This window comes from Rhodobacter sp. 4.3.4, assembly GCF_058724655.1.
Genome location: NZ_JBZXDU010000002.1, coordinates 1 through 56,023 on the forward strand (window position 1 = coordinate 1; position 56,023 = coordinate 56,023).

A 56,023-nucleotide genomic window follows, 5' to 3' on the forward strand; every position below is an offset into this window, starting at 1 on the left:
ATGAGCGGGATACGGGCATCTCAAAGATTCGATGTCATGTCCAAGCGGCTCGGTAGCCGGTTGCGTGAACATGCGCAGGAGACGTTCCCACCGGATGCCCAGAAGGGTCTCCGTCGCTTCGCGATGCGGGAAGCCGCCGATCTGCTTCGGATCAACCAGAACACCTTCCGCCATCATGTGTCAAATCTCGAAGGCTTTCCGGAAGGCACCCTCGAGGGTGGCAACCGCCGCAGCTTCACTGCCGAGGACATGGTCGAAGCCCAACGCGTCCTTCTTGAGACGGGTAGGATCAAGCCCGATGAACACCCTCACAGAAGAGCCGGCGAACCGTGCCAGGTCGTGACGATCTTCAACCTGAAGGGCGGCAGCGCAAAAACGTCGACCGTTGCTCATGTTGGTCAGCTTCTGGGCCTTCGCGGCTATCGGGTCCTGCTTATCGACCTCGACAGCCAGGCAAGTCTGACAAACCTGTTCGGGGTTACCCCTGAGCTCGATCCGGACATGCCGACCTCCTACGATCTGATCCGATCCGAGGGGCCCCTGCCCGCCTCAGATATCATTCGCAAAACGAACTTCCCGACAGTGGATCTGATCCCGGCCTCCATGGACATCATGGAGTATGAGTTCGAGGTCGCTCTGAGCTTCAGACACGGCGCCACCACCTTCCACAGTCGGATCCGTGAAGCGCTTGAGCCTGTCCTGAGCCGATATGATGTGGTGATCTTCGACACCCCGCCGCAGCTGAACTTCTCGGTGATCTCTGCCCTCTTTGCTTCCACCGGGGTCCTGATCCCGCTCAACGCGTCCATGCTTGATGTCATGTCCCTGGCAAGCTTCCTCGGTATGGCAAGCAACCTGATGGGCGTCGTCGAGGCGCATGCTCCCGAACACGGCCTGAACTTCGTGCGGGTGCTGATCACCCGCTACGAGAATACCGATGGTCCGCAGGTCCAGATCTCGTCTCTGCTTCGGACGGTCCTTGGCGATGCGGTCCTCCCGGCCGAGTTCCTGAAGTCGACAGCGGTAGGTGATGCCGCCAATACGCAGCAGAGCATCTTTGAGGTCGAACCTCGCGACGTGAACCGCAGAACCTACGAACGTGCAATCGAGTCCGTTTCGCGCGTGACCGACGAAGTCGAACGCGAAATCCTAAAGGCATGGGGGCGTAGCCATGGCGCGTAAGGTCTTCGGAGATTCCCTCAAGAACGCGATGGGCAATGCCGCGACCGCAGAAGAGGACGTGGATCTTGATCTGAAACGTACGAGCCCGACAGTCGCTCGTGCGCAAGCATCCGTGCTCGAGGAAGACAAACACGCCACGCGCCTGATCGACCCGAGCGCCGTGCGGATGTCCGCAGTCATGGACCGTATCGATCCGAGCGATGGCCTCGAGGAACTTGTGTCCTCGATCCGTGAGCATGGGCAAAAGGTTCCCATTCTCGTCCGCCGAACCCAGGATGGCGCACTTGAGATCGTCTATGGGCGCCGCAGGCTTCTCGCATGTCGTGAGCTTGGTCAGAAGGTGCGGGCCACGGTCATGGAAATGACCGAAGAGGAAGCGCTGATCGCCCAAGGCGTGGAGAACAATGCCCGCCAAGACCCCTCGTTTATCGAGAGGGCTTTGTTCGTCGCCGGCATCATTCGAGAACTTGGGAAAACAGACGAGACGCGCAAGAACGCCCAGACCATCGCCTATCGGGCACTCCAGATCGATGAGTCTCTGGTCTCTCGGATGAACCGTATCGCGACGGGCATTCCGATGGAGCTGATCCAGGCCATCGGACCAGCACATGGCGTTGGTAGGCGGGTCTGGGAGAAGCTTTTCAGGCTGTGCGAGAAGGACGTCTCGAGAGCCAGGGAAGTTGCCCGCGAAATCCCACGAACCTTGCCGGGTCCAGAGCGACTTGACGCAGCGGTTACGCTGCTCACGGCCACCAAGACAACTCCGCCCAAGGCTGAGTCAGGTGAGCGCGTTAAGATTGGCCGCAAAGGCAACCGCATCACCATCGATGTGGACGCTGATCTTGCCCCGCGCGTCGAAGATGCCATCCGAAAACTGATCGGCGAGCTTCTTGACCGCGGTCAAGATGGCCCAGAGTGACGACCCCGTGTCTTGACCGCAGTCAAGACATCTAGAGCAACGAGCAGAAAACGAAAGGAGGACCGGCTAGAAAAGGAAAGACCCCCCGAAAGCGGTGCTTCCGAAGGGCCTCAATCAGTCTCGACACCTGATTGATACCCCCAAAACGAATCGAGTTCAACACCGCTCGCGGTGACCGGGGAAGCTTTTTCTTCCGAAACACCATGAGACATGTCACTCAAACACGAACCGCCATGGCGGAACCGAGAGCTATTGCCTGCCCTACTATCTACGAACTTCTGGGACCGGTACGCGCCCTGCGGAAAGAACTTGGCCTGACGAGCAACGACATCACAGTCTTGACGGCCCTGATCAGCTTTCTTCCCCGTGATCGACAAACCATAAGTGGTGAGACCCCACCCAAACTTACCGTTGTGTTCCCCTCCAATGCCTCCTTGTCTGAGCGCGCAAACGGCGTCGATGAGAGGACCCTACGTCGCTGCTTAGGCCGTCTTGACGCAGCCGGCCTCATTGACCGGAAGAACTCGGCAAACGGCAAACGCTTCCCTCTGCGGTATGGCGGCATCATCCGGGACGCGTTTGGGATCGACCTGAACCCACTGATACAGAACCACGACGCACTGGCGGCCGAAGCATTGAAGGTTGCGGAGAAGCGTGAACGCCTTCGCTCCCTCAGGGCAGAAGCACTAGCACTGCGCGCATCCCTCCTTCAGGACCAGCGCCTCGACGAAGCGCGGCTGTCCTCACTCGGAGCGATCAGGAACATCCTTCGACGAGCAACTCTCACGGTTGATGCAGTCTTGCAGATCATCGCTGATCTCCGAGAACTCGGAGCCAACGCCGCACAGAGCTACGGAGAGTGCGAGAATTCAAGCGCGCCCGTGGACGAAATCCAATCACGCGACCAAGCCCTCACCCATGATTGCACGCGCGAAATGTCCGCCAAGAACGGACAAAATGACCGGCAGGTAGAGTCCATAAAAAAAGAACTTATTAAGAAGGACGCGCAGGCAAAGCAGACCAGCGCTGACCGAAACATTGCAGGGCCTTCCATGAACCGAGACCCTGAAAAAATGTCATGGACAGACTTCACACATGTCTCTGACTTCTTTCCAGACCCACCACGAACAGGAGAAGCCCTCAACCGCGTTCTCTTCGATATCGGGCGATTGCTTAGAATACGCCAAGAAAAGCTGATGCGTGGCCTCCAGAAAACCGGCGCTGGACGGCTTCTAGTGATCTTAGATTACCTGTTGGGGAAAGGAGAAACGATCAGGCAGCCCGAGGCATACTTTGAAACGATCCTGGGCGCATAGAACATGCAGCTTTGACTTCTTGACCGCGGTCAAGAACGCCGAAGAGAGAGAAAGGTTGGGGGTTTGAGGAGTGACGGGAAGTGAGATCGGGAGAGTGGCTTCCGGCGCCCGTCGTGGAGAAGATCTGATGGCGAAAGCAGCCCAGAAAGTCATCCTGTCCCCCTCGCGGGACATCCCCTTCGACAAGCTCGTGCTGAGCCAGTCCAACGTGCGGCGCATCAAGGCAGGCGTCTCGATTGAGGAACTGGCCGAAGACATCGCGCGGCGCGGCCTGCTGCAGGGCTTGAACGTCCGGCCCGTGGTCGATGCTAAAGGGATCGAAACCGGCATATTCGAGATCCCGGCTGGTGGTCGTCGTTTCCAGGCGCTGTCGCTGCTGGTGAAGCAGAAGCGGCTGACCAAGACCGCGCCGATCCCTTGCATCGTGCGGGATACGGCGTCGGAGATCCTCGCCGAGGACGACTCGCTGGCGGAGAACATGCAGCGCGTCGCCCTGCACCCGCTGGACCAGTTCCGCGCGTTTCAGGCCCTGCGCGAAAAGGGTCAGGGCGAGGAAGCGATCGCAGCGGCCTTCTTCGTCACGCCGCAGATCATCAAGCAGCGCCTGAAGCTCGCCTCCGTGGCCCCTGCCCTGCTCGAGGTCTATGCCGAGGATGGCATGACGCTCGAACAGCTGATGGCGTTCACGGTGAACCCGGATCATGCGCGTCAGGTGCAGGTCTGGGATGCGGTGAAGAACTCCTGGAACAAGGAGCCTTATGCCATCCGGCGCATGCTCACGGAGACCTCGGTTCGGGCCTCGGATCGTCGCGCGGTCTTCGTCGGTATCGCTGCATATGAGGCGGCGGGCGGTGTCGTGCTGCGCGATCTCTTCCAGGGCGATGACGGCGGCTGGCTCGAGGACCCTGCCCTGCTCGACCGGCTGGTTGCCGAGAAGCTCCAGGCCGAAGCTGAAGCGCTGACTTCCGAGGGCTGGAAGTGGATCGAGGTCGCGACCGACCTGCCTTATGGCTACAGCCATGGTCTCCGGCGTCTGACCGGTGATCCGGCGCCGATGACCGAGGAGGAAAGCGCGGCCCACGCTGTGCTCCTCGCCGAGTACCGCACGCTGGAGGAAGAGTATTCCGGCCAAGACGAATACCCCGAGGAGATCGACGCTCGGCTCGGGCAGCTCGAGATGGCGATGGAAGCGCTCGAACAGCGGCCTCTGATCTACGATGAGGACGAGGTCCCGCGCGCGGGCGTCTTCGTGACTCTGGATCGGGATGGCAGCTTGGCTGTCTATCGCGGCTATGTCCGGCCCGAGGATGAGCCGCGCGAGGAGACCGCGGTCCAGGCTGACGATGCCGCGGACGGCATGGGGCAGGGCGGTGATGTCGGTGTTTCCAGTTGGAAACCGTCGGCGACTTCCGCCGGGGGCACCGTCATCACTTCGGGCGGTCAGCCGGTCGGCGCGGATGCGTCCGATGAGGAAGATGACGGCGCGCTGAAGCCGCTGCCCGAACGGCTGGTCATGGAACTGACCGCCCACCGGACCCTCGCGCTGCGTGAGGCCATCGGGCGTTCGCCGGACGTTGCTCTGACGCTCCTGCTCCTGAAGTTGGTGACGGATACCTTCCGCACCTCCTCTGCGACGGGCAGCTGCCTCGAAGCCTCGGTGCGTCACGTCTACATGTCGGCCCAGGCGCCCGATCTGAAGGACAGCGTCGTGGCGAAGCTCGTCGACGAGCGTCACGCCGCCTGGGAGGCTGATCTGCCTCTCGGCGATGATGCCGCGCTCTGGGACTATCTGACGGTCCTCGACCAGGGCAGCCGTCTGGCGCTGCTGGCGCATTGCCTCAGCTTCGGGATCAACGCGCTCCATGAGAAGGTGAACCCCTATGGGGCGGGCATCTCGGCCAGCGGCCTGACCCGCCGCATGGCCCATGCCGATCTCGTGGCCCGCGCGGTGGATCTCGACATGGTCGAGGCGGGCTGGGAGCCGACAGTCGATGGCTACCTCAACCGTGTGCCCAAGGCCCGGATCCTCGAGGCCGTGCGCGAGGCGAAAGGGGAGGGGACAGCGCAGCTTCTCGATCACCTCAAGAAGGGCGAGATGGCCACAGAAGCCGAGCGGCTCCTCAAGGGCAGCAGCTGGTTGCCTGAGGTCCTGCGCCGGGCCGATCTGGCCGTAGACGACGGCAAGGAGATTGCAGAAGGGCAGGGGGAAGATGCGAGCGCGCCCGACGATATCGATCTCCCCGCCTTCCTGACGGTCGATCTGCCGGACAGCAAAGCGTCGATGCTGGCTGCAGAGTGATCTGAGCCATCCGGGGGCGGGGAAACCCGCCCTCAACCTAACAAAATACAGCAATATCAATGTGATGAATGCGGTCGCTCGCATTCGGGATGAGGAATCATGTCTGCAACAACCATCATCGACACAGCCCCCCTCGGGGCGCTGATCCGCTACACCGACGGCAGTCCCAAGCCGCCCGCACGGTTCACCAAGAAGCTGGCAGCCTGGGAGCGCTCGAACGGCGTCGGCCGTCTGGTGAAGAAGGAGCCGCCCCGGGTCTATACGACCTGGACGGCACCAGCCTCCTTCACGCTGCATGAGGGCAACTTCTCTTCGGACGGGGTCATTCTCGTCACCATCATGCGCAGCCACTCGGCGGACAGCCGGCTGATCTTCGAGGTGGCCGAGGAACCAAAGCTGGGGCAGGTCCGCGTGCTTCTGGACTTCGGTGGCAACACCGAGCTGCTACATCTGGCGGAATCCGTCACCGCGGCCGAACTCTGGATCGCGCGGGAGGGCTATCGCAACGCGCGGCTCGAAATCGTCGGTGCCGAGGACGGCGATAGGGCAGGGGGCGCGGACCTGGCCGCCTGAGCCCTGACAAGGCGTGAGGGGCCAGCCCACAGGCGGGCCTCTCACGAACCACAATCTCGTCCCGCAAAGTCACGGGGCACCAAAGGATCCATCCCCCAAGACGGAAGTTTGCAACCAAGAGCATGGCCGGGAGGCTGGCGGCGTTCCAAGCACCAGCGGGACATTCGGCTCCTGACGTTTGGGCACCGTCCCCCGCTCGCCATTCCCTTCCTTGCCCCGAATCCTGTCTTCGAGATCAACCCGCGAGGGGTCGGACTACGGGCAAGCCCGTGCCGCCGGGTGGATTCGGGCGAGCCGAACGCACCCGGTGATGTCAGCCAGTCTTCGGGCCTGCGGGGTCCTGTCGCGCGGGGGATGGTCCCCCGCCTCCCAGACAGGAGCCAAACAGATGTCCCGCAAAGATGCACACGCCTTCGCCGCCTCCCTCGCCGCCACGCTCATGGTTTCGATCGTCGTCTTCCAGGCAGGGGATGGAACCTTCGGCGCCGTCCCCGCCGATGAAATCGACGGAGACGAGGTCCAGGTCGTCGCTGAGGTTGATCCGTGGGCATGATGCCCACGGTTTTTGCCGAGGGCTCGGCGTCGGGGCAGGGGCTCCGATCCGGGCCTTTCGTCCCTTAGCCGTTGCGGCCGACCAGAAAGTTGAGCCGACGCGCTTATCGGCACAACCGTCTAAAGGAGCCTTAGGCACCGCGTCGGAACTTACGGCCCGCCCGACACGTCGAGGAAGAGTTTCACGAGCGCGACGTTGATGAAGTAGTTGTTCTTTCCAGAGCGGTGCTTTTCGACAAAGCCCCGCTCAGCCAAGGTGTCGAGATACTTAGCGGCCGTCTGCCGACTGACACCCAGATCGTTCTGCAGGTATTCGATCCTTGTGTATGGGTGGCGGAACAGGTTGTTCAGGAGTTCCTGGCTATAGATCTTCGGCAATTCATCCCGAAGCCTGTGTTTCACGTCCGCCATTTGCTGTCGAATGCCGGTGACGATCTCGACTGTCGTGGCAGAAGTTTCTGCGACAGCCTCCAGCATGTAGATGACCCAAGTTTCCCAATCCCCAGTGTCGCGCACCGCCTGCAAGTGTCTGTAGTAGTTCGCCTTGTTGCGGGTGATGAATTGCGACAGGTAGAGCACCGGGATGTCGAGCAACCCCGTTCTGGTCAGATAAAGCACATTCAGGATGCGCCCGATCCGTCCGTTCCTGTCCGGAAACGGGTGGATGCTTTCGAACTGATGATGGATCAAGGCCATCTTGATCAACGGGTCGAGTGCGCAGAGGTCATCGTCGTTGATGAACCGTTCGAGCGCTGTCATGTGGCTGACAATCTCGTGCGCGTCCTGGGGTGGAACGAAGACGATCTCCCCTGTTTGCTCGTTTTTCAGCGCGGTTCCCGGTGTCGCGCGAAACCCATCGCTGCGGCCCTTCAGCAAGCGGAACATGTCGATGAGCGCCGAGTTCGGGATGAGGCCGCCGGTTTGGCCCAAGCGCGCGTATCCAAGTCGCAACGCATCGCGATAGAGTGCTACCTCTTTGGCAGCAGGAGACTGCGGATCGTCAGGGAAAACATCCGCTTGGAACAGCTCGTCCTGCGTTGTGACAATGTTTTCGACCTCCGACGAGGCCTTGGCTTCCTGAAGCGCCAGTGTGTCGATCAGAATGCCTTGGTTCGGAATGGTCTTCGCCTGACCCTTCAGGTCTGCTAACGCGCGGCTGGCTCGAGCGAGCGCCTTCAGCACAGGAACAGTTTCGATCTCGGCCGGGGGTGGCAGGGCGGGAATGGCGTAGGTCGGCTTTAACATGTGCTCCGCGTCGTGTTAAGAAATCGTCGTTTTTCTAACATGATCGAACAGTCGTGTCAGCAAAAACCGGTTTCCTTAACTTGGGCCATGCTTCGCCCGGGCGGGGTCACCCAACTCCGTCAGACCGCCAGAGCGCTCGGGTCCTTGCCGGCGTTGATGTGGTCTGCGAACCACTGCGGTTTCCGGCCCCGGCCCGACCAGGTGAGGGCCGCGTTCTCAGGGTGCCTATACTTCGCGAGGGCCGGCGCACGGGTGGCTTTCACCTCAATACCGATCAGTTCGGCGAGGGAGTAGCCCATCTCCTTGGCGATTGCCTCCAGCTTGGCGCGGGCTTCTGCCTTGTGCCGGTCTTCGTAGGTTGAAATCGCCTTGGCGAGGTCCTTCTGCAATTGCCGCAGCTCCTTCAGCGACATCGCCTCGAGATTGAAATCTGCCATTGGGTCCTCGTGTCCTGAATGATGCATCCGGGATAGCCGTCAGATCGCAACATCGCAACTCCCACAGAGGTCACCGCGATAGGGCAGGGGGATGAGGTTGCCTTGAGCCGCAGGGTTGGCGCTTTCGTAAATGCTTCAACCCCGTTGCCTTGGCCAGGAAGGCCGAGTTCTGCGAGAGCCCCAAGTCGCCCCTATCCCCGGTGCCATCCCTTCGACTGATAATCCCCTAAGCCTGTTCGGCCTCTGGCGCGCAACCCCGCGTCAGTCCGGGCCGTGTTGCCCCTTTGGGGCTGCCCGCTCCTCCCCGGACCTCTGGGGGTTTCCGGTCGCCGTTCCGTCTCCCGTGCACGCCTCAGCCGACAGGCTTTTCCGGGTCTTGTCGAAGGGACGGTCCCAGGGACAAAAAACACAGGAGCTTACCATGCAGAACATCGTTATCCTCGCCGGCAACATCGGTCAGAAGCCCGAAGTGCGCTCGACCCAAGGCGGCACGAAGATCACCAACTTCACCCTGGCCACTTCGCGGCCGCGCCTCTCGGAAGGTCGCGTGATGCGCGACGAGAACGGCTACCGGGTCATGGACACCGAATGGCACCGCATCACCTGCTTCAACGGTCTCGGCAAGACCGTCGCAGAGCACTGCGAAAAGGGCATGAAGGTCCTCGTCCACGGCCGCATCCACTACACCAAGTGGACCGACGCAACCGGCACCGACCGCTACGGCTGCGAGATCATCGCCGAGAAGGTCGACTTCCTGAGCCGTCCGAAGTCGGCCGAGAACGAAAACCCCGAGCTGGTCGACCGCGACGACGAGATCCCGTTCTGAGGAACGGGGTCTCCCCCTCGGGCCCGGCGGGGAAACCCGCCGGGTTCAGTCGTTTTCGGCCCATTGCGGACCTTGGCCAAGATCACCGTTGCTGCAGCGCAGCTTCCCCATACCGGACCTTCATGCCACTGCGCAGCAAGATCCAAGATCCCGAGGTCCGCGGTGCGGGACTTTAGGGACGGTGCTAGAGCGGCTCCAGTCGACCAGGTATTGCAGGGCACCCCACCGGCACCATCGGCTGCGCAATGGCATGATGTCTCACTGCTCCGCAGCCCAAAGTACATCCTTTCTCAGAGCGGAAGCCGCGCCTGGGATAGGCTATTCGCGAACAACCGCGACCACCGCCCTACCCAGATCTTTGAGCGCCTCGTTGCGAACCTCGAACTCCGCGTCCGTATCCGAGATGAACATGGTCGCGATCCAGGGCGCTCCGCCTTCAGGCTGGATCACCGCGACGAGGTTGCGCGTGTGGCTTCCGCTGCCCGACTTGTCGAGGATCAGCCAGGCGTCCTCGGCCTCGGCGCGCAGCAATGCGCCGGTCACGCCGCCGTGGCGCATCCACTCCGCCAGCTTCCCGCGGGCCTCCGGAGACAGCACGTCGCCCAGCAGCAGCGCTCGCAGCGTCTCGGACATGGCGGCCGGGCTCGTGGTGTCCCGCTCGTCTCCAGAAGCGAAGTCGTTCAGCTTGGGCTCGATGCGGTCGAGACGGCTCGTCGGGTCGCCGACGCTGCGGAAGAACTGCGTCACCGCCTCCGGCCCCCCGAGATGCCCGATCAGGATGTTCGCCGCCACATTGTCGCTCATGTCGATCGCCGCGAGGCAGAGCTCGTCGAGGGTCATGTTGCCGCCGACCCGCGTCTCCGTGACGGGCGCGTAGGGCACGAGGTCGGCCTTGCGCACCGGCAGCGCATCGGAGAGCGACAGCCTGCCCGCGTCCCAACGCGCGAGGATGGCGCCGCAGACCGGCACCTTGACCGTGCTGTTCATGAGGAAAAGCTCGTCCTCGCGGTGAGACCAGGACCAACCCGTGCCGGTCTCCATGAGCGAGAGGCCGACGCGGGCGCCGAGCTGTTCCTCGATCCGGGCGACGGTTTCGGAGAGCGCCTCGACAGGCGTTTCGGCGAGGGAGGCCGTGGCCATGGACAGGCCGAGAGCGAGCCCTGTCGCGACACGCGACAGGACGGTAGCGGTGAACCGCATGGGACCATTCCTTTCAGGATCTGCGCCAGTGGCGCCTGGGATGCGACATCACATGATGTCATGCGGACTGTATATTTCGGCTTGATCGCAGCCATCAAACGACAAATCTTATGGCCTGCCATTAGCTGAGGTACTGCCATGGATCGCCCCGACCTGCCGCTCAATGCCCTGCGCGTATTCGAGGTCGCCATGCGCCAGGGCAGCTTTACCAAGGCCGCGATCGAGCTGCGCGTCACCCAGGCTGCCGTCAGCCACCAGGTCGCGCGGCTCGAGGACCTGCTGGGCACAGCGCTGTTCCTGAGGACCTCCCAGGGGCTGATCCCGACCGACGAGGGACGCCTGCTCTTTCCCGTGCTTGAGCATGGGTTCGACGCGATGTCGCGGGTGCTCGACCGTCTCGGCGGGCGGCGCGACATCGAGGTGCTAAAGGTTGGCGTCAACACGACCTTCGCGATGTGCTGGCTGATGCCGCGGCTCGAGGCGTTCCGACAGGCCCATCCCCAGATCGACCTGAGGATCTCGACCAACAACAACCGGGTGGAGATCCTGCGCGAGGGGCTCGACATGGCGATCCGTTTCGGCACTGGAGGCTGGACAGGACACGATGCGATCCCACTGGCAGAGGCGCCGATGGCGCCGCTCTGCGCGCCGGGCCTCGCGTCACGGCTGCTGCATCCCTCGGACCTCGGGCAAGTAACGCTTCTGCGCAGCTACCGAAGCGCCGAATGGCCGGGCTGGTTTGAGGCCGCAGGCGTGCCTTGCCCGCCTGTCACCGGGCCGGTCTTTGACAGCTCGGTGGCTTTGGCAGAGCTGGCAACCTCAGGCGCCGGCGTCGCCCTGCTGCCGATCTCCATGTTCGAGAGCTACATCGCGCAGGGCCGCTTGGCACAGCCTTTCGGCGTCACAGTTTCTGTCGGACGTTACTATCTCGCCTGGCCGTCCGACCGGCCCGCCACATCAGCGATGAGCACGTTCTCGCGTTGGCTGACCGGCCAGAGCGCTGAGTAAGCATCCAATTCGTGTCACCCCCCCCCAAGCCTGCCGTGCGCGCTAAGCGCCGCGGACATTGGCAGGCACCCACTTGGATGCCCGTCATGCAACATGAAGCCCAAAACCGACACGAAGGGCTCGAAAGGGCTCGAAGCAGAGTTGCGGCGGCACAGCTTGCTGCCCCCCAAGCGAGTGGGGTCTGCCCAGCAGAGACGGCCCTTCCGCGACGTTCGACCCAAGCGCGGCGAAGGTCCGCTTCCCGCCCTTCACATCAGCCAGAGTAAGAGGAGTGTCGATTTCCCGGCGACGGGTTGAGGGCTGGGAGAGTGGCTCCTGGCGCCCGTCGCGGGAGATAGCCGATGGGCGTTGTAGAAGTTCTGGATCCAGTCGCACCGGCGCGGGCGGGTGGCTGGAAAGTGGATGTGAGCCGGGGTGAGCGGAACGGGCGAGTGTCGTCCGAATGGTTCAACCGGCCCGATGATGAGCGGTATCTGTCGCTCGACGATCTCTGGGCCAATGTGAAAGGTCGGTCCGACCGCAGCCGCAGCCGAGTGGTGCAGACGGCGGATATCCGGGTCGAGGCCGCGCGCGATAACCCCGAGCGGTTGCATCTGATGCTGCCGAAAGCGCATGAACCTGTTGCGCCCACGCATTGGGCGTTCGGCCAGCTTGCCAGCATCGTCGGCGCTCCGGCCTCCTACCTGCGGCAGTTGCCCGCGCCGCTGGCGGGGATCAACCTGCAGTATGGCCTGACCAACCACCGCGCCGAGCAGGTGAAGACTTTCGAGACCGAGGATGGCCGCACTGAATTGCGCGCTGTGACCGGGCCGGACTACGGCCGCATCCATGACCATGAACTGGTCGAGGCGGTGCAACGGATCGCGGGCAATGGCACCGGCGACACGCGCTGGAAGGTGCCGGGGGTGCTCGACTGGTCGACCGGGGTCTACAACCCCGATGTCGAAATCAGCCGCGACACGACCACGCTCTATGCCTCGGACCGCGACGTCTTCCTGTTTCTCGTCGACGATCACAACCCGATCGAGGCGGGCCGGTTGCCGGACGGTTCCCCTGATCTCTACTTCCGGGGCTTCTATTGCTGGAACTCCGAGGTGGGCGCCAAGACGCTCGGCATGGCGAGCTTCTACCTTCGGGCGGTGTGCCAGAACCGCAACCTCTGGGGCGTCGAGGATTTCCAGGAGATCAAGATCCGCCACTCGAAATACGCCGCGTCGCGCTTCGCACATGAGGCGGCCCCGGCGCTGACGCGCTTCGGCAATTCCTCGCCGCAGGGTTTCGTGAACGGAATCAAGGCCGCGCGGCAGCAGATCGTGGCGCGCACGGATGAGGACCGGGATGACTTCCTGCGCAAGCGCGGCTTCTCGAAGGCGGAGTCGGGCAAGATCATCGAGAAGGTGCTGATGGAAGAGGGCCGCCCGCCCGAGAGCATCTTCGACTTCGTGCAGGGCATCACGCGGCTTGCGCGCGACAAGACCCAGCAGGATGCCCGGCTCGACATGGAAGGGCGCGCCAAGAAGCTACTCGACCGGGTCGGCTGACCCTGTGCCGGAGGCTCTGTTGCCTCCGGCCACTTTATTGCCAAACTGGATTGCTACTTGCCTGCAGTGATTCAAGTTGGGCGAAAAGTATGGATGATATCGATTGGTCTGATCGCGCGTTCTACGATGATGGCGAATGGGTTACTTGGTCAGAAATTGACGAGCAGCTGCGCTACAAAGAGTGGGGAGCAAAATACCCCAACGCCATCCGATCAATGATACCCTACTTTGAAGATCTGATATCGCTTGCGGAAAGCTATCACAGGGAGACGGGTCTTCATCTCGCCGTCTACGGCGATGTCGGTGAACTTTTCGGCGCCATCACGTATGGCATCAAGCTGAACAAAACCTACGCGCAAGGCGCTGACGGAAGACTTGGCAATGACCACGTCGAAGTGAAAACGATTACCCCCTTCAAGACGAAGGATGTCGTGGTGGTCGATACCGCAGGGAACTTCAACAAGTTGCTCGTGGTCAAGATCAACGAGGATTTCCAGGTATCAGGTCGAATGATTGACCGAAAGGATTTGCCTAAGCGGCAAGGTCGATACCTGCGTGTCCGATGGAGTGATTTGCCGTCGGCAAGTTGAGCAGCTTCTGTCGCTCCTTCGAGGAAGAGGGCGGCGGTTTGGTCTTTGACGGATAGGGCGGGGAGAGAGGCTCCCTGCGCCGTCGGAGGTTTCCCCCATGCTCGACTTGCCCTTGCCCATCCTGCCGACCACCGGCGCGCGGGGTGTCCCGCCAGGTTGTCCGTCTGGAAACTCCGATCTCAGTCATCCGTTCGCGCTGACCCTGTCGCGCCGCGCGCCGGCCGATCTGATGTCGGGCCGGGCCGCGCCCCTAGTGCTCGCCCGATTCGCGACGCTGGCCGATGCCATGCTGGGCGCGATCGACCATGCCGAGGGGATGGCCACGAACACCGCGCCCCAGCTGCTAGCAATCTTCGACCGCGACGAGCGCCTTGTGCTGGCCGGGGCCGCCAGCGACTGCGCCGTCGCGTGGTGTCACCCGGTGATGAGCGCCACAGAAGCGCGGGGCGTGGTGACCGAGGCGAGCCAGCTGCGCGCGCAGGCGGGCCGCGCGGCAACCTGGGGTGAACCCGATCTTGCGCAGCGGCTGCGCCACCGCGCCGATCTTCTGGATGGGCGGCTCGTCGACCCGCTCTGGCGCGCCTTCGCCGCCAGGTTACTGCAGGTCGCTGCGTGAGGCCCGAGAGACAGAGAAGGGCAGGGGGGATTTGGAGCTTGTCCGGGGGAGAGAGATCGCCCGGCCCGGCTCCGATCCCTTCCCCTTACCGGAGACACCCGATGACCCTGAGTGAACCCACCCTCGCGCCCCCGATGGCGCCCTCGACCGTCGACATGGCGCAGATCTTCGCGGCCCATGCCGAGCGTGCCGCTCGGATCGAAGCGCTGCGCCCCGGCAACAAGGATCGCCTCTTCGACGGCCTCACGGCCGCCGGCATCACCCATGTCACCGTGACCTTCGACGGGGCCGGGGACAGCGGCCAGATCGAAAGCATCGGCGCATGGTCCGGTGAGAATGCCGTCGATTTCCCCGCGACCGAGATCGCCTATGCCGCGCTGACCTGGGACGACCCCGAGGTCGAGATGCGCAACCTGTCACTGGAGGATGTTGTCGAGCAGCTGGCCTACGATTTCCTCTCCGACACCCATGGCGGTTGGGAGAACAACGACGGCGCTTGGGGCGAGTTCTGCTTCGACGGCGCGGCCCGATGCATCCACCTCGAGTTCAACGAGCGGTACACCTTGTCCGAACTCCACACCCACGATTTCTGAGGAGGCGGCGATGGCACATCCCTTGTCTATTGGGAAACTGGCATAATCAGGGTGGCTGGCGAGACCCCGACACATCCCTGGGCAACCAAGCCCGAGTGATAGCATGGGGCTCGCCAGCTGACCGTTGCTCAACCTGAACAGTTGCCTGGGAGGACTCCCCAAGGTGTCGATCCCGCAGAACAAGGATAGGTGCCGGAATGGCCTCTCACGAATTCATTGGCGTCGATGTCGCCATGGACTGGATCGACGTCTGTTATCTGTCCAACGGCCGCCATGAGCGGATAAAGTCTACAAAACAATCGCTTGCAAAGTTCGCCAAGACAGCGAACGACGCAGTCGTCGTGTTGGAAGCCTCAGGTGGTTATGAGCGGCCATTGATCGAAGCCCTGATCAAAGCCGAGGCCCGTTTCATACGTGTCAACCCGCGACAGGCGCGCGAGTTTGCGAGGGCGACGGGAAAGCTGGCAAAGACCGACAAGGTTGATGCGGCGATCCTTGCCCGAATGGGGAAAGCACTGGACCTTGTCCCTCCCCCCATCCCGGATCCTGACCGCGTGCGCTTGGCTGACCTGGTGGCGCGACGCGAGGATTTGGTCGCTGTGATCCAGGCGGAGAGAAACCGCCTCGGGACGAGCCGCGACGGTTGGATCCGGCGGGAAATTCAGCGTCTTGTTGCGATTCTTGAGGATCATCTCGATGCAGTTGAGAAGGAGATCGCTCGCCACATCGCGTCTTCCGGGTCTCTTCTCGAACAGGCACGTCGACTTCGCACGGCGCCTGGTATCGGACCGGCACTGGTTGCCGTGATACTTGCTCGATTGCCCGAGCTCGGAAGACTGAAGGCCAAGCAGATTGCTGCGCTTGCTGGACTTGCGCCGCAGGCATGTGACTCGGGTTTATCCAGAGGCAAGAGACGAGTGTGGGGTGGCAGAGCCGACATCAGGCGAGCCCTCTACCTCGCGGGGTTTGTGGCCAGCCGGTTCGATCCGACGCTGGCGGCGTTTCGAGCCAGACTTCAGGATTCTGGAAAGCCTCCGAAACTTGCGATTACCGCATGCGCCCGCAAGCTGCTCACGATCATCAACGCGATGGCGCGAGACGCGACAGATTACGCTTCTGCGGTCCCCTGAAAGACAGTTGCTATCACCACGCCCTGTCCTCCGTGAAGAAATGGGGCGGCACGGTTGATGACTTCATCGCCGTGCATGCCTGGTTAGATGTTACCTGGACAGGCAAGGATTTTTTTGGCGCCAAGGGTAGCGATAGTCCATAGGAGGGACCCCGCCGTCCGCACTGCGCGGATCAAAGCGCTGGCGGTGCGGACGGCGGGGAGGTCCCTGTGGTCTATCGCGATTGTCGCGCATCTCCGATTCATCTGTTTATGCTTGACTGTCCTTAGGCACTACTCATCTGCCAATTTTCCGTCGCGCAGATGGATAAGCCGATCGAAGCGGTCGAAGATTTTCTCGTCATGGGTGACCGTCAGGATGCAGGCTTCCTGCTCGGCGGCAAGCTTTCGCAGCAGGTCCATGACCAGTTGTGCGCGTTTGCTGTCCAATGCCGCGGTCGGCTCGTCCGCAAGGATGATCCGCGGGCGGTTGGCCAGCGCGCGTGCGATAGCCACGCGTTGCGCCTCGCCCCCTGATAACAGCGCGGGCTTAACCGGGGCGCGGTGGCCGACCTCGAGATAATCGAGAAGCTCTTTTGCCCGCTCCTTTCCCTTTTCGGGCGCCCAACCGGCAAGGTCGAGGACGAGGGATACATTTTCTGCCGCCGTCAGGAAGGGCAGCAGGTTGTGCGCCTGAAAGATGAAGCCAATCTTGTCCAGCCGCAGACGACGCAGATCGCTGCGCAGCCATTTGCCGTCAAAGACCGGATCACCATCCAGCACCACCCGACCCGAGGATGGGTCAAGGATGCAGCCGATGATGTTCAGAAGCGTCGTCTTGCCAGACCCTGACGGCCCCAGGAGTGCGATCACCTCACCTGCACGCACCTGCAGGTCAACTTGGCGGAGGGCATCGACGCGGGTCTCGCCTTCGCCATAGTGCTTGGCCACGGCTTGCACATCGACCAGAATATCACCGATGGCCATGGCTCAGCCTCCCAGCGCGGTGGCGGGGTCCACCTTCAGGGCCGCGCGCACGCCCAGACCGCTGGCGGCCAGACAGACCACGACGATGATCCCGGCCAGAACGGCCACGTTAAACGGTTCCAGCACCACGCGGCGCGGAAAGACATCCTTGACAAGCAGGATCAGAACCAGACCGATGCCCCAACCTGCGGTCCCAAGGATCAGCGATTGCTGTACGATCAGCCCGATGATGGTGCGGTCTGGGGCGCCGATCAGCTTTAGCGTTGCGATCTGCTTCAGCTTTTCCATGGTCATGGTGTAGATGATCAGCGCGATCACCACGGCCGACACCGCCAGGAGGATTCCCAGAAACAGCCCGATCTGACGGCGCGCCTTGTCCACAACCGAGGCCAGCAGGATGTTTTCCTGTTCGGTCTGGCTTAGGGCAGCCAGATGCTTCCATTGCCGCAAGGTTGCGGTCAGCAGATCGACATCCGCGCCGGGCGTCACGCGCACGATCACTGCCGCGACCGAGGCCGACTTGACCGCCCCCGCCCCGCGCGCGGCCTGCACCCGTTGATCTGCCGGAGCAAGTTCCGTTTGCAGCGCCATCGCATCGGCAAGCGTCATGTAAACCGCCGGATCGCCGCCCGAGTTCATCGCCCCTTCGACGAGCCCGACCACGGTAAAGCGGTTGCGGCCAAGGCGGATGGTATCACCCAGCACAAGGCCAGTCTTGCGGTCGGCCACCAGTTCGAAATGGCTGGTGCCGATGCCGCGCCCTTCGGCGATGATCTGCGGGCCACCCGGACGTCCGGTTTCATAGCCGATGATATAAAGCCGCAAGGCGCGGTCAAGGAAGGGGGCCTCGATGGTCTGGTAATTGATGGCCCCGGCTTCGGCCACGCCGGGCATGCGGGCCACGGTGTCGCGGCTGTCGGCGGGAATGGACGAGGCTTCGGCAAAAGGCCCCTTGGTGCCCGCCTCGACCACCCAGACGTCCGCCGCGGGGGCCTCGACCACCGCCAACGCATCGGCCACAAGGCCATTGTAGATGCCGATCATCGCCAGAACGACCGTCATCAGCAGGCCCAACCCGAAACAGGTCAGCACAAAGCGGAACAGGCCATGCCGGATGTCTTTCAGCGCCAGATTCATGGCGCGTCCCCGATCCGGGCCAGTCTGCCTTCGTCGGCACCTTTCGGCGGCATGGCGACAATCGCGGCGCCCTCGGGCAGGCCGCCTGTCACCTCGACCCGGCCCCGGTCGTCGCGTGCGCCAAAGGTCAGCTCGGCGCGGCGTAGCCGACCATCCTGCACCAGCCAGACTATGCCGCGAAAGCCGTCAAAGCCGGTGATCGCCACCTCGGGCACCATCAGCGCGTTGTCGCGTATGCCGGTCAGGATGCGTACTTCGGCCTGTTCGCCAAGGAACATCGCTTCGGGGCAGTCGGAACAGGTCAGCCAGACGCGGCGCTCTTCGTTAACGCGGTCACTTTCCAGCCCGATCCGGGCGACGGTGCCGTGGAACTCTGCCGCAGGCTGTGACCGCAGGCGGATGACACCCTCTTGTCCAAGCGCCAGTTGGCCGGCGCGTTCTTCGTCGATAAAGGCCTGAACCCAAATCGTTGCCGGATCAATCAGGGTGAAGATTGGATCACCGGCCTTGACCACCGTGCCCGGCTCGACGTGGCGAGCCACGACAACCGCATCATAGGGTGCGACCAGCCGGTGATGGGCGAGCAAGGTTTGTTCCAGTTGCAAGGCGGCCGCCGCATCTGCGCCCTGCGCGCGGATCACGGCCAGATCGGCTTCGGCCAAGGCCAGTTCGGCCCGCGCCACATCCTCGTCGCGCTGTGCCTCCTCGGCTCGCTGGATAGAGGCGACGTCCTGCCGCGCAAGTTCCTTCTGTCGATCGTTCGCGGCAATGCGCTGTGCCAGAACTGCCTGCGCCCGCGCCACTGCGGCATCGGCCTTGGCCTGACCGGCGGCATTTGCCGCAACCGCTGCTTGCGCCCGCGCAACGCGCGCTATCTGCTCAGCCGGATGCAAGGCGGCCAGTTCCTGTCCGGCCTTGACCGCATCCCCTGCATCTGCCGACACCGACACCAATGCCGCGCCAACTTCGAACCCGACGCGCGACAGGATCCGGGCCTCGACGGAACCTAGACCGTAAAGGCGCAAGGGCACCCCGGTTTCAGCGACGACAACCGTCACAGTCAGGGGCCGTTCGGTCAGAAACCAGCCCGCCGCCGCCAGCCCAACCAGTGCAACCGCGCCAAGGATCCAGGTTCTGCGCATCGCTCAGCCCTCGGCCCGGCGCATGCGGTTGATCAGGCCGTCTTTCAGCACAAACTGATGATAGAGCGCACCCAAAACATGCAGCGCCACCAGCGCCAGCAGCACGATCTTCAGCACGTTATGGCCCTGTGCCGCCAGATCGACCCCGCCGAACCAGGCCATCGACCCGCTGAGCGGCATCAGGATCATCAGCGCGTAAAGGCCGACATGGGCGGCCTTTGCCAAGGCGCGCTGCGCGGCACTGTCACCGACCATGGCAGGCGCGCCGCGCCGCGCCCGGATCGACAGCCGCCACAGCGCAAACAGCATGACCAGCGCCCCGCCTGCGACATGGGCCAGAACCAGCGGATTAAAGGCGGTTTCCACCCCCTTTGCCGCAGCGTCCCACGCGGCTGCAATGGCATCTTTAAACAGGTATTGCTGCACGATCAGCAGGGCTGCGCCCCAGTGAAGGGCGATCTGCAGGCGGGTGTATCCCTTGGGGCTGGGCATGGCGGTCCTTTCGGTCTGGCGAATCAGCTTGCTTGTTTGGCAGATTATGTTAGTGATTACTTACTTACAAGAGGTGTCCCATGTTGCGTCGCAAATCAGCCGAGGATCGCAAGACCGAAATCATTGCCGCCGTTCTGGACTTGTCCGACCGTATCGGCCCTGACCGGCTGACGACCAATGACATCGCGCAAGAGGTAGGCGTCACCCAAGCCGCGATATTCCGGCATTTCCCAACAAAGGCGGAACTCTGGACGGCCGTCGGTGACGCTATCGCGGACCGGCTGGAAGTTGCTTGGCAGCAGGCCATGGACGGCAATGCAAGTCCAATGACAAGGCTGCGGGCGCTGATCGCCGCCCAGTTGCAGCAGATCGCGGAAACCCCCGCGCTCCCCGCCATCCTGCATTCCCGCGAATTGAATGTGGATAATGCCGCCCTGCGCGACCGGTTTCGCGGGGTTCTGATGCAGTACCAGGCGCATCTGGTGGCACACCTACAGGCCATGGCCGAAGCCGGAATGATGGGGGCGGGCGTTCAACCAAAGGATGCCGCCGTGCTGCTGACATCACTTGTTCAGGGCATCGCCATAAGGTGGAGCCTTGGCTCGCGCAGCTTTGACATCGTACCCGAGGGGATGCGCCTGCTGGAGGTGCAATTGGTCCTGTTTGCCTGCAAGGAGGGGCAGACATGAAAACTCATCACATCGCCGGTGCTGCGGCCATCGCCTTTGGGTTGTTGACGCTGATCTCGGGTGGATCGGCCCTGTTCGGCGCGGTTGACATGGGGGCCGTCGTGCCCTTCGTCCTGTGGTTCAACTTCCTCGCAGGCTTCGCCTATGTCATTGGCGGCCGGCTTCTGATGATCGGGCATCGGCTTGCGTTGCCCGTGGCGCTGACCATCCTGATCGCGACCGCAACGGTCTTTGCCGTGTTCGGCTGGCGGGTTTTTGTGGGGGATGCCTTCGAGGCGCGCACTGTCGGCGCGATGACGTTTCGGACAGCTTTCTGGGTAGCGATGGTCTGGGCTTCCGTGCGAAGATCATGACATCTGGTATGAGTTTGCTATAGCGCGCGGTTTGGCCGACGCAATCCGATGTCAACATAGCTTATTTGTCGTTCGCTCACTGCTATGGGTCGGCTTCTTCACCCAGATCCTTCAACAGACGTTCGATGCGCGAAGCTGTGCTCTGATGTCGTTCGACCTCTTTAGACCATCCCCGCTCGCGCGCATCTTCAGCAAGTACTAACTCGAGTTTTCTCCGCTCTTGCAGCCGACCAGCGTAAGCTTTGGTCGTGACGAACTTGGCGCAGCTGAGATACAGGTCGCATTCGCAAGGTCCCTCCGACGGCAGGCGTAGACAATGGCCAAGTTCGAGCTCGGTCTTGATGAAGTTCGACTTAAGCCAGTCGATCGCCGCGCATGACAGCTTTCCTGCGCGGATCGCTTCTGCGCCCGGTCCGGCAATCATTTCGCCGGGTCCCAGAACGCTGCGTTAGTCGCGCAGCACTTCGGCGTCGCTGATCCGTGCGTAGACCATGGACATGTGCGGCGTCTGATGCCCCAAGACGCTCATGATCGTGTGCAACTTGGCACCTCGTTCGGCAAGTTGCGTGCCCACAGTGTGCCGAAACCGATGGCTGGTAACTATCGGCTTTCCATCTTGATCGACCAGCCCGGCGAGTCTGCACATCTGATTCAGGGGGTATTGTAGCAAATAGTCTGCCGACATCCGCCCGCTGCGGCGAAAGAAGACATAGCGGACCAAGTCGCCAGTCTTGTCATCCCGGATCGGACGGTCGTTGGCTTCGAGCCGTCGCTGGATGACTTCGTGCAATGCCGTTGCGGCGTCGTCATGCAAAGGCACCAGGCGTTCCCGCATAGTCTTTCCAGCGGGTATCCGCAGTCGGAAGGTCCCGTCGGGATACTGATCCAGGCAGTCCAAGCGGAGCCGAATCACCTCTCCCCGCCGAGCGCCAGACCAGCGGGCGATCAGGAGCGCTGCCTTCTGAAACTCACACTCGAGGCTCGGCAGCTGCGCCATAAGGCGCGACAGCTGGTCCTCTGGAATAAACCTTGGCACGCGGTGTGCCAACTTCGGCAGATCGTTCGGATCAAGAATCGGCCGTGTTGGAAAATTGGGCCAGTCCCATGCCGCGCCATCAGACAGGAACTTGGCAACAGTGCCCGCCCTTGCTCGACGAGCGTTTATGGACAGCGGCGCGCCTGTGCGTGGTGCAATGTCGAACTGAAGGTGGCGAAGGTAATCGTTGAAAAGCTCAGGATTGATATCAGCAAAGTTCAAAATGCTGGGCTGTCGGGTAGACAAGTAAGTCACAAAATGCCTCATCGAAACGGCCATGTGATCTACCGTCGGGCGAGCAAGACTGACCCGCTTTCTCTCAAGCCACCGGTTTGCCCATTCCTGGAGGTCTGGCCTCGGCGAAGCGATCGGCTTGCGTTTGTCTTGGATAATCTGAGGCCGGATGACATCATTCCCGTTTTGGAAGAGGAGCAGCTGCAGAATGCGGGTTTTGACCCGCCAGCTGCGCTGAAAGCCTGCCGGGAAGTCTTCTTTCTCGTTTCGGAAGATATGAGTGTCATGCCGTGCGGCGAAGGCGTCGACACCTGCGATCATTTCGTCGAGGTGATGCTGGCGAAGTTCGCCGAAAGAGCGAACACCCGTGTTCATCGCAAGGCGTGGCAAAACCACGCGGAGCGCTGCTTGCACGCCGGTTGCGGAATAGCCAATCTTCGCACTGTCCGCGACCAATGCGTCGAGCCCCTCATAGGCGTTCAATGGCTCCATCGTCTCCGCCACACGCATGTTCCCGACTGCGAACAGGAAATCGTAGTCCAACCGGATTCGGTCGGTCATGGCTGCGTAATAAAGATAGCTGCGGGCCCGAAAGCTGACCGGATAAGTCGGGTGGGCCTGCTTGTCACCATTTAGGCAGCCAATTCTGATGGGCAGGGGGGCAGCGAACCAATCCCTGATATCCGGCCAACTCTCAATAAACGTGGATCGGTATATCAGCCGCTTGCGGCGAAAACTGTCAGCCATCGGGATGCGCGCCAGAAATGCCGCATAGTCAGCTTCGTCTGCGTGCTCAAATATGACAGGGCGGTCGACGTCCGATTTTGGCGATACATGGGTCACAGAGCCTCTCCGTCCGTTGTTTGCGAAGGACGGTCCAGACCCAAGGCGTGTCGATACTCGGCGACCACTACGGCGTCGGATACCCTTGTGTAAATTCTGGTCGATTCCGGCGAGGCATGACCCAATCGCTTCTGTAATGTCAGTTCTCGCATCCCTGCCTCCCACATGCGCGTCGCATGGGTGTGGCGAAGGGCGTGCGGGGTCATCCACGGCTCACGGATCTCGGCGCGCTCACATGCGCGAGCGAAAAGTCGCGCCAGCGCAGAATAGGACAGCGGTTCTTGACGGTTTACGCCTGTGCCGCCGACCAGGAACACGAAAGGAACGTCAGCATCACTTGGTCGTTCGTGCATGACGTATGCGTTCAGGGTTTCCAGTGTCTCGCCATCATGCAAATCGACTACGCGCTCGACGCGGGACTTCGATCGTGCGCCCTTTGGATGATCATCGCGGCAGCGCACGAAGATGCGGCGGCGCCCGTAGCCGATATCGGCCAGATGTAAGCCGAGGACTTCTCCGGGGCGAAGGCCTCCGTTCAGCATCAGCAATACCAAGCTGCGATCGCGGAGATTGCGCGTGGCGGCCATTAGGCCTTCGACCTGTTGCTGATTCATCGGTCTTGGAAGCCGCTGCATGGTCTTGAGGCGCAATTCTCTGACCTCAGACCTCTGCCGTAAAATCCCAGTCAGAAACGGCCTGTGCCTGTCGCTCACCCGCCAAGATGTTTGATCTTGTTTCTTCACGATCGGGTTTGCCACGCTGAACGCTCCGGTGAAAATCGCCCAACGATAGAAGGCGTCGACCGCCACAAGGGCGCGATTGATCGTGGCGGCCGACAGTCCTTTTGCAACGGGCGCCCCCTCACTCACCACAAGTCTGATCGAAGTGTCCCGGCGCTTGCGATTGGCTGGCACCGACCGAAGGTGCCCCAGGAAGGCGGCTGAGAGTTCAGGGGAGAAGGAGGTCCAATGAATTCCTTGTGTTGAGAGAAAGGTCCAGAGATGAATGAGGTCGCGCGCATAGGCGAGGGCGGTGTTGGGCGAATATGCTTTCGCCAGCAAGTAGGCAGCAAATCGACAGATCGGCTCGACTGGATTACCGTCCAAATCTGTCACCAGAATTGTGCCGCCGCTAACGGAACCTGTCAGTTTGAACATCAGCGCCTCAAGAGATTCCGGGGTCATACCGTCCAGCATATGGCAAAACGCCGCCGCGGGCGTGCTGTCCACATAATCGACTCCTCAAAAGCCCATTCCGCCGACTTTAGCCACCGGGCCTTGTTTCACCATGCCGCTGGAATCTGGCTCTCCGAGACCGTCTTCGGGCCGACGATTACCCTCTCCACGGGCCGCGTGATCCCGACACGATGGGTGGGCGAGCAGCATGTCCGCGAGGATCTGGGGTTCATTCCGAGCTTCGCCGACTGGGTCAAGGCAATCCGGCCCGAACCCTGGATGGGCCGGTCCGAGCGGATCGAGGCATCGGTCGATCCACATCTTGCCTCAACCGTAGTCGAGGTCAGCTGAGATGACCGACCCCGCCTATGTGCGCCTCGGCCTGCCCTTGACGGCCACGCCCTACGCGGTCCTGCGTGCTGCGGTCCGGGCGCTCCACCCCGACACGCGCGCCGTGCGCGGCTTCCGGGCCGCGCGCAAGCGCTTCTACCGGCAGATGCTCTGCGCGCATGCCGCGCGACAGGCGGCAGGCGAAGTGCCTTCCGCCTGATCGCGCCAACCACCCGTTCACTCCATCCAGTGCCCGGCCTTTCGGCCGGGCTCTCCCCTTTCAGGAGGTCCCCATGGCGGATTACTTCACCGATTTCTCGTGCCTGCTCGACGTCGGCACCCCCGACAAGGCGACCCGCGCGCTCGCGCTGTTCCAGAGCTTGCGCGAAGCTGATCAGGACGCCGAGGACCCGGAGGTCGCGGGCTTCGACCTCGTGCGCCAGGACGCGCCCGAGGGCAGAACCCTCTGGATCCATGATGACGCCCACGGCGATGTCGAGGCCGTCATCCGCTTCGTGCTGCGCCTGGCAGACGAACTCGACCTCACCGGCCTTTGGGGCTTCCAGTACGCCCTGACCTGTTCCCGGCCCCGACTCGATGCCTTCGGCGGTGGCGCGCATGTCATCGATCTCGGTGCCCGCAAGTCCATCGGTTGGACCAGCACGCAAGACTGGCTCTCCGCCGCGCTGAACGGGGAGGACGCACATGCCTGAAATCATCTGCACCACCGTCTACCAATTCCCCGAACTCTCGGATGTGGCCAAGGAAAAGGCGCGCAGCTGGTATCGCGAGCTTAGCCCTCACGACGATTGGTGGGACGCGGTCTATGAGGATTTCCAACGCATCTGCGAAATCCTCGGCGTCCGCTTAAAGACCTCTCCCGTCCGGCTGATGGGCGGCGGCACGCGGGCCAAGCCGTGTATCTGGTTCTCCGGCTTCTGGAGCCAGGGCGACGGCGCCTGCTTCGAAGGTTACTGGTCACACGCCAAGGGTGCTACCGCGAGCATCCGGGACTATGCGCCCACGGACGCAATGCTCCATGGCATCGCGGATCGGCTGCAGGCCATCCAGCGGCGCAACTTCTACAAGCTCGCCGCCGAGGTCAGCCATCGCGGACGCTACTACCACGAATACACCATGTCGGTGGACGTCACCCGCGACAGTCCGACCTGGCAGCCGCCAACCGCGGATGCGGAGGAGATCGTGACCGACGCGCTGCGTGATATTGCCCGCTGGCTCTACCGCCAGCTTGAGGCGGAATACGACCATCTCACTTCTGACGAGGCCATAGAGGAGGGGATCATCGTCAACGAGTACACCTTCACCGAAGCCGGGCGCAGGTTTGGGTGAGAGCGCGGGCGGTTCATTTGATCTTTACAAGGAGGTCATATGATCTATATTCAGGCCAATGGAGGACGCCATGTACGCTGCTGAGAAAATCCGGGAACCTGCACAGATCAACGCCGTCGCGTTGAAGGCCTACGCGCGCGTGGCTGATGCCTGGGGTCTCAGCCTCAAGGAAGCGGCAGGCCTTGCCGATATGTCGGAGAGCACATGGAAGCGCGCCAAGAAGCCGGACTTTGCGGGAGAACTGACCAAGGATCAGCTTCTGCGGCTCAGTGCGGTGATCGGCATTTACAAGTCGCTCGAACTCTACTTCTCCGAGCCGCTCGCGCGAAGCTGGTTCACCCGACCGAACACCGGCCCGCTGTTCGGGGGCAGCCGTCCGATTGACACCGCCATCGACGGTGGCTTGCCGCAAATTCTCGCGGTTCGGACCTATCTCGATGCGCTGCGCGGTGGGGCATGAAGCAGACCGAGATTTCCGATCGTGGTCTCGTCCGTCTTCTGCCCGCCACTTACCACAAGCCGCCATCTTTGCGCGGTCTTGTCGATACCGATGACGAGATGGAGATTCTGGCGGAGATCGAGGGCCTGACCAGCGGCCGTCTTCTGGCGGAACGTGGCCGCAACCCGCATCTGGACCCGCGCGAGCTGGCCTGGCAGCGCCGCAGCCGCGATCTGCGCATCTATGGCGACAGTCACGTCAACGCCGCCTTCACCTACACCCGCGCCGGGGGAAACCGCTTCAACACCGAGGAGCGCGGCGCATGGTATTGCGCATGGGATGTGATGGTGTCCGTCAGCGAAGTGGCCTGGCACCGCACGCGCGAACTCGGCTTTACCGGCAGCTTCCATGACAGCGCCCGCTATGTGGAATTGCTTGCGGATTTCATCGGCGTCTTCGACGACATGACCGACGAGCTGGGCCATCCCGCGCTGCATCCGGACCCGGCTGTCGGATATCCCGAGGGCCAAAGCCTGGCCCAACATCTCCGCCGGGCTGGATCGCGTGGCCTGATCTATCCCTCGGTCCGGGCTCCTGTGCCGGGCGGGAATTGCCTCGTCTGCTTCGAGCCCCACGCCATCCAGAACGTCCGGCCGGGTGCGTCTTGGGATCTTGTTTGGGACGGGACACCGCACTACTCGATTACGGCCGTCGGCTGACGAGTCACGGCGCATGCGCTTCTTGGAGGGCCGAAGACATGAAACCGGCAAACGACAACAGCCTGAACGTCACAACCTTGAAGCCATGCGACCATCAGGCATTCTTCGAGGTTTTGGAATCTCCGCCCTCACCGACGGAAGCGTTACGGGCAGCATTTCGCCGGACGAACGAGAGGTCACTCCGGCAAAACACATGGCTTCCAAAGATGGACTGAGTCCGCCGGTCTTCTGGGCTTCCCATAGACGCGCTGAGGGCGGCGACGCCTCTGCCCAAAGAGACCGCTATAGTTTTCTTTGATCAGGATGCTTTTCCAGCGTTATGAACGCTCCAATATCACCATATTCAAAGAACTCAGGGACAAGCCCGAAGTGGAGGGAGATCTGAAGACGCTGGGTCGAGAGACGGCTACGACTGGTGGTGGTTGCAGAAGGCCGCAGCGGTGTACCTCCCAGCGTGCCGTCGGGACCAGGTCTCGATACTTCGGACGGGAGTTTGACCGAGGCTGATGTCCCGAAGGGCTAATCTGCCAACCTACAGGTTGGCAACTACGCTCGGTTTGCCAAGCCACGGTATGGCAGAAGCTCCGGAAGGCCGGAGCCAGCCGGTGCCGGGATCACTTGTTCCCGTCGATCCACTTCGACATCAGCCCCTTGTCGCGGAAGCATTCGTCCGGGACGGCGCGGTGTTTGATCCGGGCGAGCTTCTCCGCGAAGGCCACCTGCTTCGAGGTCGACAGCCGGTCCATTTCGGATACCGGCTTCAGCTGGGCCTGTGCCTCGATCCAGGCGCTAAGCGACCTACGGTCCTGCTGAACTTCCCATGGCAGGAGGGTCTGGTTGCGCAGGGCGAGGGAGCGCGCATAGGCGATTTGCTTGGGCGTTGCGGGCAAGGCGCATGTGGTGCTGTCCATCGGGTAAATCCCTTGCTGGCTTGGCTCTCAATGTAGAACATAACGGGAACAAAATCAAGCCAAGCGTCCGGGACGCGTCGGCTCGAGAGGAAGAGGGGGGCCGGGGAAGATCAGGCCTGAGGGTGCCCGAGAGAGGGTGTCCGGGGCTGGTCCTGTCCCTCATTCCGGAGTTCCCCGATGACCTATCTCGCACCCTTTGCGCCTCCCGTTCCTGTCCCGTCTCGTGATCCCGCGCCCGCGATCCTCGCTGTTGCCGAAGCACTTCAGCCCGATCTCGCTCAAGGCTTCCAAATCGACGCGCTGCGTCTGCGCCTCGAAATGGAGCGCGCCTTTGGTAGCTCCGATGCCGACGGCGCCTGGGACTGGAAGCTCGCCTATGAGGCGGGCGAGGTGGCGCTGGTCCTCTTCCTGCGGAAGTTCGGCCGCGCGCTGCTCGCACGTGCTGGATCGCCTGCCGCGCTGCTGCCGATCGTCGCCAAGGTTGCCGGCCTCTTGCCGACGCATACCCGGCGCTCGGAGGAGATGGAGCGCTTCCAGCAATTCTCGACGCCGCTGCCCATGGGGATCGCTGCCCTCTCCGCGGCGCAGATCACGCAGCGTGACCTGGTCCTCGAGCCTTCGGCCGGGACCGGGCTTCTTGCCATCCTCGCCGAGATCGCCGGCGGCAGCCTCGCGCTGAACGAACTCACCGAGACCCGCGCCGGCCTTCTGCGTCACCTTTTTCCGGTGCATCCCGTCACTACCTTCGACGCGGCGCAGATCGACGATCATCTGGACGCGGGCCTGTGCCCGAGCGTCATCCTGATGAACCCGCCGTTCTCGGCGGTAGCCCATGTCGATGGCCGGACGACCGAGGCGACAGCCCGGCATCTGCGCTCGGCCCTTGCGCGTCTGGCCCCCGGCGGGCGTCTGGTCGCAATCACCGGTGCCGGTTTCGCGCCGGACGCACCTGCCTGGGCGGAAACCTTCGCCCGCCTGACCGAGACGGCGCATCTGGTCTTCACCGGCTCCGTGTCGGGTGCGGCGTTCGCCAAGCACGGCACCAGCTTTGGGACCCGGATCTCAGTCTTCGACAAGTGCCGGGGCGGCGAGCGGGGCGGCATCACCGCCGATCTGGCTCGGCCGATGTCTCCCGATGTGGCGCACCTTCTTGCCCGGATTGCCGCCGAGGTCCCGCCGCGCCTCGAGATGGATGCGGGCGCCGTCGCTCAATCGCAGCCCGCTTCCCCTTTCCGGGGAATTCCTCCCCATGCGTCCGGCCTTGCCGCTCGACCCTTGCGTTCGACGGCAGCGGCCAAGATGGATGTGCATGTCACCACGCCGGATGCGGAGGACCTGGCCTATACCCTGCGCGAGGCTGCGGACGATCTCGGCGCTGCGCGCCTGTCGGACGCGATCTACGAGACCTTCTGCTTGCAATCGATCGATATCCCTGGCGCGGCCCCGCATCCGACCAAGCTGGTGCAGTCGGCGGCAATGGCCTCGGTCGTGCCCCCGAAACCCTCCTACTGCCCGAAACTCCCTGCAGCCGTGCTGCGCGACAGCCTCCTTTCCGACGCGCAGCTCGAGACCGTTATCTACGCTGGCGAGGCGCATGGTGCCTATCTCGCCGGATCGTGGACCGTCGATGAAGCTGGCGAAATGGTCTCGGCTGCGTCCGATGATGCCGCGGACGCTGTCCGCTTCCGCCGCGGCTTCTTCCTTGGCGATGGCACGGGCGCGGGCAAGGGCCGCCAGTCGGCCGGGATTCTGCTCGACAACTGGTGCCAGGGCCGCCGCAAGGCGCTCTGGATTTCAAAGAGCGACAAGCTCCTCGAGGACGCGCAGCGCGACTGGTCGGCGCTCGGCCAGGAGCGGCTGTTGGTGACGCCGCTCTCGCGCTTTGCGCAAGGTCGCGACATCCCGCTCTCCGAGGGCATTCTGTTCACCACCTATGCGACACTGCGATCGGAAGAACGTGGTGCCAAGAAGTCCCGGGTCGACCAGATCGTCGACTGGCTGGGGACGGATTTCGACGGGGTGATCCTGTTTGACGAAAGCCATGCCATGGCAAATGCCGCTGGAAGCAAAGGCGAGCGCGGCGATACGGAGGCCTCGCAGCAGGGCAGGGCGGGCCTGCGCCTGCAGCACAAGCTGCCCAATGCCCGCGTGGTCTATGTCTCCGCCACCGGCGCGACAACGGTCCACAACCTCGCCTATGCGCAGCGGCTCGGTCTGTGGGGTGGTGCGGATTTCCCCTTCGCGACGCGAGCAGAGTTCGTCGAGGCCATCGAAGCAGGCGGCGTCGCCGCGATGGAAGTCCTCGCCCGCGACCTGCGGTCCTTGGGCCTCTACACGGCCCGGTCGCTGTCCTACGATGGCGTCGAATACGAGATGCTGGAACACGCGCTGACGCCTGAGCAGCGCGGCATCTATGATGCGTATGCCGGGGCCTTTGCCATCATCCACAACAACCTCGCCGCCGCGATGGAGGCGGCGAACATCACGGGCGACAGCGGCACGCTGAACCGCCAGGCCAAGTCCGCCGCGCGTTCGGCCTTTGAGTCCGCGAAGCAGCGCTTCTTCGGCCATCTGCTGACCAGCATGAAAACCCCCACCCAGATCGCCGCCATCGAGGCCGATCTGGCCGCAGGCCATGCGGCCGTCGTCCAGATCGTCTCGACCGGCGAGGCGCTGATGGAACGCCGCCTCTCGGAGATCCCGACCGAGGAGTGGAACGACATCCGCGTCGACATCACCCCGCGGGAATATGTCCTGGACTACCTCGCCCATTCCTTCCCGGTGCAGCTCTATGAGCCCTTCACCGACAGCGAGGGCAATCTGTCGTCACGGCCCGTGGTGCGGGATGGCCAGCCGGTCGAATGTCGCGAGGCTGCCCGCAGGCGCGACGCGCTGATCGAAAAGCTGGCCTCGCTGCCGCCCGTGCCGGGGGCGCTCGACCAGATCGTCCAGCGCTTCGGCACCGACCTCGTGGCCGAGGTCACGGGCCGCTCGCGCCGCATCGTGCGCAAAGGCGAGGGTCCTGCCGCGCGGCTTGTCGTCGAAAGCCGGGCGGGGTCTGCCAACCTCGCGGAAACCGCCGCCTTCATGGATGACCAGAAGCGCATCCTGATCTTCTCGGATGCCGGAGGCACGGGTCGGAGTTATCACGCCGACCTTGGCGCCAAGAACCAGCGCTTGCGGGTCCACTACCTCTTGGAACCCGGCTGGAAGGCCGATGCTGCCATCCAAGGTCTCGGCCGTACCAACCGCACCAATCAGGCGCAGCCGCCGCTCTTTCGGCCGGTGGCGACGGATGTGAAGGCAGAAAAGCGGTTCCTTTCGACCATCGCGCGCCGCCTCGACACGTTGGGAGCCATCACGCGTGGCCAGCGCCAGACCGGCGGGCAAGGGCTGTTCCGACCCGAAGACAACCTCGAGTCGCCCTATGCCCGAGACGCGCTGCGCCAGCTTTACCGCCGCATCTATCGCGGCGATGTGGCGGGCTGTTCGCTCGGGGCCTTCGAGGATGCCACCGGTCTGAGCCTGACCGATGACAACGGGTTGAAGGACGACCTGCCCCCGATCACCACTTTCCTCAATCGTCTGCTTGCGCTGACGATCGATATGCAGGCCGTGCTGTTCTCTGCCTTCGAGGAATTGCTCGATCAGCGTATCGAAGGCGCCATCGCGGCCGGTATCTACGACCTCGGACTTGAGACGCTGCGTGCCGAAAGCTTCCGTGTCACGGATGCGCGCGTGATCTACACCCATCCCGGCTCCGGTGCCGAAACCCAGCTCCTGACCATCGCGGAAAAGCGGCGCAACACGCCGACCTCGCTCGCGGATGCGCTCGGCTGGCTGGACGATCCCAAGGCGCGGCTTCTCGTCAACAGCCGCTCCGGTCGCGCTGCAGTGCAGGTGCCTGCCACCAGCCTGATGTTGGACGACGGCACCATCGAGCCGCGGCTGCGGCTGATCCGGCCAACGGAGGCGAGCACCGTCCCAGCCAAGATGATGGAGGACACCCACTGGCTGGAAGCCGACCGCGCGGCCTTCACCGCCGCCTGGACTGCGGAACTTGCAGAAGTACCGGAGTTCTCGGAGGCGACGCTGCATATCGTGGTGGGTCTCTTGCTGCCGATCTGGAAGCAACTCCCCCAGGATGAGACCCGCGTCTACCGGCTGCAGACCGATGACGGCCAGCGCATCATCGGCCGCCGTGTCTCGCCCGCCTGGGTTGCGACCACGCTGGCGGCCGATGCGCCGAAGCTCACGGCAGCGCAGGTCCATGCCCTCGTTCTGGAGGGCAAGACGGTGGTGCGGTTGGCTGAAGGGATGGAACTCCACCGGTCCCGCGTCATGGGCGTGAACCGGATCGAGCTCTCCAGCTTCACCGAGGCCGCCAAAGACCGGCTCAAGGCAGATGGCTTCTTCTCGGAAATTATCGCTTGGAAGCTGCGTCTCTTCTGCCCAACGGACTCGGGCGGCATTGCCGTGCTGGATCGCCTGCTTGCACGTTGTCCTGTAGCGGGACTACATGCACGCGGAGGGTGTTGAGCCATGTATTCCGAGACCGAAGATCTGATCCGCGCTTTGGCGGAAAATGCAGAGAGTGTCTGTCGCGCCTACCTTCCCGCCGGACGGCGGGAAGGGTCCTACTGGATCGTGGGCGATCTGCAGAACAACCCCGGCCGGTCGCTCTTTGTGCGGCTGACTGGACCCGCCTCAGGGCCGGGCGCGGCCGGCAAGTTCACCGATGGCGCCACGGGCGAGCATGGTGATCTTCTCGATATCATCCGCGAGAGGACCGGGATCTCCCGCTTTCCCGATCTTCTGGCCGAGGCCCGGGCGCATCTGGGCCGTCCGCCGCCGGTTCTCTCGGATGCGCCAGTGCCGAAGAAGACCAAGCCCCCCGGTGGCACGCCAGCGGCGGCGGCGCGTCTGTTCGCGGCTTCGGTGCCGGTCGCAGCCACGCTTGCCGACACCTACCTCCGCTCCCGGGGCTTGACCCAAGGCGGCAGGATGAGCGCCCTTCGCTTCCACCCGAAGTGCTGGCATCGGGATGAGGGCCAGACCCGGAGCATCCCCAGACCGGCGCTGATCGCCGCGGTCACCGATGGGGCAGGGGCCCTGCAGGGCGTGCATCGCACCTGGCTTGCGCCTGACGGACAGGGAAAGGCGCGGGTCGAGACGCAGCGGCGTGCCATGGGTCATCTCCTTGGCAATGCCGTCAGGCTGACCCCGCATGACGACATCCTCGTCATCGGCGAAGGCATCGAGACCATGCTGTCCCTGATCGAAGCAGTGCCTAGCCTCCCTGTCTGGGCTGCGCTGTCGTCGGGTCACCTCGGGGCGGTCCTGCTGCCGGAGGGGCTTCAGCGCCTCTACATCGCCATCGACAGCGATCCGGCCGGGCAACGCGCGGCAGAGAGGTTGAGCGCCAGAGCACTTGATGCCGGGATTGCCGTTCGGGTGCTGGAACCGCGGCTCGGGGATTTCAACGATGATCTCCGGGCGTACGGCAAAGAGGCGCTGCGCCAGCATCTGGCAGGGCAGATCGGGCCAGAGGATCGGCATCGCCTGTCAGGCTGATCCGCATCGCGCAAGGGTCAGTCGGGGAGTGCGGGGCAGGGGGGTACGGATCCCTGTCATGGCTGTGGATCGTCGCTTTGCCTCTTTCCGGGCAATCTCATCCACCCGTCACCCGAGCGGCCTTCAAGAGATGGGCAGGCGGCCGTCAAAGATGCCGCCCCTTCAAGGACGGGGGGCGACTGATTTCCGCCGGCGGGGGCGAGCCCCGCCTTTGCATCGCGAGACAAATCAGCCGCCCCCCGTCCTCCTCCACATGCGTTCCGGCCCCGAAAGGGGGTGAAGGGGCGTCCCCTCCCACGGCTTTCGCAGCCCATGAAGGCCGCGCGGGATGACGCGCGGACGAGTTGAGGCCCGGAGGCAAGAAACCGATGACGATCCACACCCACGACGACGCCTATGAACCCGTCCACACTGCATCCCAGACCGCCCATGCGCTCGACGAGCTGCAGCTCTACGGCTACCGCCCCTTTGACGAGCCTGATCCGCGCCCGATGCCCGATGGGCAGCGCCTTGCGGTCGCCGTCGCCGACATCTTCGACGCCCTCGTTGCGACCCTGGAAGACACCCGCATGGAACCCGACCTCGAAGAAGTGCTCTGGGGCCAGGTCAATCTCTTCCACCGCGCGACGGCCCGGATCGAGCGGTCGCTCGATGAGAACGAGCAGGCGCAGCGCCGCCTCCAGCGGGAGCAGGACGGCTCCGAGGTGAAATCGACCGAGCTCGAGCGCCTGACGGCCGAAGGCCTGACGCTGATCGAACGGCGCAACTGCATGGACATGATGCGCGATCACGCCGCCACCGAGTTCGTCCATCACACGGGCTCCACCTGGCGCCCTCGCACTGGCTCGATGGTGAACCGCCAGCACATGACCGCAGCGCTCATTGACAGCCGCGACTTCCTGGCCGCCAAGCGCCGCGCGGAAACCGAGGTGATGCTCCCCGCTGGCCCCAAGGTCGCCCTCACCGGCGGGACCGACTTCAACGATCACCGTCTGATCTGGGGCAAGCTCGATCAGGTCCGGACCAAGTATCCCGACATGGTCCTTCTCCACGGTGGAAGCCCCAAGGGCGCTGAACTCATCGCCGCCAAATGGGCTGAGGCCCGCGGAGTGACGCAGGTCGCCTTCAAGCCCGACTGGACCAAGCACGCCAAGGCCGCGCCCTTCAAGCGCAACGACGCCATGCTCGAAGTGCTGCCCGTGGGCGTCCTCGTCTTCCCAGGTAATGGCATCCAGGAGAACCTCGCCGACAAGGCCAAAAAGCTTGGTATCCCGGTCATGAAGTTCGAGAAGGGGGCGTGAGCCCCCTTTTACCCCTCGCGGGGAAATCGAGGTGGAAGCGCAGACTTCCACCTGATATTGTGGAGAAAACCTCAGTCGATCACTACATGTACCACAGCCCGATCCAGCTCGATGTCTTCCCGACCGACTTGCAGATGCGCCGGATCGATCCGGCGCGCAACATGCGTCGCTTCTATCGGCTGAGTGTGCAACGCGACCTCTTCGGTCGCGCCAGCCTCGTGCGCGAATGGGGCCGGATCGGGTTTCGGGGGCAGATGATGGTCGAGACCCATCCTGATGAAGGCAAGGCTATCACGGCTTTGGTGAAGCTCGCGGCAACGAAGAGGCGACGCGGGTACGTATCGTGAATGATCTCAAAGATCGACATTCACTTCAGTCTGTCTCTGCGCGGCATATCTGACGAGATCACTTTGAAGTTAGGTCGAGAGCTGCACCTCGTTTCAAGATCTCGTAGACGACCCCTTCGAGGATCGGCAGGGCCTGTCGGTCCTTGCTCAGCAGAAGCGTGGCGAGCGCGCTGTGCGAAGACATGGCCCGGACCACCGCCGCCTGCACCGCGCCGGGCAGGTTTCCCTTCATCGCCTGATCCTTCGTGTTCTTCTCGATCTGCGCCATGACCACCCGGTTTTCGCGGGTGATCGCCGCCACCTGATTCACGAAGGCGACCTGGTCCTCGATCGGGGTCGCCTCGCCGAAAAGGCTGTTCAGCCGCTCGATCAGTTCCTGGATGTAGACCGGCAACGCCCCGGGGCGTCCGCCCCCTCCGCCCCCCTTGTCGGGCTGGAGAATGGGCTCCTCGGGTTCCGTTTCACCCCCGGCCGGTTCGCGCTCGGCGATCTGGTATCCGGTCAACGCAATCCCGTGCAGGTCGATCTGATTGGGCGGGATCCCGTCCAGCCGGTTCGCCAGCAGCTTGGCGAAGGCGGCGAAGGTTTCGAGGTCCGGGTCTCCAAGGTCGACCAGCTGCGCGATATAGGCGTAGAGCCTACCGAACCGGGCCAGGCCCGCCTTGAAATCCGTGAGGGAGATGATCGCCGTCTCGACCTGCTCGCGCTCGTGATCCGCGCGCTTCATCCCGTCCTCGTTCCCGGCCCTCTTCGCGCGCTGCCAGGCGTCCTCGGCTGCGCCGGCCCGGTCCCGCAACTCTGCGAGGCGCCGGTTATAGGCGTCGGTCGGCTCCTGGGTGGCCGCGAACATCGCCTTGTGCGCCGCCTCGTCATCAGCGCCGCTTGCGGCGGCGGAAGCGGTCCGGAATCGGGCTCGCTGGAAGTCGAACATGTGCGTGTCGTCATATAGCCCCTGATCGTCCAGGAAGCCCTTCAGGTCATAGATGACGTTGAGGTCCTGAACCTCCTCGATCCGGGCGCCCCGATCATACTGGGCGAAGGCGGCCCGAACCACGTCGGGGTCGTTGATGAAGTCGATGATGAAGGTCTGATCCTTCCCGGGGAAGGTTCGGTTCAGGCGGGAGAAGGTCTGAACGATCTCGACCGCGTTCGCGATCTTCTTGTCCACGTACATAGCGACCAGCTTCGGCTGGTCGAACCCGGTCTGGAACTTGTTCGCCACCAGCATGACCCGGTATTCCGGCCGGTCGAAGACGTGGCGTAGATCCTTTCCGGCCGCATCCGGGTTCATGTTCGCCTCGGTGAACTCCGCGTCCTCCTCGACGATGAACGCGTCCCCCTTCAGAAGGTCATCGTTCGGGTGCATCACCTCGCGCCCGGTCAGTTTCCCCGAAAAGGCCACCAGCGCCCGGATGTTCCCATAAGCTGGATTGGCCGCGATTAAGGCGTCGAATGCACGCTTGTACCGGACCGCGGAGGCCCGGGAGCTGGTGACGACCATCGCTTTCGCCTTCCCGTCCAAGAGGTGGGCCACGTTCTTTGAGAAATGTTCGATGATGAACCGGACTTTCTGGGTGACGTTCGTCGGGTGAAGCGTCATCCATTTCGCTAGCGCCCGCTTCGCCGCTTTCCCGTCGACTCGCTTCTCCTCGACGATCTCCTGGCCGAGGTTGAACGCGGTCTTGTAGGGGACATAGCCCCGCAGGACATCGAGGATGAACCCCTCCTCGATCGCCTGCCGCATCTCGTATTTGTGGAACGATACCGGGAGGTTGTCGTTCCCCCCCGGGCGGGACGGGTCGGTCGGGCGCCCGAAGAGCATCATGGTCGAATGTTTCGGGGTCGCCGTGAAGGCGAAATGGGACACGTTCGCCGGACGTTTCCGGGCCCGCTGGATCTCCAGGAGGATGTCTTCGACCGTCATATCCGCCGCGTCCTTCCGGGCGGACAGGGCCAGCGTCGCCTGAAGTTTTGACGCCGTGTTCCCGGTCTGAGAATTGTGCGCCTCGTCGATGATCACCGCGAAGTTCCGGTCCCGCAGCGACCGCTCGGTCAGGATCGCCTCCATCGCGAAGGGGAAGGTCTGGATGGTCACCACGATGATCGGAGTGCCCTTCAGCATCGCCTCGCTCAACTGGTCGCTCTTCGACTTCGACGAGGTTTCCCGGTCGATGGCCGCGATCAGCCCCTTCTGATGGTCGATCTGCTGGACCGCGTCCTGCAACTGGCCGTCCAGGACGTTCCGGTCCGTCACGATGATCACCGTGTCGAAGATCGGCGTCCCGTCATCCCGGCGCAGCTTCACCAGGTCATGCGCCGTCCAGGCGATGGTCGAGGTCTTGCCGGAACCGGCGCTGTGCTCGCACAGGTAGGGGTGCCCGGGCCCCTTCGCCTTCGCGTCGGCGATCATCTTGTTGACCGCGTCGAACTGGTGGAACCGGGGGAAGATCAGCGTCTCCTTGACCGACCAGTTCCCTTTCAGGTCCACCACGTTCTTCTTCTCGACATAGACGAAGCTGTGGAAGATCCGCAGGAACGCGTCCGGCTGGCAGATCTCCTCCCAGAAATAGGCGACCGGGTATTCTCCATCGGCCCGGGCCGCGTTGCCGGCCCGGCCGTTATCCCCCTTGTTGAAGGGGAGGAAAAAGGTATCGTCGGCCGCAAGCTTCGTGGTCATCCAGATCTCGCTGTCCGACATCGCGAAATGGACGATTGCGCCCCGCTTGAAGGTCAGGAGCGGGTGCTTGCGCTTGGTGACCGGGTCGACCGGAGGCCGGTCGCGCCGATACTGGGCCTTTGCGTGTTCGACGGACTGGGTGAAGTCCGTCTTCAACTCGACCGTGGCCAGCGGCAGGCCGTTCAGGAACAGGCCGAGGTCGATGGCGAGTTCGCGCTCGGGGTGGTACTTCAGCTGGGGCACGACCCGCAGCCGGTTCGACGCGTAACGATGCAGGACCTGGTCGTTCCGCCGGTCCTCTGGGGCTGCCTCGGACAGGTCCAGATGCCCCGCGCCCGCGATGGAAAACCCCCGGCGCAGTGTCTGCACCATCCCCTGTTTTTCCAGCGCCGCCTCCAGCCGGTCCATGACCACTGTAAGGGTCTTGTCCCCGTTCATCGCGTGAAGCCGGTCCCATTTCTGGGGTTGGGTAGCGCGTAGCCATGCCTCCAGATCCTCCGGGTACATGGCTCGGTCCGCGTCATAGGCGTCGGTCGTGCCGACCAGCCAGCCTGCGGCGGTGAGCTTCCAGACGATGTAGCCTTCGAGGTTCTTCTCGTAATGCAGGTCGCTCATTCCGTCACCTCCGACCCGCCGGCTTGCGCCTGCTGCCACTCGTGATAATTCAGCTTCGATCCCCGGACCTTCCATTCCAGCCGCCCGTTACTGTTCCGGTCCAGTACCACCGCCGCCGCGGCCGAGGGGCTGCCGAACGGCCAGGGCTTGGCGAAGCGCATCCGGTCCGGGGCATGGGGAACCAGCGCGCCATCCGCGATCATCTTTTCCTTCAGGCCGCCATAGCTCTGCTGGACGTACCCGGTCCCGATCAGGGCCTCGGATCCTTCCAGCACTACAAATTCCCCGTCCTCTTCCACGGCGGTCGCCTGAACGCCGCTCTTGTGGCGGATCTCGAAGTGAACCTCTTCGACCGTCCGCTCCTCGGCAGGTTTCGCGACCTGCGTCACGGCCCGGGGCTGAGGCTTGAGCATATCCAGCCCGATAACCGGCAGGATGATCTTCAGGTTCGACAGGAACTGTTCCATGTTCGCGACATCCGCCTCGGGCAGGCGGCGGCGGTCGGTATCGGGTTGGGTGCCGTTATCCAGCGTCACCCGGCCCGCCTGCGCGGTCAGGCGGATCAGCCGCGCCTCAAGGTATTCGGCATGCCCCTTAGACAGGTCGTCATCGCTGGTGGTGACGGTGATCGCGGTTTCCCAGAAGTCGCGCTTCTTCGCGCTCTGTTCGATCCGCTCAGAGACGGAGTTCCCCGACCCGATATAGACCCGGGTCACGCCGGGCTTGTCCGGGTCCGGGCCGGACAGGATATAGACTCCGGTCCGGTCCACCTCGGCCCGGGCGGTCAGATCGCCGAAGGCCGAGGCGCCGCTGACGAACAACAGGCCGGTCCAGCCGTGGATCGTGGCCTTGCGCAGGCCCGTGGGTTTCCCGTCGACCAGGAAAAGCTGGATGGTCCTGCCGAAGGTCTCACCCGTGGTCATGCGGCCACCTCGTTCAGAAGCCTCGCCAGCGTCGCTTGGACAGCAATCGGCATTCTCATACCCTCCATGCTGCTCTGGCGCGCCAATCCGCCGGAAACCCCATGCTGGCAGGATCGGCCAACGGGCAGCTGTCGATCAGTGCCACAAGGCGTTTTTTCCACTCATTGCCCGGCGCGATCAGGGCCAGCAGGTAATCGAGCATCACCAGGGTGTTGTGCAGATAGCGCGGATCGGCATCCCGCATGGCGACCGGCAGTTTTGCGGGATATTTCGGAACCGTCATTTTCACCGTGAAGCGCTTGTTCCACAGCCTACCGTGGTGGGCGCAAATGTTGCGCGCGTGGCTGATATGGTGGGCGAAAGATGTGACGACCTTCTCATCCAGGGCGAAGGGGGCGGCGATGGCGTTTCTATCGCTGCGCAGCTTCAGATCGCTGTAGAATTTCGACAGCAAGCCGAAGGACATGACTTCTGCCGCCATCCAGACCGGTGGCAGCGTCGGCGACGTGTATTTGTCGCGATAATGGGTGGCGAACGTGTCGCGCGAGCGCGCAAATTCTTTCTTGAGCTCCGCAACCGCATCTGCATGACGCCCGATATGGGCATAGTGGCCCTGTTCGAGGTAACCATGGGGGCCATAGGTCATCGCCATGTGATGCGCCCATTGTGCGCGCAGGGCCACCTCGACCCGCTCGATGGCGTCCAGAACCAGGAGCCGAAGTTCGCGGTCGAAGATGTAGAGCGTCAGCACGTCCTCGAAGGTTGTCCCGTCGCGGAAAGCGTGATCGCCGTTGTTCGCGGCGGGCACCTCGAAGGGCAGCCAGTAGGCCCGCAGCCGGTAGTAGGAGATGAAGTTCAGGTAGTGCTGTGCAAGGGCTTCATCCCTGACAGCCATGCCACGACGTTTGAGGAGCTTGACCTGATCCGGGACGGAAACGGCAGGTTTTTCGAACTTCATGCGGCACCTCTGCGCCGCGAAAGCGATACCCTGAAAACAAGTAACCCGCCGGGGTGCGCAGTGCGAAACCGAGGTTCCGTCCGAGGCGTGGCGGGTCTTGTTGACACAGTAGATAGGGCAGGAATCCTACCAAAGCAATAAGAAACCGACCGGTCCGCGCCAAAAGTCATGCCGCAGCCCTCACGTCGATCTTGCCGGTCACGGCGGCGGTGATCAGCGCCGCGCGCTTCTCACGCAGGAGGTCGATGCTGCGCTCGGTCAGGGCGATCAGGCCATCGATGCGGGCGGATTCTGTGTCGATCTCGGACAGGATGCGGTCTTGTTCCTCCAGCGGCGGTAGGCAGACCTTCAGCGCCCGGAAATGATCCCAGTAAAGCCGCATCCGGAAATCCGCGATGCCGCGCGAGAACCGGCGGATTTCTTCGGCGGCGCTCTTTGTATGAAGAAGGTGTTCGATGAACTTGGTCCGGAACGTGGTGACCGGGGCCGCGACCACATAGGCCGGGCTGACCAACCCCTTGACCGTGACCGCCCCGAACGCGCCCTGCCATGCGCGCATCATGTTGTAGACCAGATCGCCGGGCGCGACGCCCTGATATTTGGTCCGGTCCTCGCTGAGGGCGACCTTCCGGTCCCGGTCCTCGTCGGCAAGTTCCCCGTCCGTCACACCGTCGTGGATGGACACGGACAGGACCGGCAGGGCCGGGTCCGCCGGGCGTGAGACCTCGCGGAACAGGGCCGCGATGCGCAGCACCTCCCAATGGGCGGGCACGCGGCCCAGCCAGTCCACGCCCGAGTCCTTTATCGGCGCGTCCGGGTCGATGCCCTTGGTCACCGCATGGGTGATCACGGCCGCCCGCTTTTCCTTCAGCAGCGCGATGAACCGGGTCTTCTTCTCGATCAGGCTGTCGACCTTTGAAACTGACCCATTCAGGAAGGCTACAATCTTTTCTTGTTCTGATTTGGGCGGAAGGGGTACGTGTAGCCTTTCTAGAACGCCCATACCGATATTCTGTTGAGTGCCGTAACTCCAATTCAGGGCGATCCCGTCAAGGAAATTTCTGCTCCGAAGGGCGTAAAGCATAAAATGGGGGATTATCTTTTCGCTATCGCACCGAACCACAGCCAGTGGGGACCAGATGTTGAATTCAGTATCCACTTCTACAATGGCACTTACACCTGTGGTAGCTCCAGACTTAACCAGGAAGATGTCGTTCTTCTTGGGAAAGTACTTTCGAGAGTATCGTAAATGATCCTCGCTTGAGATATATCCTCTTATTTTTTCAAAATTTATCTTTCCGGTGCCCACCGCTTCTGCGGATACAAACGGGATGCCAGACTCGTGAAACTGTGGGGTTTCGTGCGGACCGTCAGTTATCGGGGTTAACACAAGCCGTTTGATCGCAGCCGCGCCCCAATGGGCAGGAAGGGGACCAAGCCACTCCACTGGAGCAACCTTAAAAACATCGTAAGCCGGAAGGCTCATTCCGTCACCTCCGCCAGCACCGCCGCGATTTCCGCCTCGACCGCCTTCAGCTCGGCGTCGATCTCCTCCAGATCGCGGGGCGGCTGGTATTCATAGAAGTAGCGGTTGAAGTTGATCTCATACCCCACGATGCCCACCTGACCGTCGTATTCGTCGCGGAACCCGTCATCCACATAGGCGTCGGGCGCATGGGGCAGCACCTCCTGCGCCATATAGTCCCGGATGTCGGTGCCAAGGGGGATGTTCTCGAAATCCGTCAGGTCGTCATCGGGGATCACCGCGCCGGACTTGTCCAGAATCGGGTCAAGGTCCGGGTCGCGCACCCCGAACGCCTTCTGGAACGCCTTGATCAGGGCGGCGTTCACGCGGCCCAGCCCCGGGTCGCGCTTGACCGCGTTCTTGACCCAGGCCTCGAACCGGTGCCAACCGTGCGCCTCGCCCATGTCCGCCTGAAACAGCGCGGTCCAGGCCGCCTGTTCCTCCGTAGACAGCTTGCCCCAGGCGGTTTCATCCGCCAGCGCGGCCAGCCCCTCGGGCGACATCACGACCTTCTTGCGCAGCGGGCGCAGGACCTTGACCCGGCGATAGCCGAAATCGCGGGCGTCGAAGATCCGGCTTTCCTTCGTCTCGGCGAAGTCGGAATACATCTGGACGATCTGGCGGATCTGGTCGTCCCCGACCCGGCGACGCTTGTTCCCCTCGCTCTTGCGCATCGGCTCATACAGCGCGGTCGCGTCGATCAGCTGGACGTGCCCCTTCCGGTGGGCCGGTTTCTTGTTCGACAGAAGCCAGATGTAGGTGCCGATCCCGGTCCGGAAGAAGATCTCGGTCGGAAGGGCGATGATCGCCTCGACCACGTCCTCCTCCACCAGATAGCGCCGAATTTCGGATTCGCCCTGACCCGCGTTTCCGTTGAACAGGGGCGAGCCGGAGAGGACGATCGCCGCCCGCCCGCCGCCACGCTCCGGCGCCTCCAGCTTGCTGAGAAGGTGGAGGAGGAACAGCATCGACCCGTCGCTGACCCGGGGCAGCTTGGGGCCGAACCGGCCCTCGAACCCCTTTTCCTGATGTTCCCGGACCACTGCGGCCTGATCCATCTCCCACTTCTTGCCGAAGGGCGGATTCGAGACGCAGTAGTGGAACTTCTCGTTCGTGAGCTTGTCGTCGGACAGGGTGCTGCCCAGTTTGATGTTCTTCGACAGGTCCCGGCCCGGATCGGACTCGACGGTCTTGAGCAGCATCGAGGCCAGGCAGACGGCGTGGGTCTCCGGCTCCAGTTCCTGGCCGTAGGGCACGATGACCGGGGCGATGGAGTAGCGGTCGCGCAGGGCGTTCACATGTTCCATGCCGTCGGACAGAAAACCGCCGGTGCCGCAGGTCGGGTCATACAGCGTCCGGATGAGCCCCGGGTTGTCGATGAACATCTGGTCATCCGGGTCGAGCAGCAGCTCGATGGCCAGATGGACCACGTCGCGTGGGGTCATGAAGTCCTCGGCGGCCTCGTTCACCTCGGCCCCGAACCGCCGGATCAGGTGTTCGTAGACGTTGGACATGACCCGTTCCGGAACCGCGTCCGGATGCAGGTCGATTGCGGCGAAGTTCTGACAGATCTTGTAGAGGACCCCGGCCTTGTCCATCCGGGCCAGCGTGTTCGCGAAGTCGAACTGTTCGAAGATGACCCGGGCGTTGTCGGAGAAGGAGGCGATGTAATCCTCGAGGTTCTGGCGGGTCCGGGTCGCGCCCAGGCTGCGGAGGTCGTAGTTCGAGGTGTTGTAGAACGGGTAACCGGTCTGGGTCCGGAGGATCACGCCCAGGTCGATCCCGCTGTCCTTCATGGTCTTGACGGTTTCGCGCACCTGGTCCCGGGTCGGTTCGAGCACGCATTCCAGCCGGCGCAGCAGGGTGAAGGGCAGGATGACCTTTCCGAAATCGACGTGCTTGAAGTTCCCCCAGAGGTCGTCCGCGTTCTTCCAGATGAAATCCGCTAGGGAGGTGTTCGTCGTATGGGTATTCATCTATTCGCCTTCACTCTTCTTCTTGTGCGTCTCGAGGTGGTCTTCCAGAAGCCGGGCCGCCAGCCGGAAACCGTCGACTTGGCTCATCCGGTGCCGGACGCAGAGCTCTTTGAAGGCCCACCGCTCGTCCTCGGTGATCTTCAGATTCAGGTTCGAAAGCTTCGCGGCATCCTCACCCATCGGGCATCTCCTCGCGGATAATGAGTCACCTTTCATTCTTCCATTAAAGAAATCAATATTTGATGCTCCTGCGGGCGTTCCTCGACCTTATCCACTAGCGGATATGTGATTTCCCATGGTGGCGTTTGACCCAGGTCCTTCGCTCGTTTGGGTTACGACGAACCCTGCGATATCGTTGTTTCCGCGACTCCTAGCCAATACCGCGTATGCCGCCGGTCCCCGGTACGGCTAAGCGCGCCCATCTCCACGAGGTCCTGCAGGTCCCGCGTTGTGGTGGCGCGTGACGTGCCGGTTATTGCGATGTAGTTCTCGGCGCTGAGGCCGCCTTTGAACCCGTCGGGCCCCTCGCGGAACATGCGCTCAATCACCTTGGCTTGTCGCTCGTTCAGTCGATCACGGAACTGGTCGTAGAACTTCGCCTTGGCGATGAAGAACGCGACCCGTGTCAGCGTTACCTGCTGCGCCTTCAGAACGATCTCGGCGAACCAGATCAGCCAGCCGGTTACGTCCAGCGTTTTCTGGTGGATCTCGAGCTGGTCGTAATAGGCCTTCCGGTCCCGTTCGATCGTATAGGCTAGCGCGATCAGGCTCGGCTGGCCGATGTTCTGGGCAAGGGATTTTTCCGCCAGGGCGCGGCCGAGGCGACCATTGCCATCTTCGAAGGGGTGGATGCTTTCGAACCAGAGGTGCCCAAGCGCCGCTCGGGTCAGAGCCGGCAGGGGCGTTGGACCGTCTGGTACCGTTCGGTTGAACCAGTCGACGAACACGTCCATCTCACCTTGGACATGCGCCGAAGGCGGTGCTTCGAAATGCACCGTCGGTCGGTCGATCCTGCCGGAGACGATCTGCATCGCGTCGGCATGTCGCCGGTAGGCACCGATGGTCTCGAGGCTTCGGTCATGTGCCAGGAGCATCCCGTGCCAGTGGCTGAGGGTCTCGTGGGTCAGAGGCGCGCCGTAGGTCGAGTAGACGTCGACCATCATCTCTGCGACGCCCTGTTCCTTGGGCTTCGATGGCGCACCGTCAGTGATCAGACCGAATTGCCGCCGGAGGGAGGATTGCACACTGCCCCTGTCTAGCACCTCGCCTTCGATGGCGCTTGTCCGCATCGCCTCTTCACTCAGAAGTTCGATGCGCAGCCGGTCGCGTTCATCGCCGGTCACATGGCGGACGGCGCCGAGAATCTCGCCGGATGACAGCAGGAACCGCCGCTCGAGAGGTTCGATGGCAGCGCTGTCATAGACGAAATTCGGCCAGTCGGGTTGATTCCAGTTCCAGCGCATGAGCTATAGGATCCATTTCTATAACTCACAATAATGGCGACTCATGATGCATGAAAGCGAATTCTATGCATCATCCCGAGCGCTGGCGTTTAACCAGCTGGGCGTCTCCCCGCTTCAGGCGGCCTGTACCATGGGCTCGTAGCGGACCTCGGCCATGGCCTCGTTGATCCATGCCGGTTGGAGGTCGCCGTTGTTCCACTGGTAAAGATAGCCCACAAGGGCGTCGGTCTTCTTGCAGAGGATGCGCATGATGGGTTCGCCTGTCAGGCGGGCTGTGTTGGACATAATCTGCTCCTCTACCTGGACCTCTGCACCGGGAAAAAGGAGGCCACTCTATCCTTGGCAGGGTTGTTAATGACTGGTTTCTGCAACTGCAAGATGAACAGGTGCTTTCGGGAAAATTGTGATCGGATGCTTGGCGGAAACGCGCCTAAACAATGGGTTAGACTTCGTCATCTCCGTGCGGCACCGCAGCATAGGCGGCGATCTCGCTCAGGATAGCGTCGATCTCGGCCCAGACTCGGGGCTCCAACTGTCCGCGGATCAGGGTCCACTTACTCAATACGTCAAGGGGGTCTTGGGCGCGCAGGAGGGAGGTCACAGCCATCGCGTCAACCGCTAGCGAGGTCCGTGCTCGCCATTCGGTGATCCGCGTGCGCTGCTCTTCTGAGGGGGCGACGAAGTCAGGCCCGAGTTCCCAGTTCTTGACCGCGCGGCGCAGGGCGGCGCGGATGACATGGGCGGGATCGACGCCGCAATCGATCAGGGCTTCCTCTTGCCGTTCCAGCGCATTCACCCGGATGTCGATCTTGCGCGTCGCCGGACTGTGTCGCGTTCGGGTTGGTGATGACATGACCGCAGGCTCAGCGGGTCCAGTTGCCTCCTGTCTGGCTTGATGAGTGGGCGCAGGCTGCGTCCTTTGCGGCGAAGCAGCGTGATCGTATAGGACTGCGGGCTGCGCGCTCCCAGGTTCTGGCATCACCTCCGCGAGCCGTACCTCTTCCCTTCCGGGGTCTTCTCCAACCTCTGGCCGAAGGGATGCTGCATATACCGGGTCGGGCCGCATGATGGTCGGGATCTTCTTCCTCACCGCCCCGTCCTCACGCGGCCAGGATGTTGTTGAGGATGTCGGTCGCTTCTTCGAGGGCCTCGACCACATGGCGCACATGCGGGCGCATGAGGGGGTTCGGATCGGCCTGCTTTTGCAACGCTACAGCGTGCAGGAGGCCCTTCTCGTCCATTTCCTTGTAGGCATTCCGGCGCATCATCACGGTCTCGACCACTGGGAACCGTGCGATCGCCGCCTCGATGAGGGCGGCATCGGCGCGCGTGGTCTTGGGGTCAACCATATTCAGAACGACATGGTGGCGCGGAAGGCTGTCGGGGTCATCGACGCGGGCGCGGAGCTTTTCGAACCAGTCGGCGGTCTGCGCGCCGACATCGAGATCCGAGGTCGAGAGCATCACCGGTGTCACGATGTGATCGGCCAGAACGGCGATCCCGTCCGACCACTCGGCCCCGACGCCTGCCGTATCGATGAAGATGAAATCCGCCGAGTCCGCCGCATAGACCTGCTTGATCCGGCGATCCACAGCCCCTACGCTCTCGACGGTCGCCGATCGCAGGAGCGGTGATCCCAAGCCCGCGGCTTCAGCCCGCTTGTGCCAGGTGCCGAGCACGCCGGTGCTGTCGGTATCGATCAAAAGGACGCGACGGCCAGCGGCAACAGCAGCGCTGATCAGGGCGCGCGAGAGCGTGGTTTTGCCACTCCCCCCTTTCCGGGCCATCGCGGCGATCACCACGAGATTGTCGTTCGGCATGGGGGCGGGCCTCTCGCAAGAATGGTTAAACGCGACAAAGATGTTTCTGCGTCGCTAACCTCCGTGTGCGACGGCGTCAAGCAGAAGACGGGATGCGGAATCCCCGATGCGAAATGCGGGTTGCACAGTGCATCGTGCTGGGGACCTGAGACACGCTGCACGTGACACCTGACGTCATCCGGTCTGCGCGATGCGGTCTCCAGATGACGCGCAACATGCGTCACACGGCATTGTCCACAACGCAGGAAACGCGACGCATCCCGCACTGGACGCGGACCATCCAGCATCACACGCGATGCAGGCGGCACATGGCATCGGGCACTCGCCAGAAGACGTGCTGCAGGGCGCGCAAAACGCAGTCCAAAGGACGCGATGCGCGATGCAGGGTACGCGGGACGCGTTGCATTGAGCGCGTTGCGCGCTGCATTTGACAAAGGACGTCAAATCGGCCCGTGAGGCCGATTTTCTACATTGAGTACAAGCCCTTGCTGCCTTCTCCGCTTGTGCTGGGAGAAGGCGGGCTTGTACGAAGTTGGCAAGAAATAGGAACGTATACTTCACATGGGCAGCAGTCGCAGACTGACCGATCAGGAGCGCCGTCAGATCGTCCGGGAACGGGCGAAAGGCGTTTCGGTCAGTGCGATCAGTGCGACGCTGAAGGTCTCACCCAAGACGATCTACAACGTGCTGAGCCGGGGTCGTTCCGCAGTCTCGGCCAACGATAGTCGCACCCGTGTGCTGACCATGCGGGTCACCGACCGCGACCTTCGCGGCTTTGACGCAGCTCTCGCGCGGCGTGGGATCGCGCATCGGTCAGACGCGATGCACTGCCTGATGCTGGCCGCCGACGATCTCCTGCGCCCGGATGAGGGCATGACGGATGAATTGAAAGGGATGAGCGCGGCGCTGAACCGGGTCGGCAACAACGTGAACCAGGTTGCGCGCCGCCTGAACGAAGCAAAGCTCAAGGGCGAACGTCTGCCCTATACCCCCGCCAGCCATGCCGAGATCCGCGATCTCGCGGTGCTCGTGTTCGACATGGCCGACCAGATCCAGGAGATGTTCCGCGCGCGGCGTCGCGAACTAGACCTCGAGGTCACCAAGGCGCTCGCCGGTCTGGCACGGCAGGAAGCGGAGCAGGCGGCCGAGCATGGCGCGGAGTGAGGCGCGCGGCATCAGCCCCGCCCTTTTCGATCGCGATTGGAGCCGTGTCTCGGGCAGTTGGCAGGGGCTGTCGAAGAAGGCGCAAATGGTCCGGGCCGCGCGGGGCTACTCGCCGGCCATCTTCAAGCCGATCTCGAAAGGCGGGTGCCACACGGGCGCGCAGCTGAAGGCCCAGCTGACGTATCTCACCACCAAGTCGAGCCACATCCTCGACAGCCGCGGCACCCATGATGGCAAGAAGACCCTGACAGAGGCCGAGATCGACCGGGTCGTGCGGCGCTTCGAGAACCAGTGGGGCGAGCGGCATAGTCCGAAGCTCGGCCACACCTCGCATCTGCTTATGGCCTTTCCCGTCGGTACCAGCGGCGAGGAGGTCCGCGCGATCACGGAATCCGTCTGCGAGAAGTTCTTTCAAGGTGAGGGGTCGCAATTCGACTATATTGCTGCAATACACCAAGATCGCGCGCATCCACATGCGCATATCGTTCTGAACCGCCGCAGCAAGGATGGCGAAATGTTCTTTCTCGGGAAGGATCACCACTTCAACTACGACGCCTTTCGGGTGGCGATGGTCGAGGCGGCACAGATCCACGGGATAAGGCTCGAGGCGACACGGCGTCTTGACCGGGGGGTCACGACCTATCGCGCCGAGATCGACGAGGTCTACAAGGCCCGTGAGGAGGGCCGTCCGCCGGTCGAGCGCCAGCGCACAGGCGCTGATCTCGCCGCAGCCCTGCAGACGGTGGCGCGCAATGCGCTGACTTATCGGGGGCTGGCGGTCGAGGCATCCCGGTCGAACTTCGATGACGTGGCCGAGGCACTCGAGCGGGCCAGCACCATCCTTGCCAGGGGCGGTCAGATTCAATCTGACGGAGCCATCTACATGTCCCAAATTGAGCCAGCATTCGACACGCTGATCACCGAGTTTTCTCAGAACATCCGTCAGATCGAGGCGGCAATCGACCGGGCGCCCGCGGCCAGGAGGCCGGAGATCGAACGAAAGCTCACCGATGTGCTGGCCTCGGTCGCGCATCTGAACCCTCTCGGGGATCGCTCGGCTGCCCTCCTCGACGCACCATCGCGGGATGGGGTCTATGCGCGCGCCAATATGCGCGAGGACCAGATGATGCGTCTCGACGACGGGGATGTGAAGGCACGGCTTACGGAGGCGCTGCAGGGCACGGGCATTGATCCCGAAGCCGTAGCCGCCCGCATGCGCGAGGGTGCAGGCAACGCCGCGCTCGAACGGCAATGGTTGGCGCATGATCTGCGCGCCATCGCCAAGGCTGGCGATCTTGATCTGGAGAAGGGCGAGGACCGCGAGGAAGCGCTGGACCGGCTGGAAACCGTACATGTCCGCCTGGGCGACACCCTTACCGCGGCGCGCATCCTGCGGGCCATCGATGATGTGGATGAGACCGACGGTGACCCGGTTGCCTTGGCGGAACACGTGACGCTGCCAGAGCGTGAGCGCGCGGCGGGCGAGCCCGACATTTTCGCCCCGTCCGAGCGCCGGGATTTCCAAGAGCTCGTCGCCCAATTCCGCCGGACAGACTTCGACCATCCCTTTTCGGACGACCCTTCCGTGCGCAGGGCTGGTGCCGTCGAAGTGGAAGAAGCCCGCGCCGCCTTCAACGCCTATGCGCAGAGGTCGCCCGATCATGCTGAGCTGGCCTCAATGGCCTGGGACAAGATCACCGACAGCCGCAAGCCGCAGGAGTTCGCCGTCGACGAAAAGGACCTCAGGCTCCACGCCGGTGACATGGACCTCGCTCTGCGCGATCCTATGCAACACCTCGGTCAGATCACCGAGGATGACCGCACCTTTGCCCGCTACCGAGCGGAAATGCCCGAAGAGGAGTTCGGAAACGCGGTGCAGGAGGAAATCAACCGCCTTCGCGCATTGGGCGCATCGCGCGCCTACATCAGCGAGCGGAGTTTCGACATCGAGGATCAAGCGCGACAGGACTATGCCGAACGGCGCTTCATGGCTGAGACCGCCCCCTATGTGCTAACCTTCTTGCAGCGGGCCGAGGCCGAGGATGTGAAGCCGCTCTCCGAGACCGACGGGCAGCGCCTGATCGCCCAGATCGACCGCAACCTCACGCCGAACGCTGTGACTGCCCTCCGCGCAGGACACGCGGATGTGCTGGACAAGTTCACCGAGGACCCACTTCGGCAGTTGGAACTTGCCAAGGCCTATCTGGAAAGCAGCGAAGTAACGGAGCACGGTCCCGCCATGGAGCGGGTGCTGGATGCGCTGGCCGAGGAACAGATCGAGGCACAGCGCGCCCGCCATGCCGCGGCCCACGGCGAGAAAGGGATCACCCATGGATAAGGGCAAGATCGCGGGCGGGATCCTGAGCCTGACGCTGGTTGGCCTCGCCATCGGCTATGTCGTGGCAACGGGCTACCTCACCATCCGCTATGGCCTGTCGACGCAAGCCTTTGAGGTCTCCCTTCTCGCGCGCGAGTACCGCGCCCTCGGCGTCAGCGCGCCGCGGGACTTCCTCTGGGTGAACTTGATCCTCGCAGGCTTTGGCGTTGCCGCGCTCATGTTGAGTGTCACGCTTCTCGGCGATGCCCTGACGCGCTTCGGCACGACGCATTGGCAGACCAGAGCCGAAATGAAGCGCAACGGCTTCTTTGCCAAGCCGGGTGGCGGCTTCCTTCTGGGCAAGCTTGGCCCCCCGAAATCGAAGCGCCCTTTCTTGGTGTCAAAAACCTTCCCGCATGCGCTGATCGTGGCGCCAACGGGTCGGGGCAAGGGCGTGGGCTTCGTGATCCCGAACCTACTGACCTACAAAGGTTCGGCCGTGGTGCTCGACGTGAAGGGCGAGAACTTCCGCGAGACCTCGCGCTTTCGCGCCAGCATGGGCGACAAGGTCTTCCGCTTCGCGCCGACCGACTGGGACCGACCCACCCACCGCTACAACCCGCTGGCGCGCATCGCGGCGATGACCAATCCCGACCGGCAGCAGATGGAGTTGAAGCTCACCGCCAAGCTCTTCCTGCAGACCGAAAACGAAAAGCTGAGCGGGCTACTGGCAGGCGGCATTGATCTGTTCGTGGCGGCCGGTCTTCTGGCCTTCGAGCGCGGCGTGCCGACCATTGGCGAGATCTACCGCATCACCGCCTCGGGCGGTGACAAGCAGAAGGAGTACCTCAAGCGCGCGCGTGAGGTGAAGAACACCTCGGCCAAGCTGATCTTCGAGCGCATGGCCTCGACCAACAACGACACCCTGACTTCCTACCTGTCGCTCCTGATGACCTCTGGTCTCGACACCTGGGACAACCGTGCGATCGACGCGGCCACCGCGACCTCGGATTTCTCATTCCGGGACATCCGGCGGCGGCCGCATGCGATCTATCTCGTGGTCGAGTCCGAGATGATCCGCCCGCTGGCCCCGCTGATCCGGCTGTTCTTCTCGGACCTCATCGCCTCGCTGCAGGCGCAGGAGCCCGGCGATGACGAGCCCTGGCCGGTGATGATCATGCTCGACGAATTCGACCGTCTCGGGAAAATGCCGATCGTCGCCGAGAGCATCAAGACGCTGCGCTCTTTCGGCGGCAACCTCGCCATCGTCACTCAGACCATCCCGGCGCTGGACGAGATCTATGGAGAGAATACCCGCCGGTCACTCCAGGGCGGCGCCGGCGTGAAGCTCTACCTCACCCCGTCCGAACAGAAGACGATTGAGGAACTGAGCCAGGCCGTGGGGAAGACAACAAAGCGCGTCGTAACCCGATCCCGCGCGGTCGGGCGCAACCCCTTCGAGGGGCGCAGCGTCTCTGAGCGGACAGAGGACACGCCGCTCCTTACAGAAGACCAGGCCCGGCGCATGGACCTCGACGAGGTGATCCTCGTCATCGACGCGCAGATGCCGGTCCGGGCGCGGCGGATCAAGTATTTCGAGGATCCGGCGCTGAAGGTGCTGCATGCCGGTCAGGCGGGGAGTTTCCCATACCCGGATGAGGACGGGCTGCGGCGGGATCGGCAGATGACCGAGACGCGCGAGACAGTGGAGAAGCTGAAGCAGGAACTGCAGGCGGTGCGGGCGGCTGCAGGGGCACAGGGGTCTGGGACTGCGTCCTCGTCGATGACCGTTGAGCTACCTGCAACGGAGACGCAGGATCCGCAGCCAGCGCCAATAGGTCGTGCGCGCGGCCGAGCAGCACGCGCTGCGGCGGGTGGCGGTGGGTCCGGTCAATTGTCGTTCGATCTGGCTGGTCTGGGGCTCAAGGAGGCAGACAGGACCCAACTTGCGGCGGCTGTGCAGACGACTCGGGCCATCATCGCGGAGTTTACGTGATCGGCCCATTGCCGCCAGCCCATCCGAACCGTCGCCGCATCGCTGAAATCCCGGAAGCTGCCGTAAATGGTCTCTGCAATGGAATCTGACTCTAGGGCGGCCGGAAGGCCGGTCAGCTTCTTGAGAAACCCTCGATATCGACAAGAAGAAGGTCATGGTCTGATAGCGGTTTGCCCAGCTTGCTGGTTGACGGCAAAACCCGCGACCGGCCGATCTCCAGTCCGCGCGACAGAAACCAGTCCAGTTTCATCGCGCGCTCGGGCCAGCGGGTGATCAGGCTGGGGCGGGTGGTCATTTGCTCCTCGGGGCCTCCATGCACGCCAAAGCCACGCGCGCGGGCCAGGTCGAACAGGGTTTCCGCGCGCCAGTCGCCGCCGATATGATTGCCCGTGTTCAGATCGCCGCCAATCAGAATGGGCAGGCCGGGAAAGGCGGCCTCAAGCGCGTCGATCAGGCTTACCATCTGGGCGCTACGTTCCGCCGCATTGGCGTTGCTTTCCAGATGGGTCGAAACCATAACCGCCAATCCGGCAGTTGTCCTGACCTTCGCGCCGATGGCCATGCGTTCCCCCAGCCGGGGCTGATCCCCGCCCTGCAGGAACCAGAACCGCCGCCCCGGCAGCCGGAGCAGGAAGGGCTGCGACAGCGCCGTGGCGGCCATCAGGCCATTGCCATGCCAGCCCAGATTATTGCTGTCGGCAACACAGAACTCCCGCTCGGTCTCTGAGCCAAGGCCCAGCTCGACGAATTCCACGCCATAGGCATAGGCCATGCCCAAATGCCCGGCCAGTTGGGCAGTGGTGTGCGCCTGCCCGCTGCGCGCCATTCCATGGTCCATTTCAGAGAGCAGCGCCACCTGCGCGCCCGCTTCTGCCAGCATTTCGGCGCTTTCAACTGGAAACAGGCAGCGTTCAAGGTTCCAGGCCGCGACCGTGAAGGGGAAGGCCAGTGGGGCATCCGCGGCGGCTCCACCCTGCTCGACAGAGGTCATGCAAGGCAGGCCAGCCAGATGCGCATCATGCGCCGCCACCGTGCGGGGAAGCTGGCGGATGGTCTCACGCTCTGCCTGTGACAGCGGCGCAAGCCTGGAAACCGTCCGGTGGATCATGCGGTCACCACCGCAGGTCGGGATATGGCCGGGGCCGTTTCGATCCGTTTGCCGGTATCGGTGGCAAAGACATGCACCCGATCCGGCGCAACACCCAGCCGCAGCTCGGCGGAAATCGGCATCGCGGGGTCCATCGCCACCACAAGCAGTTGCCCGTCGACATGGCCATGAACCAGCCGCTGCGCACCAAGCTCTTCGACGAAATCGGTCTTGAAGGCCAATCCCTCGGCCGCCGGCGTCAGGTCTTCGGCCCGCAATCCGATGGTGACGGGGCCCGAGCCCAGCTGATCCTGCCGCGCCAGCCGGTGGACGCCAACCTGTAGCCAGCCGCTGTCGGCCCGCCCGTCCAGCAGGTTCATCGCGGGGGCCCCGATGAAGGAGGCCACGAAAGTCGAGGCGGGGTGATGGTAGATCTCCAACGGCGTTCCCACCTGCTCGATCCGGCCCGCGTTCAGCACCACCAGCCGATCGGCCAGGGTCATCGCCTCCAGCTGGTCATGGGTGACATAAAGCGAGGTGGTTCCCAGCCGTCGCTGCAGGCGACGGATCTCGCCGCGCATCGAGACGCGCAGCTTAGCGTCCAGATTGGACAAGGGCTCATCGAACAGGAAAGCAGCAGGTTGCCGCACGACCGCCCGCCCCATGGCAACCCGCTGCCGCTGCCCGCCAGACAGGGCACGGGGGCGGCGGTCGAGATAGGGACCCAGTTCCAGCATGCGGGCGGCCTCGGCCACGCGCGCCTCGATCTCGGCCTTTGGGGTTTTGCGGTTCTTCAACCCATAGGCCATGTTCTCCCTCACCGTCATATGCGGATAGAGCGCATAATTCTGGAACACCATGGCAATGTCGCGATCCGCCGGGTCCACCCGGTTCACCACGCGATCCGCGATGCGCACCTCGCCGCAGCTGATCTCTTCCAGCCCCGCCACCATGCGCAATAGCGTGGACTTCCCGCAGCCCGAGGGGCCGACCAGCACGATGAATTCTCCATCGGCGATGGTCAAGTTGATGTCGCAGACCGAAGGTGCGGGGGCACCGGGATAGGTTTTCGAGACATTGGTCAGCGTGATGGAAGCCATGTTACTTGTCGCTTTCAGTCAGACCCTTGATGAACCAGCGCTGAAACACCACCACCACGATCACGGGCGGCAGCAGCGCCAGCACCGCAAGGGCGAAGGCCTGGTTGTAATCGGGGATCTGGCTGCCAACCCAGACCTGCAAGATCTGCTTGATCCCCCGCATCAGGGTGAAGAAGCGTTCTTCGGTCGTCATCAGCATGGGCCAGAGATACTGGTTCCAGCCATAGACGAACATGATGATGAAGATTGCGGCCATCATGGTTTTCGACAGCGGCAGCAGGATATCGAAGAAGAATTTCACCGGGCCTGCCCCGTCGATCCGGGCGGCCTCCAGCAGCTCGTCAGGCACAGACTTGAAGAATTGCCGGAAATAGAAGGTGCCCGTGGCCGAGGCCAGCAGCGGCAGGATCAGCCCGGTATAGCTGTTGAGCAGGCGCAGGTCGGACATCACCTGATAGGATGGCATGATCCGCACTTCCAACGGCAGCAACAGGGTGGTGAAGATCACCCAGAACATCGCAGTGGCAAAGCGGAAGCGGAAATAAACCAACGCATAAGCTGCCAGCATCGACAGCGCGATCTTGCCGATCGCAAAGCCAAGGCCAAGGATCAGCGAATTCATCGCCATGGTCGCGCCTGTCACTTCGCCGGTGAACCCGCCGCGCTTGCTCAGCACGGTCGCATAGGTCTCAATCGCATGGCCACCGGGTGCAAGCGAGAGGCCGTCCACATGGATATCGGCGGCGCTATGGGTCGAGGTCATGATGGCCACCGCGACGGGAGCCAGCATGAACAGGCAGCCAAGGATCAGGATCAGGTGGTCGAGGGGGCGGATGCGGTGCATATGGGATCAGCCGTAGTGGACGCGGCGTTCAAGCCAGCGAAATTGCGCCAGCGTCAGGACCAGAACGACCAGCATCAGGATCACCGACTGCGCCGAAGAGCCGCCGATATCATTGCCGCGGAAGCCGTCATTATAGACCTTGTAGACCAGCGTGATCGGGTTGTTCGCAGGTTTGTCCTTCACCATCACGTCGATCACCGCGAAGGTGTCGAACAACGCGTAGGTGATGTTGATGATCAGCAGGAAGAACGCTGTGGGGGCCAAAAGCGGCAGCGTCACGGTGCGGAACCGGCGCCAGCCGTTGCGGCAATCGATAATCGCGGCCTCACGGACCGAAGCCGGTACCGCCTGCAGCCCCGAGAGGAAGAAGATGAAGTTGTAGGGAACCTGCTTCCAGACCGAAACCAGGATCATGGCAAAGGCGGTGTCCCAGTAGTCGATGCCCACTTTCATGTCCCAGCCCAGCATTGCGGCCAGTTTCACGAAGGGACCGA

Annotated in this window: 52 protein-coding genes and 2 pseudogenes (1 of these 54 cut by a window edge); 29 read left to right on the forward strand and 25 right to left on the reverse strand. The window is 62.9% G+C overall.

What is annotated here, in order from left to right; translation table 11 throughout:
• The first annotated feature begins 36 nt into the window (after positions 1-36).
• From repA to AC4PTB_RS17390, 6 genes are all read left to right on the forward strand, one after another.
• Complete coding sequence (gene repA / locus AC4PTB_RS17365; RefSeq protein WP_169583144.1) at positions 37-1,182, forward strand: plasmid partitioning protein RepA; 1,146 nt, start codon at positions 37-39, stop codon at positions 1,180-1,182.
• Positions 1,172-2,101: a ParB/RepB/Spo0J family partition protein gene (locus AC4PTB_RS17370; RefSeq protein ID WP_136904906.1), complete on the forward strand. Its 930-nt coding sequence runs from the start codon at positions 1,172-1,174 to the stop codon at positions 2,099-2,101. The genes repA and AC4PTB_RS17370 overlap by 11 nt, the downstream gene beginning before the upstream one ends.
• 203 nt (positions 2,102-2,304) lie before the next feature.
• A complete protein-coding gene (locus AC4PTB_RS17375; RefSeq protein ID WP_136904905.1) occupies positions 2,305-3,417 on the forward strand; it encodes a helix-turn-helix domain-containing protein in 1,113 nt (370 codons plus the stop codon).
• A gap of 127 nt (positions 3,418-3,544) precedes the next feature.
• Positions 3,545-5,716, forward strand: a complete 2,172-nt coding sequence (locus tag AC4PTB_RS17380) for a ParB/RepB/Spo0J family partition protein (protein WP_136904904.1) — start codon at positions 3,545-3,547, stop codon at positions 5,714-5,716.
• A 99-nt stretch (positions 5,717-5,815) separates the two neighbouring features.
• Positions 5,816-6,289 (forward strand): UCP036055 family protein, encoded by a 474-nt coding sequence (locus AC4PTB_RS17385; RefSeq protein WP_136904903.1) that lies wholly within the window; start codon positions 5,816-5,818, stop codon positions 6,287-6,289.
• Between the two features lie 388 nt (positions 6,290-6,677).
• Entirely contained in the window at positions 6,678-6,842 is a 165-nt protein-coding gene (locus tag AC4PTB_RS17390) for a hypothetical protein (protein ID WP_018001789.1), read from the forward strand.
• A gap of 149 nt (positions 6,843-6,991) precedes the next feature.
• On the opposite strand, the gene AC4PTB_RS17395 is transcribed toward AC4PTB_RS17390, so the two are convergent.
• Positions 6,992-8,086 carry a Fic family protein gene (locus AC4PTB_RS17395; RefSeq protein ID WP_492192665.1) on the reverse strand — a complete coding sequence of 365 codons (1,095 nt, stop codon included), beginning with the start codon at positions 8,084-8,086 and terminating at the stop codon, positions 6,992-6,994.
• 119 nt (positions 8,087-8,205) lie between these two features.
• Positions 8,206-8,523, reverse strand: coding sequence for an H-NS histone family protein (locus tag AC4PTB_RS17400; RefSeq protein ID WP_136904901.1), 318 nt, complete (start codon positions 8,521-8,523; stop codon positions 8,206-8,208).
• Between the two features lie 421 nt (positions 8,524-8,944).
• Between AC4PTB_RS17400 and AC4PTB_RS17405 the strand changes: the two genes are divergently transcribed.
• Positions 8,945-9,349 (forward strand): single-stranded DNA-binding protein, encoded by a 405-nt coding sequence (locus AC4PTB_RS17405; RefSeq protein WP_136904900.1) that lies wholly within the window; start codon positions 8,945-8,947, stop codon positions 9,347-9,349.
• Between the two features lie 318 nt (positions 9,350-9,667).
• Here AC4PTB_RS17405 and blaRCP read toward each other — a convergent pair whose 3' ends face one another.
• Complete coding sequence (gene blaRCP, locus AC4PTB_RS17410) at positions 9,668-10,549, reverse strand: RCP family class A beta-lactamase (RefSeq protein WP_028030786.1); 882 nt, start codon at positions 10,547-10,549, stop codon at positions 9,668-9,670.
• A 138-nt stretch (positions 10,550-10,687) separates the two neighbouring features.
• Here blaRCP and AC4PTB_RS17415 point away from each other — a divergent pair, with 138 nt between their 5' ends.
• The 7 genes and pseudogenes from AC4PTB_RS17415 to AC4PTB_RS17445 all read left to right on the forward strand — a co-directional run.
• Entirely contained in the window at positions 10,688-11,557 is an 870-nt protein-coding gene (locus AC4PTB_RS17415) for a LysR family transcriptional regulator (RefSeq protein WP_035026280.1), read from the forward strand.
• A gap of 341 nt (positions 11,558-11,898) precedes the next feature.
• Positions 11,899-13,098, forward strand: coding sequence for a DUF932 domain-containing protein (locus tag AC4PTB_RS17420; RefSeq protein ID WP_089258505.1), 1,200 nt, complete (start codon positions 11,899-11,901; stop codon positions 13,096-13,098).
• Positions 13,099-13,187: 89 nt separating this feature from the next.
• A complete protein-coding gene (locus AC4PTB_RS17425; protein WP_028030784.1) occupies positions 13,188-13,688 on the forward strand; it encodes a hypothetical protein in 501 nt (166 codons plus the stop codon).
• A 97-nt stretch (positions 13,689-13,785) separates the two neighbouring features.
• A complete protein-coding gene (locus AC4PTB_RS17430; RefSeq protein WP_028030783.1) occupies positions 13,786-14,304 on the forward strand; it encodes a hypothetical protein in 519 nt (172 codons plus the stop codon).
• A gap of 101 nt (positions 14,305-14,405) precedes the next feature.
• The gene (locus AC4PTB_RS17435) at positions 14,406-14,897 is read left to right on the forward strand and encodes a DUF6878 family protein (protein ID WP_028030782.1); all 492 of its coding nucleotides are present in this window, start codon (positions 14,406-14,408) and stop codon (positions 14,895-14,897) included.
• Between the two features lie 197 nt (positions 14,898-15,094).
• Positions 15,095-16,027: an IS110 family RNA-guided transposase gene (locus tag AC4PTB_RS17440; protein WP_136904899.1), complete on the forward strand. Its 933-nt coding sequence runs from the start codon at positions 15,095-15,097 to the stop codon at positions 16,025-16,027.
• Positions 16,024-16,116 (forward strand): annotated as a pseudogene (locus AC4PTB_RS17445) (DUF6915 family protein); the annotation flags it as partial. The gene AC4PTB_RS17440 and the pseudogene AC4PTB_RS17445, both read left to right, overlap by 4 nt.
• 183 nt (positions 16,117-16,299) lie before the next feature.
• On the opposite strand, the gene AC4PTB_RS17450 reads toward AC4PTB_RS17445, so the two are convergent.
• From AC4PTB_RS17450 to AC4PTB_RS17465, 4 genes are read right to left on the reverse strand one after another with little or no spacing between them, the layout of a single operon-like run.
• Positions 16,300-16,992, reverse strand: a complete 693-nt coding sequence (locus tag AC4PTB_RS17450; protein WP_028030781.1) for an ABC transporter ATP-binding protein — start codon at positions 16,990-16,992, stop codon at positions 16,300-16,302.
• A 3-nt stretch (positions 16,993-16,995) separates the two neighbouring features.
• Positions 16,996-18,129 (reverse strand): ABC transporter permease, encoded by a 1,134-nt coding sequence (locus tag AC4PTB_RS17455; RefSeq protein ID WP_028030780.1) that lies wholly within the window; start codon positions 18,127-18,129, stop codon positions 16,996-16,998.
• The gene (locus tag AC4PTB_RS17460) at positions 18,126-19,271 is read right to left on the reverse strand and encodes an efflux RND transporter periplasmic adaptor subunit (protein WP_028030779.1); all 1,146 of its coding nucleotides are present in this window, start codon (positions 19,269-19,271) and stop codon (positions 18,126-18,128) included. The genes AC4PTB_RS17455 and AC4PTB_RS17460 overlap by 4 nt, the downstream gene beginning before the upstream one ends.
• Positions 19,272-19,274: 3 nt before the next feature.
• A complete protein-coding gene (locus AC4PTB_RS17465; RefSeq protein ID WP_028030778.1) occupies positions 19,275-19,763 on the reverse strand; it encodes a cytochrome b in 489 nt (162 codons plus the stop codon).
• Between the two features lie 80 nt (positions 19,764-19,843).
• On the opposite strand from AC4PTB_RS17465, the gene AC4PTB_RS17470 reads away from it, so the two are divergent.
• Together AC4PTB_RS17470 and AC4PTB_RS17475 are read left to right on the forward strand one after the other, a co-directional pair.
• Entirely contained in the window at positions 19,844-20,452 is a 609-nt protein-coding gene (locus tag AC4PTB_RS17470) for a TetR/AcrR family transcriptional regulator (protein WP_136904897.1), read from the forward strand.
• A complete protein-coding gene (locus AC4PTB_RS17475; RefSeq protein WP_136904896.1) occupies positions 20,449-20,805 on the forward strand; it encodes a hypothetical protein in 357 nt (118 codons plus the stop codon). Before AC4PTB_RS17470 ends, AC4PTB_RS17475 begins: the two co-directional genes overlap by 4 nt.
• Before the next feature lie 82 nt (positions 20,806-20,887).
• On the opposite strand, the gene AC4PTB_RS17480 is transcribed toward AC4PTB_RS17475, so the two are convergent.
• The 3 genes from AC4PTB_RS17480 to AC4PTB_RS17490 are packed head-to-tail and all read right to left on the reverse strand — an operon-like array spanning position 20,888 to position 24,147.
• Positions 20,888-21,229 (reverse strand): hypothetical protein, encoded by a 342-nt coding sequence (locus AC4PTB_RS17480; RefSeq protein WP_136904895.1) that lies wholly within the window; start codon positions 21,227-21,229, stop codon positions 20,888-20,890.
• 24 nt (positions 21,230-21,253) lie between these two features.
• A complete protein-coding gene (locus AC4PTB_RS17485; RefSeq protein ID WP_136904894.1) occupies positions 21,254-22,918 on the reverse strand; it encodes a tyrosine-type recombinase/integrase in 1,665 nt (554 codons plus the stop codon).
• On the reverse strand, positions 22,915-24,147 hold the full coding sequence (locus tag AC4PTB_RS17490; protein ID WP_249306231.1) for a tyrosine-type recombinase/integrase: 1,233 nt from the start codon (positions 24,145-24,147) through the stop codon (positions 22,915-22,917). The genes AC4PTB_RS17485 and AC4PTB_RS17490 overlap by 4 nt, the downstream gene beginning before the upstream one ends.
• On the opposite strand from AC4PTB_RS17490, the pseudogene AC4PTB_RS17495 reads away from it, so the two are divergent.
• The 6 genes and pseudogenes from AC4PTB_RS17495 to AC4PTB_RS17520 all read left to right on the forward strand — a co-directional run.
• Positions 24,139-24,444: pseudogene (locus AC4PTB_RS17495) on the forward strand (DUF6915 family protein); the annotation flags it as partial. The gene AC4PTB_RS17490 and the pseudogene AC4PTB_RS17495 overlap by 9 nt on opposite strands.
• A gap of 1 nt (position 24,445) precedes the next feature.
• Positions 24,446-24,643, forward strand: coding sequence for a hypothetical protein (locus tag AC4PTB_RS17500; protein ID WP_136904893.1), 198 nt, complete (start codon positions 24,446-24,448; stop codon positions 24,641-24,643).
• 73 nt (positions 24,644-24,716) lie between these two features.
• On the forward strand, positions 24,717-25,136 hold the full coding sequence (locus AC4PTB_RS17505) for a hypothetical protein (RefSeq protein WP_136904892.1): 420 nt from the start codon (positions 24,717-24,719) through the stop codon (positions 25,134-25,136).
• On the forward strand, positions 25,129-25,773 hold the full coding sequence (locus tag AC4PTB_RS17510; protein WP_136904891.1) for a DUF8835 domain-containing pootine: 645 nt from the start codon (positions 25,129-25,131) through the stop codon (positions 25,771-25,773). Before AC4PTB_RS17505 ends, AC4PTB_RS17510 begins: the two co-directional genes overlap by 8 nt.
• 58 nt (positions 25,774-25,831) lie before the next feature.
• Positions 25,832-26,233 (forward strand): MbcA/ParS/Xre antitoxin family protein, encoded by a 402-nt coding sequence (locus AC4PTB_RS17515; RefSeq protein ID WP_136904890.1) that lies wholly within the window; start codon positions 25,832-25,834, stop codon positions 26,231-26,233.
• Positions 26,230-26,931: an RES family NAD+ phosphorylase gene (locus AC4PTB_RS17520; RefSeq protein ID WP_136904889.1), complete on the forward strand. Its 702-nt coding sequence runs from the start codon at positions 26,230-26,232 to the stop codon at positions 26,929-26,931. Before AC4PTB_RS17515 ends, AC4PTB_RS17520 begins: the two co-directional genes overlap by 4 nt.
• Before the next feature lie 614 nt (positions 26,932-27,545).
• On the opposite strand, the gene AC4PTB_RS17525 is transcribed toward AC4PTB_RS17520, so the two are convergent.
• Positions 27,546-27,842, reverse strand: coding sequence for a hypothetical protein (locus tag AC4PTB_RS17525; protein ID WP_136904888.1), 297 nt, complete (start codon positions 27,840-27,842; stop codon positions 27,546-27,548).
• Between the two features lie 177 nt (positions 27,843-28,019).
• Between AC4PTB_RS17525 and AC4PTB_RS17530 the strand changes: the two genes are divergently transcribed.
• The 4 genes from AC4PTB_RS17530 to AC4PTB_RS17545 all read left to right on the forward strand — a co-directional run bounded on the left by AC4PTB_RS17530 (position 28,020) and on the right by AC4PTB_RS17545 (position 35,064).
• Entirely contained in the window at positions 28,020-32,381 is a 4,362-nt protein-coding gene (locus AC4PTB_RS17530; protein WP_136904887.1) for a strawberry notch family protein, read from the forward strand.
• Positions 32,382-32,384: 3 nt separating this feature from the next.
• Positions 32,385-33,416 carry a DUF7146 domain-containing protein gene (locus tag AC4PTB_RS17535; RefSeq protein WP_136904886.1) on the forward strand — a complete coding sequence of 344 codons (1,032 nt, stop codon included), beginning with the start codon at positions 32,385-32,387 and terminating at the stop codon, positions 33,414-33,416.
• 368 nt (positions 33,417-33,784) lie between these two features.
• Positions 33,785-34,717, forward strand: a complete 933-nt coding sequence (locus AC4PTB_RS17540; RefSeq protein WP_136904885.1) for a DUF2493 domain-containing protein — start codon at positions 33,785-33,787, stop codon at positions 34,715-34,717.
• An 86-nt stretch (positions 34,718-34,803) separates the two neighbouring features.
• Positions 34,804-35,064, forward strand: coding sequence for a WGR domain-containing protein (locus tag AC4PTB_RS17545; RefSeq protein ID WP_136904884.1), 261 nt, complete (start codon positions 34,804-34,806; stop codon positions 35,062-35,064).
• A 58-nt stretch (positions 35,065-35,122) separates the two neighbouring features.
• On the opposite strand, the gene AC4PTB_RS17550 is transcribed toward AC4PTB_RS17545, so the two are convergent.
• From AC4PTB_RS17550 to AC4PTB_RS17595, 10 genes are all read right to left on the reverse strand, one after another.
• The gene (locus tag AC4PTB_RS17550) at positions 35,123-38,356 is read right to left on the reverse strand and encodes a type I restriction endonuclease subunit R (RefSeq protein ID WP_136904883.1); all 3,234 of its coding nucleotides are present in this window, start codon (positions 38,354-38,356) and stop codon (positions 35,123-35,125) included.
• Positions 38,353-39,279: a GIY-YIG nuclease family protein gene (locus AC4PTB_RS17555; RefSeq protein WP_136904882.1), complete on the reverse strand. Its 927-nt coding sequence runs from the start codon at positions 39,277-39,279 to the stop codon at positions 38,353-38,355. The genes AC4PTB_RS17550 and AC4PTB_RS17555 overlap by 4 nt, the downstream gene beginning before the upstream one ends.
• A gap of 55 nt (positions 39,280-39,334) precedes the next feature.
• Positions 39,335-40,237, reverse strand: a complete 903-nt coding sequence (locus AC4PTB_RS17560) for an Abi family protein (RefSeq protein ID WP_136904881.1) — start codon at positions 40,235-40,237, stop codon at positions 39,335-39,337.
• Between the two features lie 166 nt (positions 40,238-40,403).
• A complete protein-coding gene (locus tag AC4PTB_RS17565; RefSeq protein WP_136904880.1) occupies positions 40,404-41,723 on the reverse strand; it encodes a restriction endonuclease subunit S in 1,320 nt (439 codons plus the stop codon).
• Complete coding sequence (locus AC4PTB_RS17570) at positions 41,720-43,738, reverse strand: type I restriction-modification system subunit M (RefSeq protein ID WP_136904879.1); 2,019 nt, start codon at positions 43,736-43,738, stop codon at positions 41,720-41,722. Before AC4PTB_RS17570 ends, AC4PTB_RS17565 begins: the two co-directional genes overlap by 4 nt.
• Positions 43,739-43,918: a hypothetical protein gene (locus AC4PTB_RS17575; RefSeq protein ID WP_136904878.1), complete on the reverse strand. Its 180-nt coding sequence runs from the start codon at positions 43,916-43,918 to the stop codon at positions 43,739-43,741.
• A gap of 152 nt (positions 43,919-44,070) precedes the next feature.
• On the reverse strand, positions 44,071-45,201 hold the full coding sequence (locus AC4PTB_RS17580; protein ID WP_136904877.1) for a Fic family protein: 1,131 nt from the start codon (positions 45,199-45,201) through the stop codon (positions 44,071-44,073).
• A 114-nt stretch (positions 45,202-45,315) separates the two neighbouring features.
• A complete protein-coding gene (locus tag AC4PTB_RS17585) occupies positions 45,316-45,486 on the reverse strand; it encodes a hypothetical protein (RefSeq protein ID WP_018065929.1) in 171 nt (56 codons plus the stop codon).
• 157 nt (positions 45,487-45,643) lie between these two features.
• Entirely contained in the window at positions 45,644-45,997 is a 354-nt protein-coding gene (locus AC4PTB_RS17590; protein ID WP_492192666.1) for a hypothetical protein, read from the reverse strand.
• Between the two features lie 304 nt (positions 45,998-46,301).
• A complete protein-coding gene (locus AC4PTB_RS17595; RefSeq protein WP_136904875.1) occupies positions 46,302-47,021 on the reverse strand; it encodes a ParA family protein in 720 nt (239 codons plus the stop codon).
• Between the two features lie 561 nt (positions 47,022-47,582).
• Here AC4PTB_RS17595 and AC4PTB_RS17600 point away from each other — a divergent pair.
• The 3 genes from AC4PTB_RS17600 to AC4PTB_RS17610 are packed head-to-tail and all read left to right on the forward strand — an operon-like array spanning position 47,583 to position 52,498.
• Positions 47,583-48,185, forward strand: coding sequence for a helix-turn-helix domain-containing protein (locus AC4PTB_RS17600; protein WP_136904874.1), 603 nt, complete (start codon positions 47,583-47,585; stop codon positions 48,183-48,185).
• Positions 48,172-50,523, forward strand: coding sequence for a relaxase/mobilization nuclease domain-containing protein (locus tag AC4PTB_RS17605; protein WP_136904873.1), 2,352 nt, complete (start codon positions 48,172-48,174; stop codon positions 50,521-50,523). Before AC4PTB_RS17600 ends, AC4PTB_RS17605 begins: the two co-directional genes overlap by 14 nt.
• A complete protein-coding gene (locus AC4PTB_RS17610) occupies positions 50,516-52,498 on the forward strand; it encodes a type IV secretory system conjugative DNA transfer family protein (protein ID WP_136904872.1) in 1,983 nt (660 codons plus the stop codon). Before AC4PTB_RS17605 ends, AC4PTB_RS17610 begins: the two co-directional genes overlap by 8 nt.
• A gap of 112 nt (positions 52,499-52,610) precedes the next feature.
• On the opposite strand, the gene AC4PTB_RS17615 is transcribed toward AC4PTB_RS17610, so the two are convergent.
• The 4 genes in view from AC4PTB_RS17615 to AC4PTB_RS17630 are tightly spaced (at most 6 nt apart) and all read right to left on the reverse strand, a layout consistent with a single transcriptional unit that may run on beyond the window.
• Positions 52,611-53,606 carry an endonuclease/exonuclease/phosphatase family protein gene (locus AC4PTB_RS17615; RefSeq protein ID WP_136904871.1) on the reverse strand — a complete coding sequence of 332 codons (996 nt, stop codon included), beginning with the start codon at positions 53,604-53,606 and terminating at the stop codon, positions 52,611-52,613.
• On the reverse strand, positions 53,603-54,685 hold the full coding sequence (locus AC4PTB_RS17620) for a sn-glycerol-3-phosphate import ATP-binding protein UgpC (protein ID WP_136904870.1): 1,083 nt from the start codon (positions 54,683-54,685) through the stop codon (positions 53,603-53,605). Before AC4PTB_RS17620 ends, AC4PTB_RS17615 begins: the two co-directional genes overlap by 4 nt.
• A 1-nt stretch (position 54,686) precedes the next feature.
• Positions 54,687-55,529: a sn-glycerol-3-phosphate ABC transporter permease UgpE gene (gene ugpE, locus AC4PTB_RS17625; RefSeq protein ID WP_136904869.1), complete on the reverse strand. Its 843-nt coding sequence runs from the start codon at positions 55,527-55,529 to the stop codon at positions 54,687-54,689.
• 6 nt (positions 55,530-55,535) lie between these two features.
• Positions 55,536-56,023, reverse strand: the 3' portion of a protein-coding gene (locus AC4PTB_RS17630) for an ABC transporter permease subunit (RefSeq protein WP_136904868.1). 478 nt of this gene lie beyond the right edge of the window; 488 of the gene's 966 nt are visible here — the last part of the coding sequence; its start codon lies off the right edge, out of view; its stop codon occupies positions 55,536-55,538.

What these genes read in the sequence shown, in the direction of transcription:
- repA (WP_169583144.1), top strand. Translation starts at nt 37, where the DNA reads ATGTCCAAGCGGCTCGGTAGCCGGTTGCGTGAACATGCGCAGGAGACG.
- AC4PTB_RS17370 (WP_136904906.1), top strand. Translation starts at nt 1,172, where the DNA reads ATGGCGCGTAAGGTCTTCGGAGATTCCCTCAAGAACGCGATGGGCAAT.
- AC4PTB_RS17375 (WP_136904905.1), top strand. Translation starts at nt 2,305, where the DNA reads ATGAGACATGTCACTCAAACACGAACCGCCATGGCGGAACCGAGAGCT.
- AC4PTB_RS17380 (WP_136904904.1), top strand. Translation starts at nt 3,545, where the DNA reads ATGGCGAAAGCAGCCCAGAAAGTCATCCTGTCCCCCTCGCGGGACATC.
- AC4PTB_RS17385 (WP_136904903.1), top strand. Translation starts at nt 5,816, where the DNA reads ATGTCTGCAACAACCATCATCGACACAGCCCCCCTCGGGGCGCTGATC.
- AC4PTB_RS17390 (WP_018001789.1), top strand. Translation starts at nt 6,678, where the DNA reads ATGTCCCGCAAAGATGCACACGCCTTCGCCGCCTCCCTCGCCGCCACG.
- AC4PTB_RS17395 (WP_492192665.1), bottom strand. Translation starts at nt 8,086, where the DNA reads ATGTTAAAGCCGACCTACGCCATTCCCGCCCTGCCACCCCCGGCCGAG.
- AC4PTB_RS17400 (WP_136904901.1), bottom strand. Translation starts at nt 8,523, where the DNA reads ATGGCAGATTTCAATCTCGAGGCGATGTCGCTGAAGGAGCTGCGGCAA.
- AC4PTB_RS17405 (WP_136904900.1), top strand. Translation starts at nt 8,945, where the DNA reads ATGCAGAACATCGTTATCCTCGCCGGCAACATCGGTCAGAAGCCCGAA.
- blaRCP (WP_028030786.1), bottom strand. Translation starts at nt 10,549, where the DNA reads ATGCGGTTCACCGCTACCGTCCTGTCGCGTGTCGCGACAGGGCTCGCT.
- AC4PTB_RS17415 (WP_035026280.1), top strand. Translation starts at nt 10,688, where the DNA reads ATGGATCGCCCCGACCTGCCGCTCAATGCCCTGCGCGTATTCGAGGTC.
- AC4PTB_RS17420 (WP_089258505.1), top strand. Translation starts at nt 11,899, where the DNA reads ATGGGCGTTGTAGAAGTTCTGGATCCAGTCGCACCGGCGCGGGCGGGT.
- AC4PTB_RS17425 (WP_028030784.1), top strand. Translation starts at nt 13,188, where the DNA reads ATGGATGATATCGATTGGTCTGATCGCGCGTTCTACGATGATGGCGAA.
- AC4PTB_RS17430 (WP_028030783.1), top strand. Translation starts at nt 13,786, where the DNA reads ATGCTCGACTTGCCCTTGCCCATCCTGCCGACCACCGGCGCGCGGGGT.
- AC4PTB_RS17435 (WP_028030782.1), top strand. Translation starts at nt 14,406, where the DNA reads ATGACCCTGAGTGAACCCACCCTCGCGCCCCCGATGGCGCCCTCGACC.
- AC4PTB_RS17440 (WP_136904899.1), top strand. Translation starts at nt 15,095, where the DNA reads ATGGCCTCTCACGAATTCATTGGCGTCGATGTCGCCATGGACTGGATC.
- AC4PTB_RS17450 (WP_028030781.1), bottom strand. Translation starts at nt 16,992, where the DNA reads ATGGCCATCGGTGATATTCTGGTCGATGTGCAAGCCGTGGCCAAGCAC.
- AC4PTB_RS17455 (WP_028030780.1), bottom strand. Translation starts at nt 18,129, where the DNA reads ATGAATCTGGCGCTGAAAGACATCCGGCATGGCCTGTTCCGCTTTGTG.
- AC4PTB_RS17460 (WP_028030779.1), bottom strand. Translation starts at nt 19,271, where the DNA reads ATGCGCAGAACCTGGATCCTTGGCGCGGTTGCACTGGTTGGGCTGGCG.
- AC4PTB_RS17465 (WP_028030778.1), bottom strand. Translation starts at nt 19,763, where the DNA reads ATGCCCAGCCCCAAGGGATACACCCGCCTGCAGATCGCCCTTCACTGG.
- AC4PTB_RS17470 (WP_136904897.1), top strand. Translation starts at nt 19,844, where the DNA reads ATGTTGCGTCGCAAATCAGCCGAGGATCGCAAGACCGAAATCATTGCC.
- AC4PTB_RS17475 (WP_136904896.1), top strand. Translation starts at nt 20,449, where the DNA reads ATGAAAACTCATCACATCGCCGGTGCTGCGGCCATCGCCTTTGGGTTG.
- AC4PTB_RS17480 (WP_136904895.1), bottom strand. Translation starts at nt 21,229, where the DNA reads ATGATTGCCGGACCGGGCGCAGAAGCGATCCGCGCAGGAAAGCTGTCA.
- AC4PTB_RS17500 (WP_136904893.1), top strand. Translation starts at nt 24,446, where the DNA reads ATGACCGACCCCGCCTATGTGCGCCTCGGCCTGCCCTTGACGGCCACG.
- AC4PTB_RS17505 (WP_136904892.1), top strand. Translation starts at nt 24,717, where the DNA reads ATGGCGGATTACTTCACCGATTTCTCGTGCCTGCTCGACGTCGGCACC.
- AC4PTB_RS17510 (WP_136904891.1), top strand. Translation starts at nt 25,129, where the DNA reads ATGCCTGAAATCATCTGCACCACCGTCTACCAATTCCCCGAACTCTCG.
- AC4PTB_RS17515 (WP_136904890.1), top strand. Translation starts at nt 25,832, where the DNA reads ATGGAGGACGCCATGTACGCTGCTGAGAAAATCCGGGAACCTGCACAG.
- AC4PTB_RS17520 (WP_136904889.1), top strand. Translation starts at nt 26,230, where the DNA reads ATGAAGCAGACCGAGATTTCCGATCGTGGTCTCGTCCGTCTTCTGCCC.
- AC4PTB_RS17525 (WP_136904888.1), bottom strand. Translation starts at nt 27,842, where the DNA reads ATGGACAGCACCACATGCGCCTTGCCCGCAACGCCCAAGCAAATCGCC.
- AC4PTB_RS17530 (WP_136904887.1), top strand. Translation starts at nt 28,020, where the DNA reads ATGACCTATCTCGCACCCTTTGCGCCTCCCGTTCCTGTCCCGTCTCGT.
- AC4PTB_RS17535 (WP_136904886.1), top strand. Translation starts at nt 32,385, where the DNA reads ATGTATTCCGAGACCGAAGATCTGATCCGCGCTTTGGCGGAAAATGCA.
- AC4PTB_RS17540 (WP_136904885.1), top strand. Translation starts at nt 33,785, where the DNA reads ATGACGATCCACACCCACGACGACGCCTATGAACCCGTCCACACTGCA.
- AC4PTB_RS17545 (WP_136904884.1), top strand. Translation starts at nt 34,804, where the DNA reads ATGTACCACAGCCCGATCCAGCTCGATGTCTTCCCGACCGACTTGCAG.
- AC4PTB_RS17550 (WP_136904883.1), bottom strand. Translation starts at nt 38,356, where the DNA reads ATGAGCGACCTGCATTACGAGAAGAACCTCGAAGGCTACATCGTCTGG.
- AC4PTB_RS17555 (WP_136904882.1), bottom strand. Translation starts at nt 39,279, where the DNA reads ATGACCACGGGTGAGACCTTCGGCAGGACCATCCAGCTTTTCCTGGTC.
- AC4PTB_RS17560 (WP_136904881.1), bottom strand. Translation starts at nt 40,237, where the DNA reads ATGAAGTTCGAAAAACCTGCCGTTTCCGTCCCGGATCAGGTCAAGCTC.
- AC4PTB_RS17565 (WP_136904880.1), bottom strand. Translation starts at nt 41,723, where the DNA reads ATGAGCCTTCCGGCTTACGATGTTTTTAAGGTTGCTCCAGTGGAGTGG.
- AC4PTB_RS17570 (WP_136904879.1), bottom strand. Translation starts at nt 43,738, where the DNA reads ATGAATACCCATACGACGAACACCTCCCTAGCGGATTTCATCTGGAAG.
- AC4PTB_RS17575 (WP_136904878.1), bottom strand. Translation starts at nt 43,918, where the DNA reads ATGGGTGAGGATGCCGCGAAGCTTTCGAACCTGAATCTGAAGATCACC.
- AC4PTB_RS17580 (WP_136904877.1), bottom strand. Translation starts at nt 45,201, where the DNA reads ATGCGCTGGAACTGGAATCAACCCGACTGGCCGAATTTCGTCTATGAC.
- AC4PTB_RS17585 (WP_018065929.1), bottom strand. Translation starts at nt 45,486, where the DNA reads ATGTCCAACACAGCCCGCCTGACAGGCGAACCCATCATGCGCATCCTC.
- AC4PTB_RS17595 (WP_136904875.1), bottom strand. Translation starts at nt 47,021, where the DNA reads ATGCCGAACGACAATCTCGTGGTGATCGCCGCGATGGCCCGGAAAGGG.
- AC4PTB_RS17600 (WP_136904874.1), top strand. Translation starts at nt 47,583, where the DNA reads ATGGGCAGCAGTCGCAGACTGACCGATCAGGAGCGCCGTCAGATCGTC.
- AC4PTB_RS17605 (WP_136904873.1), top strand. Translation starts at nt 48,172, where the DNA reads ATGGCGCGGAGTGAGGCGCGCGGCATCAGCCCCGCCCTTTTCGATCGC.
- AC4PTB_RS17610 (WP_136904872.1), top strand. Translation starts at nt 50,516, where the DNA reads ATGGATAAGGGCAAGATCGCGGGCGGGATCCTGAGCCTGACGCTGGTT.
- AC4PTB_RS17615 (WP_136904871.1), bottom strand. Translation starts at nt 53,606, where the DNA reads ATGATCCACCGGACGGTTTCCAGGCTTGCGCCGCTGTCACAGGCAGAG.
- AC4PTB_RS17620 (WP_136904870.1), bottom strand. Translation starts at nt 54,685, where the DNA reads ATGGCTTCCATCACGCTGACCAATGTCTCGAAAACCTATCCCGGTGCC.
- ugpE (WP_136904869.1), bottom strand. Translation starts at nt 55,529, where the DNA reads ATGCACCGCATCCGCCCCCTCGACCACCTGATCCTGATCCTTGGCTGC.